The sequence below is a fragment of the Paraburkholderia susongensis genome, from assembly GCF_900177725.1.
GTDB lineage: Bacteria > Pseudomonadota > Gammaproteobacteria > Burkholderiales > Burkholderiaceae > Paraburkholderia > Paraburkholderia susongensis.
In genome coordinates this window covers 1-57,671 of the sequence record NZ_FXAT01000017.1, presented here as the reverse complement: position 1 = coordinate 57,671, position 57,671 = coordinate 1, and the positions used below count along the sequence as shown (strand labels likewise).

At 65.4% G+C, this 57,671-nt stretch carries 48 protein-coding genes (1 of these 48 running past the window's edge); 21 read left to right on the top strand and 27 right to left on the bottom strand.

The window, feature by feature from the left end:
- The 3 genes in view from modA to B9Z01_RS31330 are tightly spaced (at most 22 nt apart) and all read left to right on the top strand, a layout consistent with a single transcriptional unit that may run on beyond the window.
- A protein-coding gene (modA, locus tag B9Z01_RS31340; protein ID WP_085489434.1) for a molybdate ABC transporter substrate-binding protein crosses the window boundary here: on the top strand, positions 1–120 show its end. The gene continues 654 nt to the left of window position 1, outside the view; only the last 120 of its 774 coding nucleotides appear in the window; its start codon lies beyond the left edge, outside the window; the stop codon is at positions 118–120.
- Between the two features lie 22 nt (positions 121–142).
- A complete protein-coding gene (gene modB / locus B9Z01_RS31335) occupies positions 143–817 on the top strand; it encodes a molybdate ABC transporter permease subunit (protein ID WP_085489433.1) in 675 nt (224 codons plus the stop codon).
- A 1-nt stretch (position 818) separates the two neighbouring features.
- Positions 819–1,520, top strand: a complete 702-nt coding sequence (locus tag B9Z01_RS31330; protein WP_085489432.1) for a sulfate/molybdate ABC transporter ATP-binding protein — start codon at positions 819–821, stop codon at positions 1,518–1,520.
- A gap of 121 nt (positions 1,521–1,641) precedes the next feature.
- Here B9Z01_RS31330 and B9Z01_RS31325 read toward each other — a convergent pair whose 3' ends face one another.
- Positions 1,642–2,484, bottom strand: coding sequence for a TOBE domain-containing protein (locus B9Z01_RS31325; RefSeq protein ID WP_085489431.1), 843 nt, complete (start codon positions 2,482–2,484; stop codon positions 1,642–1,644).
- Positions 2,485–2,918: 434 nt separating this feature from the next.
- On the opposite strand from B9Z01_RS31325, the gene B9Z01_RS31320 reads away from it, so the two are divergent.
- The 3 genes from B9Z01_RS31320 (at position 2,919) to dmeF (ending at position 5,156) form a co-directional block, all read left to right on the top strand.
- Positions 2,919–3,203: a hypothetical protein gene (locus B9Z01_RS31320; protein WP_085489430.1), complete on the top strand. Its 285-nt coding sequence runs from the start codon at positions 2,919–2,921 to the stop codon at positions 3,201–3,203.
- Between the two features lie 397 nt (positions 3,204–3,600).
- Positions 3,601–3,876 (top strand): metal/formaldehyde-sensitive transcriptional repressor, encoded by a 276-nt coding sequence (locus tag B9Z01_RS31315; protein WP_085489429.1) that lies wholly within the window; start codon positions 3,601–3,603, stop codon positions 3,874–3,876.
- An 8-nt stretch (positions 3,877–3,884) separates the two neighbouring features.
- A complete protein-coding gene (gene dmeF, locus B9Z01_RS31310) occupies positions 3,885–5,156 on the top strand; it encodes a CDF family Co(II)/Ni(II) efflux transporter DmeF (RefSeq protein WP_085489428.1) in 1,272 nt (423 codons plus the stop codon).
- A gap of 30 nt (positions 5,157–5,186) precedes the next feature.
- Here the strand turns inward: dmeF and B9Z01_RS31305 are convergent, their stop codons facing one another.
- Positions 5,187–5,570, bottom strand: coding sequence for a tautomerase family protein (locus B9Z01_RS31305; RefSeq protein ID WP_085489427.1), 384 nt, complete (start codon positions 5,568–5,570; stop codon positions 5,187–5,189).
- 98 nt (positions 5,571–5,668) lie between these two features.
- Here B9Z01_RS31305 and B9Z01_RS31300 point away from each other — a divergent pair, with 98 nt between their 5' ends.
- Positions 5,669–6,520, top strand: a complete 852-nt coding sequence (locus tag B9Z01_RS31300) for a LysR family transcriptional regulator (RefSeq protein ID WP_085489426.1) — start codon at positions 5,669–5,671, stop codon at positions 6,518–6,520.
- 29 nt (positions 6,521–6,549) lie between these two features.
- Here B9Z01_RS31300 and B9Z01_RS31295 read toward each other — a convergent pair whose 3' ends face one another.
- A complete protein-coding gene (locus tag B9Z01_RS31295; RefSeq protein WP_085489425.1) occupies positions 6,550–7,266 on the bottom strand; it encodes a hypothetical protein in 717 nt (238 codons plus the stop codon).
- A gap of 113 nt (positions 7,267–7,379) precedes the next feature.
- Between B9Z01_RS31295 and B9Z01_RS31290 the strand changes: the two genes are divergently transcribed.
- On the top strand, positions 7,380–7,817 hold the full coding sequence (locus tag B9Z01_RS31290) for an MbcA/ParS/Xre antitoxin family protein (RefSeq protein ID WP_085489424.1): 438 nt from the start codon (positions 7,380–7,382) through the stop codon (positions 7,815–7,817).
- Positions 7,814–8,515 carry an RES family NAD+ phosphorylase gene (locus tag B9Z01_RS31285; protein ID WP_085489423.1) on the top strand — a complete coding sequence of 234 codons (702 nt, stop codon included), beginning with the start codon at positions 7,814–7,816 and terminating at the stop codon, positions 8,513–8,515. Before B9Z01_RS31290 ends, B9Z01_RS31285 begins: the two co-directional genes overlap by 4 nt.
- A 75-nt stretch (positions 8,516–8,590) precedes the next feature.
- On the opposite strand, the gene B9Z01_RS31280 is transcribed toward B9Z01_RS31285, so the two are convergent.
- From B9Z01_RS31280 to B9Z01_RS31265, 4 genes are all read right to left on the bottom strand, one after another.
- On the bottom strand, positions 8,591–9,328 hold the full coding sequence (locus tag B9Z01_RS31280) for a metallophosphoesterase (RefSeq protein ID WP_208626335.1): 738 nt from the start codon (positions 9,326–9,328) through the stop codon (positions 8,591–8,593).
- Positions 9,329–9,608: 280 nt separating this feature from the next.
- A complete protein-coding gene (locus B9Z01_RS31275; RefSeq protein WP_085489421.1) occupies positions 9,609–11,027 on the bottom strand; it encodes a cytochrome c in 1,419 nt (472 codons plus the stop codon).
- 20 nt (positions 11,028–11,047) lie between these two features.
- The gene (locus B9Z01_RS31270) at positions 11,048–12,649 is read right to left on the bottom strand and encodes a GMC family oxidoreductase (RefSeq protein ID WP_085489420.1); all 1,602 of its coding nucleotides are present in this window, start codon (positions 12,647–12,649) and stop codon (positions 11,048–11,050) included.
- Between the two features lie 78 nt (positions 12,650–12,727).
- Positions 12,728–13,363 (bottom strand): sugar dehydrogenase complex small subunit, encoded by a 636-nt coding sequence (locus B9Z01_RS31265; protein WP_085489419.1) that lies wholly within the window; start codon positions 13,361–13,363, stop codon positions 12,728–12,730.
- 386 nt (positions 13,364–13,749) lie between these two features.
- Between B9Z01_RS31265 and B9Z01_RS31260 the strand changes: the two genes are divergently transcribed.
- The 8 genes from B9Z01_RS31260 (at position 13,750) to treY (ending at position 33,561) form a co-directional block, all read left to right on the top strand.
- Positions 13,750–14,412, top strand: coding sequence for a DUF1345 domain-containing protein (locus B9Z01_RS31260; protein ID WP_085489418.1), 663 nt, complete (start codon positions 13,750–13,752; stop codon positions 14,410–14,412).
- Positions 14,413–14,931: 519 nt separating this feature from the next.
- Complete coding sequence (locus B9Z01_RS31255; RefSeq protein ID WP_085489417.1) at positions 14,932–18,384, top strand: maltotransferase domain-containing protein; 3,453 nt, start codon at positions 14,932–14,934, stop codon at positions 18,382–18,384.
- Positions 18,381–21,848 carry a maltose alpha-D-glucosyltransferase gene (gene treS, locus B9Z01_RS31250; RefSeq protein ID WP_085489416.1) on the top strand — a complete coding sequence of 1,156 codons (3,468 nt, stop codon included), beginning with the start codon at positions 18,381–18,383 and terminating at the stop codon, positions 21,846–21,848. Before B9Z01_RS31255 ends, treS begins: the two co-directional genes overlap by 4 nt.
- Positions 21,841–24,051, top strand: a complete 2,211-nt coding sequence (gene glgB, locus B9Z01_RS31245; protein WP_085489415.1) for a 1,4-alpha-glucan branching protein GlgB — start codon at positions 21,841–21,843, stop codon at positions 24,049–24,051. The genes treS and glgB overlap by 8 nt, the downstream gene beginning before the upstream one ends.
- 107 nt (positions 24,052–24,158) lie before the next feature.
- Complete coding sequence (glgX, locus tag B9Z01_RS31240; RefSeq protein WP_085489414.1) at positions 24,159–26,408, top strand: glycogen debranching protein GlgX; 2,250 nt, start codon at positions 24,159–24,161, stop codon at positions 26,406–26,408.
- 90 nt (positions 26,409–26,498) lie between these two features.
- Entirely contained in the window at positions 26,499–28,415 is a 1,917-nt protein-coding gene (gene treZ, locus B9Z01_RS31235; protein ID WP_085489413.1) for a malto-oligosyltrehalose trehalohydrolase, read from the top strand.
- Positions 28,412–30,658: a 4-alpha-glucanotransferase gene (gene malQ, locus B9Z01_RS31230; RefSeq protein WP_085489412.1), complete on the top strand. Its 2,247-nt coding sequence runs from the start codon at positions 28,412–28,414 to the stop codon at positions 30,656–30,658. Before treZ ends, malQ begins: the two co-directional genes overlap by 4 nt.
- Positions 30,655–33,561: a malto-oligosyltrehalose synthase gene (gene treY, locus B9Z01_RS31225; protein ID WP_085489411.1), complete on the top strand. Its 2,907-nt coding sequence runs from the start codon at positions 30,655–30,657 to the stop codon at positions 33,559–33,561. The genes malQ and treY overlap by 4 nt, the downstream gene beginning before the upstream one ends.
- A 21-nt stretch (positions 33,562–33,582) precedes the next feature.
- Here treY and B9Z01_RS31220 read toward each other — a convergent pair whose 3' ends face one another.
- A complete protein-coding gene (locus B9Z01_RS31220; protein ID WP_085489410.1) occupies positions 33,583–34,926 on the bottom strand; it encodes a hemolysin family protein in 1,344 nt (447 codons plus the stop codon).
- 162 nt (positions 34,927–35,088) lie between these two features.
- On the bottom strand, positions 35,089–35,898 hold the full coding sequence (locus B9Z01_RS31215) for a sensor histidine kinase (RefSeq protein ID WP_085489409.1): 810 nt from the start codon (positions 35,896–35,898) through the stop codon (positions 35,089–35,091).
- 204 nt (positions 35,899–36,102) lie between these two features.
- Here B9Z01_RS31215 and B9Z01_RS31210 point away from each other — a divergent pair, with 204 nt between their 5' ends.
- Positions 36,103–36,444, top strand: a complete 342-nt coding sequence (locus B9Z01_RS31210; RefSeq protein WP_085489408.1) for an FKBP-type peptidyl-prolyl cis-trans isomerase — start codon at positions 36,103–36,105, stop codon at positions 36,442–36,444.
- A gap of 28 nt (positions 36,445–36,472) precedes the next feature.
- Positions 36,473–37,252: an AraC family transcriptional regulator gene (locus tag B9Z01_RS31205; RefSeq protein WP_085489407.1), complete on the top strand. Its 780-nt coding sequence runs from the start codon at positions 36,473–36,475 to the stop codon at positions 37,250–37,252.
- 90 nt (positions 37,253–37,342) lie between these two features.
- Here the strand turns inward: B9Z01_RS31205 and B9Z01_RS31200 are convergent, their stop codons facing one another.
- On the bottom strand, positions 37,343–38,539 hold the full coding sequence (locus B9Z01_RS31200; RefSeq protein ID WP_085489512.1) for an O-succinylhomoserine sulfhydrylase: 1,197 nt from the start codon (positions 38,537–38,539) through the stop codon (positions 37,343–37,345).
- On the opposite strand from B9Z01_RS31200, the gene B9Z01_RS35760 reads away from it, so the two are divergent.
- Positions 38,538–38,675 (top strand): hypothetical protein, encoded by a 138-nt coding sequence (locus B9Z01_RS35760; RefSeq protein ID WP_167387597.1) that lies wholly within the window; start codon positions 38,538–38,540, stop codon positions 38,673–38,675. The genes B9Z01_RS31200 and B9Z01_RS35760 overlap by 2 nt on opposite strands.
- A 119-nt stretch (positions 38,676–38,794) precedes the next feature.
- Here the strand turns inward: B9Z01_RS35760 and purF are convergent, their stop codons facing one another.
- The 12 genes from purF to asd form a co-directional block, all read right to left on the bottom strand.
- Positions 38,795–40,345 (bottom strand): amidophosphoribosyltransferase, encoded by a 1,551-nt coding sequence (gene purF / locus B9Z01_RS31195; RefSeq protein ID WP_085489406.1) that lies wholly within the window; start codon positions 40,343–40,345, stop codon positions 38,795–38,797.
- 69 nt (positions 40,346–40,414) lie between these two features.
- A complete protein-coding gene (locus tag B9Z01_RS31190) occupies positions 40,415–40,966 on the bottom strand; it encodes a CvpA family protein (protein ID WP_085489405.1) in 552 nt (183 codons plus the stop codon).
- Positions 40,967–40,973: 7 nt separating this feature from the next.
- Positions 40,974–41,858 carry an SPOR domain-containing protein gene (locus tag B9Z01_RS31185; RefSeq protein WP_085489404.1) on the bottom strand — a complete coding sequence of 295 codons (885 nt, stop codon included), beginning with the start codon at positions 41,856–41,858 and terminating at the stop codon, positions 40,974–40,976.
- Positions 41,859–41,887: 29 nt separating this feature from the next.
- Positions 41,888–43,198 (bottom strand): bifunctional tetrahydrofolate synthase/dihydrofolate synthase, encoded by a 1,311-nt coding sequence (gene folC / locus B9Z01_RS31180; protein WP_085489403.1) that lies wholly within the window; start codon positions 43,196–43,198, stop codon positions 41,888–41,890.
- Between the two features lie 340 nt (positions 43,199–43,538).
- Positions 43,539–44,411 carry an acetyl-CoA carboxylase, carboxyltransferase subunit beta gene (gene accD / locus B9Z01_RS31175; RefSeq protein ID WP_085489402.1) on the bottom strand — a complete coding sequence of 291 codons (873 nt, stop codon included), beginning with the start codon at positions 44,409–44,411 and terminating at the stop codon, positions 43,539–43,541.
- Positions 44,412–44,488: 77 nt separating this feature from the next.
- A complete protein-coding gene (gene trpA, locus B9Z01_RS31170) occupies positions 44,489–45,301 on the bottom strand; it encodes a tryptophan synthase subunit alpha (RefSeq protein ID WP_085489401.1) in 813 nt (270 codons plus the stop codon).
- Between the two features lie 79 nt (positions 45,302–45,380).
- The gene (locus B9Z01_RS31165; protein WP_085489400.1) at positions 45,381–46,295 is read right to left on the bottom strand and encodes a DNA-methyltransferase; all 915 of its coding nucleotides are present in this window, start codon (positions 46,293–46,295) and stop codon (positions 45,381–45,383) included.
- A gap of 9 nt (positions 46,296–46,304) precedes the next feature.
- A complete protein-coding gene (gene trpB / locus B9Z01_RS31160) occupies positions 46,305–47,498 on the bottom strand; it encodes a tryptophan synthase subunit beta (protein WP_085489399.1) in 1,194 nt (397 codons plus the stop codon).
- A gap of 60 nt (positions 47,499–47,558) precedes the next feature.
- Complete coding sequence (locus B9Z01_RS31155) at positions 47,559–48,269, bottom strand: phosphoribosylanthranilate isomerase (RefSeq protein WP_085489398.1); 711 nt, start codon at positions 48,267–48,269, stop codon at positions 47,559–47,561.
- The gene (gene truA / locus B9Z01_RS31150) at positions 48,266–49,078 is read right to left on the bottom strand and encodes a tRNA pseudouridine(38-40) synthase TruA (protein WP_085489397.1); all 813 of its coding nucleotides are present in this window, start codon (positions 49,076–49,078) and stop codon (positions 48,266–48,268) included. Before truA ends, B9Z01_RS31155 begins: the two co-directional genes overlap by 4 nt.
- Positions 49,075–51,729, bottom strand: coding sequence for a FimV C-terminal domain-containing protein (locus tag B9Z01_RS31145; protein WP_085489396.1), 2,655 nt, complete (start codon positions 51,727–51,729; stop codon positions 49,075–49,077). Before B9Z01_RS31145 ends, truA begins: the two co-directional genes overlap by 4 nt.
- 138 nt (positions 51,730–51,867) lie before the next feature.
- The gene (gene asd, locus B9Z01_RS31140; RefSeq protein WP_085489395.1) at positions 51,868–52,989 is read right to left on the bottom strand and encodes an aspartate-semialdehyde dehydrogenase; all 1,122 of its coding nucleotides are present in this window, start codon (positions 52,987–52,989) and stop codon (positions 51,868–51,870) included.
- On the opposite strand from asd, the gene B9Z01_RS35755 reads away from it, so the two are divergent.
- Entirely contained in the window at positions 52,988–53,317 is a 330-nt protein-coding gene (locus B9Z01_RS35755) for a hypothetical protein (RefSeq protein ID WP_167387596.1), read from the top strand. The genes asd and B9Z01_RS35755 overlap by 2 nt on opposite strands.
- Before the next feature lie 32 nt (positions 53,318–53,349).
- Here B9Z01_RS35755 and leuB read toward each other — a convergent pair whose 3' ends face one another.
- From leuB to B9Z01_RS31115, 5 genes are all read right to left on the bottom strand, one after another.
- Positions 53,350–54,417, bottom strand: a complete 1,068-nt coding sequence (gene leuB / locus B9Z01_RS31135) for a 3-isopropylmalate dehydrogenase (protein WP_085489394.1) — start codon at positions 54,415–54,417, stop codon at positions 53,350–53,352.
- A 98-nt stretch (positions 54,418–54,515) separates the two neighbouring features.
- On the bottom strand, positions 54,516–55,169 hold the full coding sequence (gene leuD / locus B9Z01_RS31130) for a 3-isopropylmalate dehydratase small subunit (RefSeq protein ID WP_085489393.1): 654 nt from the start codon (positions 55,167–55,169) through the stop codon (positions 54,516–54,518).
- Positions 55,170–55,254: 85 nt separating this feature from the next.
- Complete coding sequence (locus B9Z01_RS31125) at positions 55,255–55,413, bottom strand: entericidin A/B family lipoprotein (RefSeq protein WP_085489392.1); 159 nt, start codon at positions 55,411–55,413, stop codon at positions 55,255–55,257.
- A gap of 5 nt (positions 55,414–55,418) precedes the next feature.
- Positions 55,419–56,828 carry a 3-isopropylmalate dehydratase large subunit gene (gene leuC, locus B9Z01_RS31120; protein WP_085489391.1) on the bottom strand — a complete coding sequence of 470 codons (1,410 nt, stop codon included), beginning with the start codon at positions 56,826–56,828 and terminating at the stop codon, positions 55,419–55,421.
- Positions 56,829–57,153: 325 nt separating this feature from the next.
- A partial coding sequence (locus B9Z01_RS31115; protein WP_275937534.1) for a citrate/2-methylcitrate synthase occupies positions 57,154–57,671 on the bottom strand: 518 nt, incomplete at its 5' end.

The following is a 57,671-nucleotide window of genomic DNA, read 5'->3' as shown; positions in this document are numbered from 1 at the left end:
CCGATCGCGCGGGTCGACGGCAGCCGTCACGAGGCAGACGCCCAGGCGTTCATCGACTTCGTGCTCTCGCCAGCCGGCCAGAGTGTGCTCGCGAAGTACGGCTTCAAGCCCGCGCATTGATTCACCGGGATCACACACGCTCATGCAACAGGCCTGGATTCCGCTCCTGCTGTCGCTGAAAGTGGCGGGCTGGGCCACTGCGCTCAATCTCGTGCTCGGCGTCGCGACGGCGCTCGGTCTGTCGCGCTGGCGCTCCGGCGCGCGCGACGTGATCGACTCGCTGCTGATGCTGCCGCTCGTGCTGCCGCCCACCGTGCTCGGCTACTACCTGCTCGTGCTGCTCGGCCGGCGCGGCGTGATCGGCGCGTGGCTCGACCGCTTCGACATCCAGCTCGTGTTCACGTGGCAGGGCGCGGTGATCGCGTCGACGGTGGTCGCGTTTCCGCTCGTGCTGAAGTCGGCGCGCGCCGCCTTCGAATCCGTCGATCCGCAGCTCGAACGCGCGGCGCGCACGCTTGGCGTCAGCGAGACGGCGATCTTCTTTCGCGTGACGTTGCCGCTCGCCGCGCGCGGCATTCTCGCCGGCGGCCTGCTCGCGTTCGCGCGCGCGCTCGGCGAATTCGGCGCGACGCTGATGATCGCGGGCAACCTGCCGGGCCGCACGCAGACGCTCTCGGTCGCGGTCTATTCGGCCGTGCAGGCCGGCGACGACAGCACCGCGAACCTCCTCGTGCTCGTGACTTCGGTGACGTGCGTCACGATCCTGCTGCTCGCCGGGCGGCTCGTGCCGCAGCACACGCTTCTGAGGGCCCGCTGAGATGCCGCTCGACGTCACTATCCGCAAGACCTTCGAGACCGCCGAGCGGCACTTCACGCTCGACGTTTCGTTCAGCGCGAACACCCAGCGGCTCGTGCTGTTCGGGCCGTCCGGCGCGGGCAAGAGCCTGACGCTGCAGGCAATCGCCGGCCTGCTGCGCCCCGACGAAGGGTCGATCACGCTGCACGGCGCCACGCTGTTCGACAGCGCGCGCGGGGTCGACCAGAAACCGCAGGCGCGCCAGATCGCGTATCTGTTTCAGGACTACGCGCTGTTTCCGCATCTGAACGTCCGGCAGAACATCGGCTTCGGGCTGCACCAGGGCTGGCTCAATCCGCGCGCGCGCGGCTCGCATCCGCAGGTCGATTACTGGCTCGAGGCGTTGGAGTTGAAGAGTGTCGCGGGCCATCATCCAGTGCAGCTTTCGGGCGGGCAGAAACAGCGCGTCGCGCTCGCGCGGGCGCTGGTTTCGCAGCCGCGCCTGCTTCTGCTCGACGAACCGTTTTCCGCGCTCGACATCGCGCTGCGCCAGCGCATGCGGCGCGAACTGTCGGATCTGCAGACGCGGCTCGATATTCCGATGGTGCTCATCACGCACGATCCCGACGACGTTGCGGCATTCGGCGATCAGGTCGTGCAGGTCAGCGACGGCCGCGTGCGCGAGGACCATCCGTTCGCGGGGTATGCGCGCAGCGAGTCGTGAGGGGCCAAGCGCGGACCTCGTGGGCCGCGTATGCAGTGCGTGCAGTGTGTGCAGCTTGTCAGCGCGCGATTTTTCGCTTTAACCGCCTGTCGCGCGTTTCGCCCTCACACCGTGCCGGCGCTCAATCCTTCACACCGAGTATCACGCTCGACGCCTTGAACGCGGCCACCGCGCTCCCGCCTTCCTGCAAGCCGAGCACATCGACGCTTTCATTGGTGACGATCGCGGTCATAACCGCGCCGCCTTCGAGTCCAAGCGACACTTCCGCATTCACCGCCCCGCGCTTCACGCTCTGCACCGTGCCGCGCAACTGGTTGCGCGCCGACAGCTTGAGCGGCGCGCCGCCCTCGCCCTCGCCATCGACGAGCAGCACGACCCACGACGCCTTGATCAGCGCAAACGCCGCCACGCCCTCGGTCAGACCTAGCGCCTCGGTGCTCTCGTGCGTGAGCACGGCGACGATCGTCTGGCCGCCGGGCAGCGCGAGCGCGACTTCGTCGTTGACGCTGCCGCGCGTGATCGCCGAGACGGTGCCGTAGAACTGGTTGCGCGCGCTCGTCTTCACGCCGATGCGGCCGATCAGATCCCAATCGGTCGCGAAGCCCTCGATCGCCGCGCCCGCGCGTTCGAGAAAACGCCGGTGTTCGCGCTCGACCGCGCGAAACGTCTCGATCAGCTTCACCGCGCGCGGCGTGAGCGTGGTGCCGCCGCCGCCCTTGCCGCCGGTCATCCGCACGACGAGCGGTTCGCCGGCGAGGTTGTTCATCGTGTCGACGGCATCCCACGCGCCTTTGTAACTGATGCCGACCGCTTTCGCCGCACTCGTGATCGAGCCGGTCTCGCCGATTGCCGCGAGCAGCGCAATACGCGACGCGCCACCGAGCGTCTGCGTGCCGTACTGAAACCAGACGGAGCCGCCGAGTTCGAGGGATTCGCGGCGAGAATCGGTGCGGTCGGTGGGCATGGTGTGGAGAAGTTGGAGGTCCGAGTTGGGATTCGGAAAGGACCGTGAATCATTATAACGATGCGCTCTTCGGCAACCGGGAACGCTCGGCCACGGCAGTTGATCGCCGACGACCCTGTGGCGCTCACAGCACGCATTCGCTGCTTGACCTATACTGTCCGAAGCGTTTCAGGAAATCGGTCCATTGGATATTTTCCATTGTTCCTGGCGCCGAGCGATCATGTCGCCGCAGTCGCCAGTTATCGCGATCTCGTCAAATTCAACTGCGCATGCTGGCTGCATGAATTCGTTCGCGTGGATTCCAATCGCGTGGCGTCTGCCGTATCTGGCCGGCGACGAAATCACACGCGGCACAGTAATCGCGCAATTCATTGTCCAGCAGGCGGAGATCGTCTTCTGCGTCAATCTTCCAGTCCAATCAGGAGGAACGAATCATGAACAAGGCAAGCAGCACATTAATCGCGGCCGTCGCCGCACTCGCGTTGTCGGGCAGTGCTTATGCACAGAACAACACGCTCGCGACCCCGACCACCAAGTCTCCGGCCGCCACCAATGCGACGAGCGGCTACGGCACGCCGGGCGCCACCACCTCGGACAGCGGCATGGCCGCCCAGTCTCAGGACAAGAGCACGAGCAATAGTGCGACGTCCCTCACCAACCTTCCCGGGAGCCACAACACGCTGGCGACTCCGTCCACAAAGTCTCCCGCCGGCCAATAACAGCACTCAAGAATGACAACCAGCCGAGGATAAGCGCAAATGCCGACGGTGGCGTGAGCAGTTCAAGCCCCGGCAGAGCGAGACATCGACAGGCTTGGCTTGTGTCGTAACGGACTATTCTTCACTCGTTGCAAGAAAGGCCGCTGCCCTCGTGGGCAGCGGCCTTTTGTTTGTTTCTCCCTAACCGCTTCCTGGCAGCAGCTTCTCGCAGACCGATTGATTGAATACCCATAGTGTGACCGAATAGTAGCGACTGGCGACACAGTTGCCGGAGACGTCAGCCGGACACGAACGCCGGGCTCGCTCGCATTCGAATTGCAGTCGTCAACCCATACCCCCACCCCCTATGATAAACTCTCCCGATTACATACCCCACCGGGGTATTGGAGAGCGCGCGATGAGTCACACGGTTCAGGAAAAAAAGAAGCTGCTTAACAGGGTCCGCCGCATCAAGGGGCAGGTCGAAGCCATCGAACGGGCGCTCGAAGAAGAGCACGGCTGCACGGACGTGCTGCAACGGATAACCAGTTGTCGCGGAGCCATGAACGGTCTGCTCGCGGTTGTGCTGGAAGACCACATCAGGAACCACCTCGTCGACGCGGAAAACGGCGAGGAAGAGGGTGCCAGCGCGACGGAACAACTCATCGAAGTTGTTCACAGCTATTTCAAGTAGAGTCAAAAATGAGTGATTTCAGAAACGCCGCCTTCGGCGCCGCGCATGACCACAACTTTCTGGGTGCTGGTCACGAGAAGAACGAGCGCAAGACGTGGGCCGTAATTGTGCTGTGTAGCGCGATGATGCTCGTAGAGATCGTCGGCGGGAGTATGTTTGGTTCGCTGGCGCTCGTCGCCGACGGTCTGCACATGTCGACGCATGCCGGCGCAATGCTGATTGCGGCCCTTGCGTATACCTACGCGCGCAAGCACGCCGGCGACTCCCGTTTCGTTTTCGGTACCGGCAAGCTCGGTGACCTGGCCGGATTCACGAGCGCCATCGCGCTCGCGATGATTGCAATGCTGATTGGCTACGAAGCGGTATCGCGTTTTCTGTCGCCAGTACCGATTCATTTCGGTGAAGCAATTCCCATCGCGATTGTCGGGCTGCTCGTCAACCTGGCGAGTGTGTGGCTATTAAGCGGCGGCGACCACGGACATAGTCACGGACATGCCCACAGTCATGGTCATCATGACCATGCTCACGACGAGGAAGGGCAGAAGATTTTCGCCGCATCCGGTGTGTTTTCCGTTTCCATCTTCGAGACCGACGTACCACCTGTCTTCCGCATTACGCCATTGACGGGGAGTTCACGACTCGACGCTTCAACGGTGGCGGTTACGACGGTTCGCCCCGATGGCACACAACAGGTATTCGCGATGGCGAACCGTGGCGGCTATCTGGAATCGAAGGAAGACATTCCAGAGCCGCACGCCTTCACCGCCATCGTGCGGATGCCGGACGGCGATTACACAGTCGAGTTCGAAGAACATGCACACCCCGACCACGCACATGAAGCAGCGACTCGCGACCATAACATCAGGTCCGCGTATATCCATGTGATGGCGGATGCGGCGGTTTCAGTGCTCGCCATCATCGGCCTCGTGTTGGCACGAGCATTCGGATGGCTCTGGATGGACCCGCTCGCTGGCGTAATCGGTGCACTGGTCATCGCAAACTGGTCGTACGGCTTGATGCGCGACACTGGTGCGATCCTGCTCGACATGAGCCTCGACCAACGCATGACAGAGAATGTGCGTCACGCTATCGAGGATCGCGGCGACAAGGTTGTCGACCTGCATGTATGGCGGGTAGGGCCCGGTCACATGAGTGCGGTGGTGTCCGTCGCAACAGGTGAAACACAGCGAGACTCGCGCTTCTATCACGCCGTGCTCGGACGCTTCAAGGGGCTCTCTCACGTCACCGTTGAGGTCCAGCCGTTACAGGCAGGGGCCTGACACATCCAAGATACAACGCCTCGCTCACGCTCAGGTCGCATACTGCGCAATCCCATTGCCAAACGACCAGTTCTCCTTCTCCACCTCGACGAGGTTGATGAACACATCCTCGCGCCGCACGCCCGGTGACTTCGCGAGTTCATCGGCGATCCGCCGATACAGCGCCTTCTTCTGCTCGACCGTGCGCGTGTTGCTCACGGTGAGCTGGATCACGACGAAATCGTCGCCACGCTCGATGTTCTGATACTGCCGGTCGTAGATCAGATTGTCGGGCGTGTGCTCCGTAATCAGCATGAACATGTCGTCCTGCGGCACGTTGAACGTGTCCACCAGCGAGCGCTGGATGCCGGCGGTCAGCGCCTTGCGGTATTCAGCCGGCTTGCCGGCGCGCAGTGAGATTCGGGTGAGCGGCATGACGGGCTCCTTGTTGCGGTGTTGGGTTAAACACAGCTTAGGCGCGCTCAGTCATAATAAACAGATATCTTCGACTATTTCATCCATATCCATCTGAAATGAAAGTGCTCGATCTCGATGCGGTGCGGGCGTTCGTTCTCGTCGCCGATCTGCGCAGCTTCACGCGTGCCGCGGATGCGCTCGATACCACGCAATCGGCCGTCAGCCTGAAGCTGAAGCGGCTGGAGGCACATCTCGGCAAGCAGTTGCTCGAGCGCACGCCGCGCGTCGTGCGCCTGTCCGCCGACGGCAACGCGTTTCTCGGCGCGGCTCGCGAGCTGCTGAACGCGCACGAGCGCGCGTTGGGCGCGCTGTCGGTGGAACGGCGGCGGCTCGTGCTCGGGCTCAGCGAGCATGTCGCGGGGCCCGATCTGCCGCGGCTGCTCGGGCGGCTCAACGCGCACGATCCGGGTCTCGTGATCGAGCTGCATATGGGCACGTCGGCGGCGCTGCTCGCGCAATTCGATGAGCGCCGGCTCGACGCGGCGATCGTCCGCTATGGCGCGGACGAGCCGTCCCGCGACGATGCGCAGACGCTGTTCAGCGAGCCGCTCGGCTGGCTCGCCACGCCCGCCTGGCTGCCGCGCGCCGGCGAGCCGTTGGCGCTGGCGCTGCTGAGCCCGCCGTGCAACGTGCGCGACGTCGCACTGCGCACGCTGGCGGCGGCGGGCGTTGAGTGGCAGGAGGTTTTTGTCGGCGGCGGGGTGGCCGCCGTTGGGGCGGCGGTGGCGGCGGGGCTCGCCGTATCGCCGCTCGCGCGCCGGGTTGCGCCGCACGGTCTCGTCGACGTCGGTGCGCGGCTCGGCTTGCCGACGCTGCCGGAATCGCGCGTAACGCTGCATTCGCGGGTGCGCGAGGCGCGCTCGGCGGAAACGCTGCGCTTGCTGGCGAATGGGTTGGCGACGGGGTAACGCGTCGGCCGCCGTATCGTGTAAGCGGCTCAGTGGATGATCGGCGGCAGCGAGCCGCTGCGGGCGGTCGCCGGATCGGCGGCAGCGCCCATCGGCGCGATGCCGCTAACGTTTGCGGACGCAGCCGGCGTAATCTGCGCGGCGGGCGTAGCCCGATTCGGGTGGGAATTCGGGTGGGAATTCGGGTGTGAAACCGCCGGCTTCGCCGCAACCTTGGCGGCATGCGGACGCGCCGTATGGCCCGGCGCGAAATTCGCACGCATCACCTTGCCCTGAGCGGGTTTCGTCTCGACGAGTTGCGCATGCGGTTGCATGGGCCGCTTCGCAGCCTGCGCGGTCATGGTCGAATGCGTTCGGGTCTTGCCAGCAGCCGCAGCCTTCATGCCGCCCTGCGGCCGACTCTTCGCGCCACTCTTCACGCTCCCCGCCCCGCCGCTCGCCGCGACTTTTTTCGCGCCGCCGCCATGCACCGCGAGCTTGCTGCCAGACGCCGCACTACCCGGCACACCGTGCGGCGCCCCGTGCCGAACGCTCGCCGCCTGCTTCGCCTGCACGCCGGCGCCGGCCTTGGCGCCGGCTTTGCCACCCGATGCCTTTTTCGTCGCCTCCACCGGCTTTTTCCGTGCCCCTTTCGCGACATGCGCACTCGCCTCGGGCGGATTCCACACTTCCGTATAACCCGCCGCCATGGCCGCTTCCGACATACACCACACGGCCAGCGCCGCTGCTACTGCTCGAACCCGCATCTCCTGCTTCTCCTGATCGACGACTGTAAAAACGAGCCGGGATTATATTCTCTTGCAAAAATCCATTTATGGACTAATATCAGTTTAAAGTACACATAGGGACTTACCCGATCATGGCTCACGCTGCTCGCCTCACTCCGTCCGAAGCGCCGTTACGGCGCCCCATTCCGGAACCCACGCTCACGCAAATGTCCGCCGCGGGTCTGCGCGCGTTCTTCAACATCGCGCGCGACTGGAACCTGAACGCCGACGAGCAGATCGTGCTGCTCGGCTCACCGGGCCGCTCCACGTTCTTCAAATGGAAGGCGTCGCCCGAGACGGCCCGCCTCGCGCGCGACACGCTGGAGCGCCTGTCCCTGCTGCTCGGCATCTACAAGGCGCTGCAGATCCTGCTGCCGCAGCCGAGCGCCGCCGATACCTGGATCAAACGCCCCAACAGCGCGCCGCCGTTCGGCGGCCGGCGCGCGCTGGACCGCCTGCTGGCGGGCAATATCAGCGACCTCGTGGCCGTGCGCCAGTATCTCGACGCGATGCGAGGCGGCTGGGCGTGACACAACCGCACTGGAAGGACCGCTGGACCAGCACCGCGCTTGACTGGTCGCCCGCGTATCGCGTGATTCCGACGCGCTTTCCGGCCGTCAATCTGTTCGACCGGGTCGCTTCGCCCGAAGATTTCGATGCGCTCTACGCGCTCGAAGCCATGACCAACGACCGCCTGCGCACCGAGGTCGGCGAACTCGATCTCATACCGCTCGAAGAACGCCGTTTCGGGCCCGGCTACGGGCCGATCATGGCCGCGCTCACGCATCTGAATCCGCTTGGCAGCCGCTTTTCGGACGGCACCTACGGCGTGTTCTACTGCGCGCGCTCGCGCGCCACCGCGATCGCCGAAACGCGCTATCACACCGGAAAATTTCTGGAGGCGACCGCCGAGCCGCCGATGCGTCAGCAGATGCGTCTCTACACCGTGGCCGCGCAAGGCACGGTGGTCGACCTGCGCCACGACGCCGCGCTCGACCCCGCCGTGCTGTCGCCGCACGACTATCTGGCCGGCCAGGCGCTCGGGCGGGCGGTGCGCGAAGCGGGGGCGCCGGGCATCGCTTATCCGTCGGTGCGCGACAGCGCGGGCGAATGCCTCGCCGCGTTTCGCACGACGCTGTTGCGCGACTGCCATCACGCGGCGTATCTGGAATACAACTGGAACGGCGCGACCGTCGATATGGTGTTCGAACTCAACCAGGTGGGTTGAAGCTGACACAGCGGGGAAAAGGCAGGAGGCTGAACACAGCGCGCAGCGCGCCAGGCCAGGCCTGGCCTGGAAGATTCAGGGCAACGCGAGCGCCGCGGCCCCTTCCGCGCGCGCTTCCTCGACCGAGATCGACCAGCGCCGCAGCGCCTGCGGCTGCACGATCGTGAGCTTGCCGTCGGGCCCGAACGCGCCGGTGTCGATGAACACCTGCGAGCCGATCTGCGTGATGTCGCGCACTGGCGTATGGCCGCAGTAGGTCAGCGAAAGCCCGCGTTGCCGCAGCGGATCGCCGTTGCCCAACACGAGTTCGCGCCCCCACAGCAGTTGCTGGCGCGTTTCGGCGGAAAAATTCCCCGCATCGAGTTCGGCGTCCGAGCCGAAAAATTCGGCATGCAGAATATTGATGCGCGCCTTGCCGCTGCCGATCACGCGCACGAGCGGCAGCGTGCGCAGATGCTCCGCGTACTGGCGCAGGCGCTCGTCGGGCACATCCGCCGCCCACGCGCCGCCGATGCCGTACCACCACTGCCGCCGCAACCGGCCATCGACGACCGCGCACAGCGTGTCCTCGTGATTGCCGAGCACCGCGAAAAACCACGGCTTCGCAAGCAGCGCGAGCGCCTGCTCGGAATGCTCGCCGCGATCCACGAGATCGCCGACCGAAAAAAGCCGGTCGCGCGCCGGATCGAACGCGATCTGACGCAGCAGATAACGCAGCGCATCGACGCAGCCGTGCAGATCGCCGACCACGAAATCGCGGCCGCTCTCGTTGGCTGCATGATGCTGGACGAAGTTGACGGGTACGGAATCCATCCACTCATGATAATGCGGCAGACGGGAATGCGTATGCGCGGTGCCTATCGTATCGTTGCACGCGGACTGGCGAAATTGGCATGAAACGACACAAAACCGACACCAGAACGGTGCATTCGCGGCGTACCTAGCCGGAGCTGCGCCGTTCTGACGGTCACGGTGGCTGCCGCATTATTGCGGCTTCATTCCCGCGTGATTACGGCTTCACTACGACTCCATTGCGGCCTCGTTGCACCGCTATCGCAGCGTTCTGATCGTGTCCGCGCGGCGTCACTGCGCGTCACTGCTGCGTGCGCAGCTTCGCGATCTGCCCGGCCGTGATCGTCGCCTGCGGGTTGCCGAACTGCTTCGTCACGTAGTTCGTGATGGCGGCAATCTGCTCGTCGTCGAGATGGTCGCCGAATGCGGGCATCAGCACGTCCGCGTGCGTGGTGGTGCGATCGACGCCATGCAGAATCACCATCGCCAGATTGTTCGCGCTGCTCGCGCCGACCGTCGTGTTATGAATCAGCGACGGATACGCCCCCGGCGCGCTCGCCCCCACGCCCTGCCCGGTCCAGCTATGACAGGTCGCGCAATTGGCGAGGAAAAGCTGCGCGCCGTTCACGCCGGTGATCGTGGTGCCGCGCAACGCGGTGACGTCGTCGGCGGGATTGCCCCACTGGTGACGCGGGCGCGTCTCGCCGCCGCTCACGGCCGGCACCGAGCGCAGATAGACGACGATCGAGCGCAGATCCACCGGCGTCAGAAATTGCGTGCTGTTCGCAACCACCTCGCCCATCGGACCCGCCGCGTTCGCACGTCCCGGCGCCGCGCCGGTCGACAGATACGCGACGAGTTCGTCGTCGCGCCAGTCGCCCACGCCGCTCACCTTGTCCGACGTAATGTTGAACGCATGCCAGCCGGCCTGCACCGCGCCGGAGAAGCGCTCGCTCGTCTTCAGGCCCTGCATGAAATTGCGCGGCGTATGGCATTCCTCGCAATGCGCGAGCCCTTCGACCAGATACGCGCCGCGATTCCATTCGGCGCTCTGCTTCGGATCGGGAACGAAGCGGCCCTCGGTGAAATTGAACATGTTCCAGAACATCATGAGCCAGCGCTGATTGAACGGGAACTTGAGGCTATTGGCGGGCGGCGTGTAGTGAATCGGCGTGAGCGTATTCAGGTACGCGCGAATCGCGAGCACATCCTGCTCGGTCACGCGCGTGTACGCCGTGTACGGAAACGCCGGGTACAGCCGCTCGCCGCTCTTGCCGATGCCTTCGTGCATCGCGCGCATGAAGTCGGCGTCGCTCCATTGGCCGATGCCGGTGTCGGGGTCGGGCGTGATGTTCGGCGTCACGATCGTGCCGAACGGCGTGCTGATCGGCAGGCCGCCCGCGAACGGACGCGATTTGTCGGCGGTATGGCAGGCCGCGCAATCGGCGGCGCGCGTCAGGTACTCGCCGCGCTTGACGAGATCGCTCGCGGCCGAACCGGCGGGCGCGGCGTTGGGCGCTTGCGCGGCGGCGTCGGCGCGGGCCTGCGTGATCGGCAGATCATCGCTCGCTGGCACGCCCGGCTCATGCGCCTCGTGCCACGCAATCGACAACGCGAACAGCGAAAACGCCGCCGCCAGCGCCGCGCCGCCCAAGCGGCGGCGCGGCATGGTGTGCCTGAGCGCAGGGTCCGGCTGCGCGCGAGAGGAATTCTTCAGCATGGTGGCTCTCCGGTCAGGGCTCAGATTTCACGCTTGAGCTTGTCGGCCAGTTTCAGCGACAAGGCCGCGATCGTCAGCGTGCAGTTCACCGAGGCCGCGGTGGGCATCACGCCGCTGCTGGCAATGAACAGGTTCGAGTGATCGTGCGTGCGGCAGTCCGCGTCCACGACCGAATTCGCCGGATCGCTGCCCATGATCGTCGTGCCCATGATGTGATTGTTCGGCGCGAAGGTATCGTCGAAAGAGATTTCAGTGCCGCCGAACAGCGCTGCGATCTGCGCATAGAGTTCGTGCGTGTTGGCGGCGCTCTTCTTCACGTAGTCGTTGATCGAGTAGTAGATCTCGGGCTGCGGAATGCCGAGCGCGTCCTTGTGATCGGCCGACGGCACGACGCGGTTCTGCGGCTCCGCCAGATGCTCGTGAAAGCTGTTGATGTTCAGCGTGCGCGCCGCGCGGTCGCGAATCTGCCGGTCCAGCTCCGCGCCGGTCACGCCTTTTTTCAGCAGATCGGCGGTCACGCCCATGGTCGGCACGCCGTTCGACAGATGCAGTTTCTTCGACGCGTAATCGGAGCGGAACGCGCCGTCGCGGAAGTTGACGATCGAGGTCATCTCCATCGGACCGCGGCCGGGCCACAGCGGCTCGTTGGCAAGGAACGTGACGCCCGTGCCCGGATGGTCCATGAGATTGCGGCCCACCTGATCGGAGCTATTGCCGATGCCGTGCGGGAATTTGTCGGACGTCGACATCAGCATGAGCTTCGGCGTTTCGATGCCGTTCGCCGCGAGCACGAACAGCTTGCCGGTGACACGCGTGCTGTTGCCGTTCGGGTCTTTGTAGTGGACCGCGGTGATGAGCCCTTTGTTGTCCGCTTCGATACGGTACACGACGGCCTCGGGAATCAGTTTCGCGCCGGCCTGCTCGGCCTTCTCCGCATGGATCACGCCGTTGTACATCGCGGCGATCGGGCAGATCGGCATGCAGTTGTTGTTGCCGCAGCAGGTCGGCCGCGCGTCGTAGGGACGGCTGTTGCGCGCGACCGGCTCGGGCACGACCTTGAAGCCCTGCGCGTTGAGCACGTCGCTGAAACGCTGGTCCATGTACGAGAGCGGCAACGGCTGCATCGGATACGGCTGCGAGCGCGGTGAGCCGAGGTCGATCGAACTGTCGGGCCCGGATACGCCGAGCTGCACCTCGGCCGCCTGATACCACGGCTCGAGCGTTTCGTACGGATACGGCCAGTCGCGTCCCACGCCGTAGAGCTTGTGCAACTGGAAGTCCGACGGCAGCAGCCGCCACGCGGCGGCCGCCCAGTGCCACGTCGTGCCGCCGACGAGCCGCACATACTGTGAGTTGTACGGATAATCGCCCTTCTGGATCAGATAGTTGTTCGCGGGCGAGTACTCGGGATGCGGCGCATAAGGCGTCGACGGATACGGCGTCGCGAAATCGGACTTGGCCGGCGAGTTGCGGAAGTTCTCGACGATCTGCCAGCGCGGAATGCGCGGGCCCGCTTCGAGCAGCATCACCGACGCGCCGGCGAGCGCGAGTTGATGAGCGACCAGACTGCCGGCGACGCCTGAGCCGATCACGACGATATCGGCGGAATTTGTGTTTGCCATTGTTGCCCTCTTCTGTGCCCTTGCTGCTGCGCCGTCACACCGGTTCAAACGATGCAACGCGCGCAGGCGGAACGCCGCTCAGGCGGACGCCGGTTTCTGCGTCCAGTAGAACGGTACGTCGCGGCAGTAGGACGGAATCGTGAGCACGTCGCTTACCGGTTCGAACATCAGCGCTTTTTCATACGCGACCACCTCGATGTGCGGTGCATCGCCGACAAGGCCGAGATACCACGCGCGCATGATCGCGTCGACCGATTTCGCGAGCGCGGGCTGGTCGGTCTGCAGTGCCTGCGTCACGGTGTCGGACGGCACGCCGCCATGAGCTTGCAGCCACGTGTTGAGCGCGGCGACGTTCTGCGCGAACTGGCTGTTGGAATGGCCGAGCGCGTCGTAGACACGTTTGCCGAGCACGGCGTCGAAGCTGCTGCGGCCGGTGAGACGCTGCGAGAGCGCGAGGAAGGCGTCGAGTCCGCCGCCCGCGGGCGGCGTATCGGCAAACGCGGGAGAGATCCACGATAGCCACGAAGACGGGCGGCTCGCGCCTGCAAACGCGAGCGCTGCCGCCGCCGCGCACGAGCCGAGCACCCAGGCCCTGCGCGAAGCCGAAAACGGGAGAGGCATGCCTGGGGGATGCGTCACGCTGCGATGAGACGTTGCCCGGTGCCGGGGCGTCACGTCGCGGTGCGCATCGTTATTCTCAGGAACATCTGTCATGGGGAACTCCAGATGATGCGTCGTTCTCAACGGGCGGTGCAGCAAAGGCGTTCTGCCGTTCGCGTGCCGCTTCGGTTGCTCTTCCCCAAACCTGGTCTTGCGCCGCTTGAGCGGTCTCGTGTTCACGCGCTGCTCGCACGCACCGCTACTGCATGTTGCGCGCGCCGCGCCGCATGCAGACTCGCGATGACAGCCGTATGACGGCGCCCGTTGCGCCGTCATACGCGGCAAGCCGCCCGGGTGCCGGTTTCTGCCAATCGCCTTTCAACCGAAAGCGGCGTGCAAGGCCGCTACGAAAAACTATAGCCTGTGACCCACCGATTCGACAAATGATCGCCGAGGCGCGAGTAGAATCCGCGACACTAACCGCCGTCCACTCACATTCCATGCCCATCAAATACTATCCGCAGGTTCTTCGCAATCGTCCGCGCACGATGATCGGCCTCGCGGTCGGCATCGTCGTCGCGTATCTCGTGCCGGGACATACGAGTTCGATGGCGCGCGCGCTGATCGGCTGGGACGCGGCCATCTGGAGCTACCTGCTGATGATCTGGGTGCACATGGCCTTCGCCGACGAACACCGCGTGCGCGAATACGCGCGGCGCGATGACGAGAACGCGGGCGTCGTGCTGTTCGTGATCTGTCTCGCGACGGTTGCGAGCATTGCCGCGATCGTGCTGGAGCTCGCGTCGGCGAAAGGCACGGCGGGCGCGTCGACCGCATGGCACTACCTGCTGACGGGCCTGACGATGATCGGCGCATGGTTCCTGATTCCGACGATCTTCGCGCTGCACTACGCGCGGCTCTACTACGACGCCGACGCGCGCGAAACCGCGCTGCTGTTTCCCGACCACGACCTCATGCCGAACTACTGGGACTTTCTGTACTACTCGTTCACAATCGCGGTCGCCTCTCAGACATCCGACGTCGTGCTGCGCTCGCGCTCGATACGCCGCGCGACGCTCGCTCAATCGATCCTGTCGTTCTACTTCAACGTCGCCGTGCTCGGCTTGTGCGTGAATATCGCGGCGGGGTTGCTTGGATCGTAAGCGCTGGCTGAACACGGTATGAGCACGATATAAGCGCGGTATGAACGCGGTATGAACGCGCCGCCGCTTCGCTTTTTGCGGCGTGCGCCGCGCCGCTCATCCGCCCTGTGTAAAACCCGGACCGCACCCGCCCGTTTTACACGCCAACGCCCCGCGCAAGGCCGCGCAACCCGCATGCCACGCCTGCTGCGCCGCGCGGCGCCTTCCTGCGCGCATTCCTTCCGCGCACGCACCCGCCTCTCTCCCTGGCCTTCCCCGGCCTCGTGCCACCCGCTGTCCGCCTTGATTGGCACAGCGTTTGCTCCATCCCGCGAGGAGTGCTGACCAGCCCCGCGCGACTCGCGCCTGGCGTCAAAGCACCCTCGACTGGCCTGCGACATGACGATCTATGCACTACATTTGACCAGTACGCGCCCTCGCTGACGCATTGCGCGGTATCCAGCCCGGGAAGCCCAATGAGCGCTGTGATCGCATGTCAATTGCATCCACACCGCAGCAGGACAACTCTGGAAACGACCGATGGAATCTCCAAACGGGTACGCGCCGCGGATTTATTTTTTTCACTCTCCCCTCGTCGGGCCGCTCGATGCCTGGCCCGCACAGTTCGCCCACGCGGCCGCGCTGGGCTTCGATCATGCGTTGATCGGCGGACTGTTCGCGCCCGGCCAGGCGGGCCACGGGCAGGTGGTCGGCAATCATGCTCGGCTGCATCCGGTGTTCGAGGCGAAGCAGCCCGCCCACGACGCCATCCGCATGCTCGCCGATGCCGCGCGCCGCAACGGCCTGACCTTGCTGGCCGATCTCGTGATCGACCGCATGGCCGCCGACGGCACGCTCTACGCCGAACATCCCGACTGGTTCCACGCGCGGGAATCCGACGAAGCGCGGCTCGATCCGCGCCACGTGCATCGCGAGGACAACGTCGCCTATGCGAATTTCGACGCGCCGGCGAGTAGCGCCGCGCTGACCGTCTGGTGGACGCAGCAATTGCTCGCGCTCGCCGACGCCGGCGTGGGCGGCTTCCGTTTCGATTCGCCGCATCGCGTGCCCGCGGCCGTATGGCGCCATCTCGGCGACGCGGTGCGCGCGAAGCACGCGCACGTACGCTTTCTCGCCGCCACGCCGGGCCTCGCGCGCGGCGATCTGCCCGCGCTCGAACACGCCGGTTTCGACAGCTCGTTTTCGTCGGTGCGCTGGTGGGACTTCCGTTCGAGCTGGATGGCCGAGGAACACGCGACACTCGCACGCGTCGGCGCGCCGGTCGCCTTCCCCGAAGCGCCTTACGGCACGCGGCTCGCCGCCGACCTCGGCGACGTGCACGACGCCGCCATCGTCGAGCGGGCGTACCGGCGCGCGCTGCTCACGTCGGTTGCGCTCGGCAGCGGCTGGATGATGCCGATGGGCTTCGAATACGGCATCGCCGAGCCGATGTCGCAAACGCGCGGCGACGCCGCGCAATTCGCGCTCGCGGCGCAAGCGCGGCGCTTCGACCTCACGGCCGCGATCACGCAGGCCAACGACATCGCGCGCAACACGCCCGTGCTGCACGCCAACGGTGAGTTGCGCCCGCTCTCCGGGCCCGGCGCACCGGCCGCGGTCCTGTTGCGTGCCGATCGCGCCGATCTGCGCGATGCGAGCGAGGCCGTCCTGATCGTCGCCAATCCCGAACTCGGCACGCCGGTGCGCGTCGATCCCGCGCGCTTCCTCACGGGCGTGCCGGGCAGCTTCACGCGCTTCGCGCCGCTCGATGCGCACGGCCACGCGCAGCCCGAAGCGCTCACGCCGTTCGCGCTCGCGCCCGGCGCAGTGCGGCTGTTGCGCGCGTTCGCGGAGAAGCCGGTCTATCTTGCACCGCCGATCGACAAGACCAGCAGCAAACACAGCGGCCACAAGAGCGTGCTCGAGGCGATCGAGGCGCCGCGCGTCGCGATCGAAAGCGTGTCGCCGTCGGTCGAGCATGGGCGTTTTGCGGCCAAGCGCAGCGTCGGCGAACGCGCCGAAATCGGCGCGGCGATTTTCGCGGAGGGTCACGACAAGATCGCGGCCGCCGTGCTCTGGCGCGCCGCCGACGAAACCGCCTGGCACGAAGTGCTGATGTCGCCCGCGCCGCCCGCCGGGCTCGATCTGTGGAGCGCGCGCATTCCGCTCGAACGGATCGGCCGTTACGAGTTCACCGTGATCGCGTGGCGCGACGAATTCGCGTCGCTCGTCGAGCACATCGAGAAAAAGCTCAAGGCGAACCAGACCGTCGAGATCGAACTCGATGAAGCCGCGCACCTGTTCGCGCTCGTGCTCGCCGAAGTCGAAACAGGCGAGAACTCGGAAAAGGAACCGCTCGAGCGGATCGTGCGGGACTTCACGAAGGCGGACCCCGAACAGAAGCTCGCGCTGATTCTCGCGCCGGCCACCGCGCGCGCGATGACCGCCGCGCGCCATCGCCCGTTTCTGAGCCGCGATCCGGTGATCTACAAGATCGACGCGGAACGCACGGCCGCGCATTTCGCAAGCTGGTACGAGATCTTCCCGCGTTCGATGAGCGACGACGAAGCGCGCCACGGCACCTTCGCTGACGTGACGGCGAAACTGCCGCGCATCCGCGACATGGGTTTCGACGTGCTGTACTTCCCGCCGATCCATCCGATCGGCCTCGCGAACCGCAAGGGCCGCAACAACACGCTCACCGCGCAGCCCGGCGACGTGGGCAGCCCGTATGCGATCGGCGCGGCCGAGGGCGGCCACACCGCCGTGCATCCGCAACTCGGCACGCTCGACGACTTCAAGGCGATGCTCGCCGCCGCGCACGAACACGGCCTCGAAATCGCGCTCGACTTCGCGATTCAATGCTCGCCCGATCACCCGTGGCTGAAGGCGCACCCGACGTGGTTCGCGTGGCGCCCCGACGGCACGCTGCGCTACGCTGAGAATCCGCCGAAGAAGTATCAGGACATCGTCAATCCCGACTTCTATGCGCACGACGCCAAACCCGGCCTGTGGCTCGCATTGCGCGACGTGATCCTGTTCTGGATCGACGCGGGCGTGCGCATCTTCCGCGTCGACAATCCGCACACGAAGCCGCTGCCGTTCTGGGAGTGGATGATTTCCGACGTGCGCGCGCGCCACCCCGACGCGATCTTCCTTGCCGAAGCGTTCACGCGGCCGCGCATGATGAACCGGCTCGGCAAGATCGGCTTCTCGCAGTCGTACACGTACTTCACGTGGCGCGAGTCGAAGCGCGATTTCATCGAATACATGACCGAACTCACGCAAACCGGCGCGCGCGATTTCTATCGGCCGAACTTCTTCGTCAACACGCCGGACATCAACCCGCGGCATCTGCAATCGCAGGGACGCACGGGCTTTCTGATTCGCGCCGCGCTTGCTTCGACGCTGGCCGGTTTGTGGGGCGTGTATAACGGCTTCGAGTTGTGCGAGGCCGCCGCTTTGCCGAACAGCGAAGAATATCTGGACTCCGAAAAATATCAGTTGCGCGCGTGGGACTGGAACCGGCCCGGCAACATCGTCGGCGAGATCACCGCGTTGAACCGCATCCGCCGGGCGAACCCGGCGCTGCAATCGCATCTCGGCCTCACCTTCCTTACCGCGCACAACGACAACATCCTGTTCTTCGAGAAGGCAACCGAGGCGCGCGACAACGTGATCGTCGTCGCGATCAATCTCGATCCGTTCAACGAACAGGGCGCCGATATCGAGCTGTCGTGGGACACGTTCCAGCGCTGGCATCTGCACGATCACGGCGCGCTCGAAGTCGTCGACCAGATGACCGGCGCGCGCTTCGAATGGCACGGACGCTGGCAACACGTGCAACTCGGCTCGGGGCAGCCGTTCTCGATCTGGCGCATCGCGCCGCTCGGCGGTCTGCCCGCTGAACGTCCGGACGAGACCGGCCACGATCCGGACAGCGCTTATCACGCAGACGCTGGCAACCCAACCTTTATGGAAGGTGCGACATGAAGCGTGACGATTCCGCCCCCACCGCGCAACAGGCGCATACGGCCGCTGCCACCGGCAGCACGGCCAAGGCACATACGCGCCGGCGCGGCAAGCCGGCCACGCTGAGCGACGATCCGCTCTGGTACAAGGACGCGATCATCTATCAGGTGCACATCAAATCGTTCTTCGATGCGAACAACGACGGCGTCGGCGATTTCCCCGGCCTCATCGCGAAGCTCGACTACATCGCCGAACTCGGCGTGAACGCGATCTGGCTGCTGCCGTTCTATCCGTCGCCGCGCCGCGACGACGGCTACGACATCGCCGATTACCGCAACGTGCATCCCGACTACGGGCAGCTCGCGGACGTGAGGCGCTTCATTCAGGAAGCGCACGCGCGCGGCCTGCGCGTGATTACCGAACTGGTCATCAACCACACGTCGGATCAGCACCCGTGGTTCCAGCGCGCGCGCTGCGCGAAGCCCGGCTCGAACTATCGCAACTACTACGTGTGGTCCGACACCGATCAGAAATATCAGGGAACGCGCATCATCTTCATCGACTCGGAGCCGTCGAACTGGACGCACGATCCGGTCGCGGGCGCGTATTTCTGGCATCGCTTCTATTCGCATCAGCCCGATCTGAACTTCGACAACCCGGCGGTGATGAAAGAAGTGCTGCATGTGATGCGCTTCTGGCTCGACATGGGCATCGACGGGCTGCGGCTCGACGCGGTACCGTATCTGGTCGAACGTGAAGGCACGAACAACGAGAACCTGCCGGAGACGCACGCGGTCCTGAAGAAGATTCGCGCGACCATCGACGCCGAATACCCGAACCGGATGCTGCTCGCCGAAGCGAACCAGTGGCCCGAAGACGTGAAGGAGTACTTCGGCAACGAAGACGAATGCCATATGGCATTCCACTTTCCGCTGATGCCGCGCATCTACATGTCGATTGCGAGCGAGGACCGCTTTCCGATCACCGACATCATGAAGCAGACGCCGGACCTCGCCGAATCGAACCAGTGGGCGATCTTCCTGCGCAATCACGACGAGCTGACGCTCGAGATGGTCACGGATTCCGAGCGCGACTACCTGTGGAACACCTATGCGAGCGATCGCCGCGCGCGCCTGAATCTCGGCATTCGCCGCCGCCTCGCGCCGCTCATGGAGCGCGACCGCCGCCGCATCGAACTCATCAATTCGCTGCTGCTGTCGATGCCGGGCACGCCGGTCATCTACTACGGCGACGAACTCGGCATGGGCGACAACATCCATCTCGGCGACCGCGACGGCGTGCGCACGCCGATGCAATGGTCGTCGGACCGCAACGGCGGTTTCTCGCGCGCCGACCCTGAGCAGCTGGTGCTGCCGCCGGTGATGGGTTCGCTGTACGGCTTCGACGCGGTCAACGTCGAAGCGCAAAGCCGCGACCCGCATTCGCTTCTGAACTGGACGCGCCGCATGCTCGCGACGCGCCGCTCGAAGCAGACTTTCGGGCGCGGCACGATCCGCTTCCTGAAGCCGGAAAACCGCAAGATCCTCGCGTATCTGCGCGAGATGCCGGGCGAGCCGCCGATCCTGTGCGTCGCGAACCTCTCGCGCGCACCGCAGGCCGTCGAACTCGATCTGTCCGAATTCAACGGCACGGTGCCGATCGAAATGACCGCCGATTCGGTGTTCCCCGCGATCGGCCAGCTCACCTATCTGCTCACGTTCCCGCCGTACGGCTTCCTGTGGTTCCTGCTCTGCACGAGTAGCCAGCGTCCGACCTGGGCGCAGGCGCATTCGGAGCCGCTGCCCGAATTCGTGACGATCGTGATCCGCGAAGGCCAGACCGGCCCGACGCCCGAGAACGTGCGGCTGCTCGAATCGGAAGTGCTGCCTTCGTGGCTAAGCCGGCGCCGCTGGTTCGCGTCGAAGGATCAGAAGATGCAAGCGGTGCGGCTCGCCGCGCTGACCACGATTCCGAACGGCGGCTTCGCGTTCACCGAAATCGAAGTGGATGTCGGCAATCACACCGAGCGCTACGTAGTGCCGATCGCGATCACGTGGGGCAGCGACACCACCACGCCGCTGTTCCTGCAACTGGCTCTTGCGCGCGTGCGGCGCGGCCGCAACGTCGGCCACCTGACCGACGCGTTCTCGCTGCCGATCTTCGCCCATAACGTGTTGCGCAAGCTGCGCGAACGCGCCGTCGTGCCGACCGTGCAGAAGAGCGAGATCAGGTTCTTGCCCACCGAGCGCTTCGCCGAACTCGACCATCTCGGCGAGCGGCCCGAGATTCGCTGGCTCGCGGCCGAGCAAAGCAACAGCTCGCTGATCGTCGCCGATGCCGCGGTGCTCAAGCTCGTGCGCCGGCTCGTGAGCGGCATTCATCCGGAGGCGGAAATCAGCCGCTATCTGACCCAGCTCGGCTATGCGAACACCGCGCCGCTCTTCGGCGAAGTGGTGCGCGTCGATCCCGAGGGCGTGCCGCATACGCTCGCGATCCTGCAGGGCTACATCGACAATCAGGGCGATGCGTGGAACTGGTCGCTCGATTATCTGCGCCGCTCGGTCGACGAACTCGCGATTGCGATCGATACCGAAACGCAGACCGTGCCGGACCGTGCCAACGAAGTGATCCTGATCGACGGTTACGGCGAACTCGCCGGCATCATCGGCAAACGGCTCGGCGAGTTGCATGTCGCGCTCGCAACACCAACCGCCGACCCCGCATTCGCGCCGGAGCCGGCCGACGCCAAACAGGTGAAGTCGTGGGTCGACGCGACGCAGACGATGCTCGCGAGCGCGCTCGATCTGCTCGCACCGCGCATCGCGGAGATGAGCGATCCGGACACGAAGGGGCTCGCGCAAAGCCTGATCGACCGCCGCGCCGCGCTCGTCGAAGCGGTCGACAAGCTGGTCCCCGCGGATGCGGCCGCGCTGCGCATCCGCGTCCACGGCGACTTCCATCTCGGCCAGGTGCTGGTCGCGCAGGGCGACGCCTATCTGATCGACTTCGAAGGCGAACCCGCGCGTTCGCTCGAAGAGCGCCGTCAGAAGTCGAGCCCATTGCGTGACGTGGCCGGTCTCATGCGTTCGCTGTCGTATGCGAGCGCCGCCGCGCAGTCGACCACCGAAAGCGCGCCGCAACAAACCGCGGACCGCAAGCGCGCGCTGTTCGAGCGGTTCCGTGCGCACGCGACCACGGCGTTCCTCGCCGAATACCGCACGGCCGTCGCCGAAGCGCCAACCCCGCTCGTCGCGCCCGAGTCCGAGCAGGCACTGCTCGACCTGTTCCTGATCGAGAAGGCCGCGTACGAGATTCGCTACGAGGCGGCCAATCGTCCGACGTGGCTCAGCCTGCCGGTGCGCGGCCTCGCCGCGCTCGCGAGCCGCATGCTCGGCGACACCGGCACGCCGAAGAACCGCAGCCCGTCAACCCAGGCGCCTGGCGCCGCCACGCCGCCCAACCCGGCCGAGGGCGACTATGAGTGAGCATGATGCGGCCGCCGGCCTTCAGCCTGTCGATATCGACGCGCTCGTCGAAGCGCGCCACCCCGATCCGTTCTCGCAGCTCGGCCTGCATCAGACGAACGCTGGGCCGGTCGTGCGCGCACTGCTGCCGAACGCCGCGCACGTCAGCGTGATTTCGCGCGCCAATGGTGCGACGCTCGGCGAACTCGAACCCTTGCGCGCGGGGCTGTTCGCGGGCCGCGTCACGTCCGCGGCGCCGTACCGCTTGCGGATCGACTGGCATGGCGTCGTGCAGGAAGTGGAGGACACCTACTCGTTCGGCCCCGTGCTCGGCGACGAACCGCTCGAGCGTCTCGCGCGCGGCGATCCCTATGCGGTGCTCGAATGTCTCGGCGCGCGGCCCATGGACATCGACGGCGTGCCCGGCGTGCGCTTCGCGGTGTGGGCGCCGAACGCGCGGCGGGTGTCGGTCGTCGGCGACTTCAATGCCTGGGACGGCCGCCGTCATCCGATGCGGCTGCGTCATCAGGCTGGCGTGTGGGAGCTGTTCGTGCCGCGCGTCGGGCCCGGCGCGCGCTACAAGTACGAACTGCTGTCGCGCGACGGCCATCCGCTGCCCTTGAAGGCCGATCCCTGCGCGATGCAGACCGAAAAGCCGCCGGGCACCGCGTCGGTCGTCGCGCACGTCGACGAGGTCGAGCAGTTTCCGTGGACCGATCACGACTGGCTCGAGGCGCGTGGCGGCAAGCAGACCGTGCGCGCGCCCATCACGATCTACGAAGTGCACGCGGAATCGTGGCTGCGCATCGCCGAGCAGGGCCAGCGCGGCCTCGACTGGGAAGAACTCGCCGAGCGGCTGATTCCGTACGTGAAGAGCATGGGCTTTACGCATGTCGAGTTCATGCCGATCGCCGAGCATCCGTTCGGCGGCTCGTGGGGCTATCAGCCGCTCGGGCAGTTCGCGCCGTCCGCGCGCTTCGGCAGGCCCGAGCAGTTCGCGCGCTTCGTCGACCGCGCGCATGAAGCTGGGCTCGGCGTGCTGCTCGACTGGGTGCCCGCGCATTTTCCGAACGACGCGCACGGCCTCGCCGATTTCGACGGCACGCCGCTCTACGAGCACGCCGATCCGCGCGAGGGCTATCACCAGGACTGGAACACGATGATCTACAACCTCGGCCGCAACGAGGTGAGCGCGTTCCTGGTCGCGTCGGGTCTCGCGTGGCTCAAGCGCTATCACGTCGACGGACTGCGCGTCGATGCGGTCGCGTCGATGCTCTATCGCGACTATTCGCGCGCGGCCGGCGAGTGGGTGCCGAACATCTACGGCGGCCGCGAAAATCTCGAATCGATCGCGTTCCTGAAGCGGCTGAATCACGAGGTCCGCTATGTGCCTGGCGCACCCGGCGCGATCACGATCGCCGAGGAATCGACCGCATGGCCGGGCGTGACCGCGCGCGTCGAAGACGGCGGCCTCGGCTTCGACTTCAAGTGGAACATGGGCTGGATGCACGACACGCTGCACTACATGCACGAAGACCCGGTCTACCGCCAATACCATCACCACAACATGACGTTCGGCATGGTGTACGCGTACTCGGAGCGCTTCGTGCTGCCGCTCTCGCACGACGAAGTGGTGCACGGCAAGGGCTCGCTGCTCGGCAAGATGCCCGGCGACAGATGGCAGCGCTTCGCGAACCTGCGCGCGTACTTCGGTTTCATGTGGACACATCCTGGCAAGAAGCTGCTGTTCATGGGCGGCGAATTCGGCCAGATGGCGGAGTTCGATCACGACGGCTCGCCGCACTGGCATCTGCTCGACGACCCGAATCATCACGGCGTGCAACTGCTGGTGCGCGATCTGAACCATCTGTACCGCGACGAGGCCGCGTTGCATCTGCTCGACAGCGAGCCGGGCGGCTTCGAATGGCTGATCGGCGACGACAGCGCGAACAGCGTGTTCGCGTATCGCCGCACCGACGGCGCCGGCCAGGAGTTCGTCGTGATCTGCAACATGACGCCGGTGCCGCGCGTCGGCTACCGCATCGGCATGCCGCGCGGCGGACGCTGGAGCGAAGTGCTGAACACCGATGCGAGCGTGTATGGCGGCTCGAACATGGGCAACGGCGGCCTGATTCATACCGACCATGTGTCGAGCCACGGCCGCCCGCACTCCGCCGCGCTGACGCTGCCCCCGCTCGCGACGATCGTGCTGCGCGCGGATTGACGAACCTGCCGTACCACGGGCGCACGGCGCGCGAGAACATGCGCCGCGCGCCCGTTTCATGAAAACCCGGGCTTTGCGCTCATAAATCAGAACAGGAAAGGGGAATCATGTCGCATGCAATGCCCGACCGGCTGCTGCCCGGCACGCCGTATCCGCTCGGTGCGAGCTGGGACGGTCTCGGCGTCAACTTCGCGGTGTTCTCGGCGAACGCGCAGAAAATCGAGCTTTGCCTGTTCGATCCCACCGGCCGCAAGGAACTGCGCCGCTTCGAACTGCCCGAATGCACCGACGAAGTCTGGCACGGCTATCTGCCGAACGCGCATCCGGGCACCGCTTACGGCTTTCGCGCGCATGGGCCGTATCAGCCGCAATTCGGGCAGCGCTTCAATCCGCACAAGCTGCTGCTCGATCCGTATGCGCGCAAGCTCGTCGGGCAGTTTCGCTGGTCCGACGCGCTGTTCGGCTATCGCGTGCATTCGAATCGCGCGGACCTGTCGATCGACCGGCGCGATTCGGCGCCCGCAATGCCGAAGTGCGTCGTGATCGACGAGGCGTTCGACTGGTCACACGACAGGCACCCGAACGTGCCGTGGGGCGAGACCGTGATCTACGAGACGCACGTGCGCGGCGCGTCGATGCTGCGCCCCAACCAGCGCCAGCACGAACGCGGCACGTTCGCCGCGCTCGCGTCGCCGGAGTTCATCGAGCATCTGCTGAAGCTCGGCGTGACCGCGGTCGAACTGTTGCCCGTGCACGCGTTCCTGAACGACCGCTTTCTCGTCGAGCGCGGCCTGCGCAACTACTGGGGCTACAACACCGCCGCGTTCTTCGCGCCCGATCCGTCGTATCTGAGCACGCACCGGCTCGACGAAATGCGCATCGCGGTGCGGCAGTTGCACGCGGCCGGCATCGAGGTGATTCTCGACGTGGTCTACAACCACACCTGCGAAAGCAACGAAATGGGACCGACGGTCTCGTGGCGCGGGCTCGACAACGCAAGCTACTACCGGCTGATTCCCGGCGACGAGCGCCACCATATCAACGACACCGGCTGCGGCAACACGCTGAACCTGGCGCATCCGCGCGTGATGCAGATGGTGATGGATTCGCTGCGCTACTGGTCGACTGCGTTCAACATCGACGGCTTTCGCTTCGATCTCGGCGTGACGCTCGGGCGCGAAAGCCACGGCTTCGATCCGGGCGCGGGCCTCTTCGACGCGCTGCGCCAGGACCCGATCCTGTCGCAGCGCAAGCTGATTTCCGAGCCGTGGGACATCGGCCCCGGCGGCTATCAGCTCGGCAATCATCCGCCGGGCTTCAGCGAATGGAACGACCGCTTTCGCGACACCGTGCGACGCTTCTGGCGCGGCGACGCGGGCCTGCGGCCCGATCTCGCCGCGCGGCTCACCGGCTCGGCCGATCTGTTCAACCGGCGGCACCGCAAGCCGTGGGCGTCGATCAACTTCGTCACGTCACACGACGGCTTTACGTTGGCCGACGTCACCGCTTACGAGCAGAAGCACAACGAGGTAAATCAGGAAGACAACAACGACGGCCACAACGAGAATTGCAGCCGCAACTGGGGCGTGGAAGGCCCGAGCGACGACCCCGCGATTCTCGCGACGCGCCGGCGCGTCGCGCGCTCGCTGATCGCGACGCTGCTGGTCGCGCTCGGCACGCCGATGCTGCTCGCCGGCGACGAAGCGCTGCGCACGCAGCGCGGCAACAACAACGCGTATTGCCAGGACAACGAAATATCATGGCTCGACTGGGAACTCGCCGATTCGCCGGAAGGCCGGCGCATGACCGAATTCGTCGCGCGCGTGCTCGCGTTGCGCAGGCACCATCCGCTGCTGCGCGAAACGCGTTTTCTGTTCGGCGACCGCGAAGTGCTGCCCGGCCTCTTCGATGTCGGCTGGTTCGACGAGCAGGGCGACCCGCTCACGATCGAAGCCTGGCAGGACCCCGAGGGCCGCGCGTTCACGTTGCGCCGCGCGGGTCCGGGCCTGAATGGCGAAACGGAAGTATTGTTACTGATGCTCAACGCGCACGAAGAGCCGCGGCAATTCGTTCCGCCCCCGCCGCACCTGGAATGGCATGTGCTGTTAGACACGGCAGCCCCCGAAAGCGCGCCACAGCGGCTCGCGACGGCCGAAGTCGAAGTCGGCGCGCACGCCCTCGTGATGCTGGCGGCGCAGCCGACGGGCGACGCGGACTGGCAGGCGGGCTGGAAAGCCGGCGCGCAGCACGGGCCAAGGCTGCTGACCGCGCTGCCGCCTGATCCTGGTGCAAGCGCGGGCGCGAATGCGGATGCCGCGGCAGAGGCCTCCGCATTCGACGACGGCGCATCGCCGTAAACGGCGTGGCAGCGTCGCCGGCGCGGCAGAGATGTTGGACAGAGATATTGCAACGCGGCTCGATAGCAGATTCCCGAATGGTGAAGCATCATGTCCGAAAGTCCGATTGATCCTCATGCGCATCATCACGCGCATTGCCTGCCGTTCAGCGCGCAACTGCTCGGCGCTGGCGGCGCGAAACCGCGCACGCGCTTCCGTTTCTGGGCGCCGTCGTGCAAGAGCGTGCAGGTGGCCGTCGAAAACGGTCCCGCGCAGGGCATGCACGACATGACGCCGGCCGGCAACGGCTGGTTCGAAGCGACCGTGGAAAGCGGCGCGGGTACGCTGTACCGCTTCCGGCTCGACGGCGGACAGGCGGTGCCCGATCCCGCGTCGCGTTTCCAGCCGCAGGACGTGCATGGGCCGAGCGAAGTGATCGACCCGCGCGCGTATCGCTGGGAGCACACCGGCTGGCATGGCCGCCCCTGGGAGGAAACGGTGCTGTACGAATTGCACGTCGGTGCAATGGGCGGCTATGCGGGCGTGCAGAAGCGCCTGCCGGCGCTCGCCGCGCTCGGCGTCACCGCGCTCGAGCTGATGCCGCTCAACGACTTCCCCGGCCGCCGCAACTGGGGCTACGACGGCGTGCTGCCCTATGCGCCCGATTCCGCGTACGGCCGCCCCGAAGACCTGAAGGCGTTGATCGACGCCGCGCACGGTCTCGGCCTGATGGTGTTTCTCGACGTGGTCTACAACCACTTCGGCCCCGACGGCAACTATCTGCACACGTATGCGCGGCAGTTTTTCCGCGAAGGCGCGCCGACGCCGTGGGGCCCGGCGATCGATTTCGAGCGCAGCGAAGTGAGCGAATTTTTCACGGACAACGCCGTGTACTGGATCAACGAATATCGCGTCGACGGGCTGCGTTTCGATGCGGTGCATGCGATTGGCAATCACGAATGGCTGCGCGAATTGTCGGACCATATCCGCGCGCGCGTGCAGCATGGCCGCCACGTGCATCTGGTGCTCGAAAACGAGCACAACAGCGCGAGCCTGCTCGACACGCATTTCGACGCGCAATGGAACGACGACGCGCACAACACGCTGCACGTGCTGCTGACCGGCGAAACCGAAGGCTATTACCACGCGTATGCAAACCAGCCGATCCGCCGTCTCGCGCGCGTGCTATCCGAAGGCTTCGCGTATCAGGGCGACCCGTCGCCGATTCACGACGGCGCACCGCGCGGCGAAGCGAGCGGACATCTGCCGCCCACATCCTTCGTGATGTTCCTGCAGAACCACGATCAGATCGGCAATCGCGCGCTCGGCGAGCGCTTGCGCACGCTGACTTCGGACGACGCGCTGCGCGCCGCCACGGGTCTCCTTCTGCTGTCGCCGCAGATTCCGCTGCTGTTCATGGATGAGGAATACGGCTCGAAACAGCCGTTCCTGTTTTTCACCGACTACACCGGAGAACTCGCCGACGCCGTGCGCGAAGGACGGCGCCGCGAATTCGCGCGCTTCTCCGCGTTCAGCGACGAAAAACGGCGCGCGCGGATTCCCGATCCGAACGACGCGCAGACCTTCACGGCATCGTCGCCGCCCGCGCCCGATGCAACGCCCGATGCAACGCTCGCGCACGACCGCCTCGACTGGCTGCATTTCTACAAGTCCGCGCTCGCGGTGCGCGCGAAGCTCATCACGCCGCGTTTGCAGCACGGCAAGGCGCTCGGCGCGAACGTGCTGCGCGCGGCCGATGGGGGCGACGCGAACGCGCTCGTCGCGCGCTGGAAACTCGGCGACGGTGAAACGCTGTCGCTTGCGCTGAATCTCTCGCCGCACGATGTCGGGTTCGATCACGTGCCGGACGGCAAAGTGATTTTCGAAACCCCGCCGCGCGTGCCCGAACGGATCGACGCCCACGTGCTGCCCGCGCATGCGTTCGTCGCGTGGCTGACCGGCGACGTCAGCGAATACGCGAGCGGTCACGATGCGCGCGTTGCGGGCCAACAGGAGCATCACGCGTGACGACCCGACGCCCCAACGACAGGATCGCCGCACTCGCCGCTCGCGCAGGTTTCGAGGTGGAATGGCAGGACGCGCATCGCACGACACAGCACGTGCCCGAGAGCACGCTCGCGACACTGCTCGAACGCATGGGCCTGCCGTGCGGCAACGCCACCCAGGTCCGTCAGAGCGCCGCTGCTTTGGAGGCCGAACTATCGGGCCGCAAGATGCCGCCGCTGATGACTTCGGTGGTCGGGCGCGGCATCGCGCTGCCCGCGGCCGCGATCAAATCGGGCAGCCATTACCGGATCGAACTCGAAAGCGGTTCGATCATCGACGGCCGCTTCACGGCGCCGAAGGGCGAGGAAGCGCTGCTCGCGCCGATCGACGAGCCCGGCTATCACACGCTCGTCATCAACGATCAACACGTGACGCTCGCGGTCGCGCCGCCGCGCAGCTACACCGTCGCCGATGCGTGGCGCACGCTGCATGACGGTGCGGGCAAGGACGCGCCGCCCGCGCCGCCGCTCTGGGGCATCGCCGCGCAACTATACGGCTTGCGCCGTACCGGCGACGGCGGCATCGGCGATTACACGGCGCTCGCGCAGCTCGCGCAGCACAGCGCGAAGCGCGGCGCGCACGCGCTCGCCGTGAGTCCGACCCATGCAATGTTCAGCGCGCAGCCGGAGCGCTTCAGCCCGTATGCGCCGTCGTCGCGTTTATGGCTCAACGTCACGCATATCGATCCCGCGGCGATGTTCGGCGCCGCCGCGATGCGCGCCGCGCTCGCGTCCGTGCTTTCGTCCGAACATGGAGGCAGCGCCGGGTCGAACTACGAGGACGAGCCGCTGATCGACTGGCCGAACGCGACGCCGCTCAAGCTCAAGGTACTGCGCGCGCTTTACGAACAGTTCAACGCGCACGAGCGCGCGCAGCACACGCAGCGCGCGCTCGAATTCCACGGCTTCTGCGAACGCGCCGGCCGCGCGCTCGAAGATCACGCGCGCTTCGAAGCGCTACAGGCCGCGCAGCTCGCGCAAGGCGGCGACGCGCACTGGCGCAACTGGCCCGAGGCGTTGCGCGATCCGCGCAGCCCCGAAGTCGAAGCATTCGCCGCCGCGCATCGCGATGAAGTCGACTTTCATCTGTTCCTGCAATGGCTCGCCGCGCGCGGCCTGTCGCATGCGCAGCACGTGGCGCGCGAAGCCGGCATGGCGATCGGCCTGATCGCCGATCTCGCGGTGGGCTGCGACAGCGCCGGCAGTCACGCGTGGTCCTATCCCGACGACATGCTGCGCGGCGTGTCGGTCGGCGCGCCGCCCGACCTCTTCAACCAGGCCGGCCAGTCGTGGGGGCTCACCACGTTCTCGCCGCGCGCGATGCGCACGCAGGGCTTCTCCGCCTTCATCGACATGCTGCGCGCCGCGTTCGCGCAGGCCGGCGGCATCCGCATCGATCACATTCTCGGCTTGCGGCGTCTGTGGCTCGTGCCCGAAGGCGAAAGCGCGCGCAACGGCGCGTATCTGCGCTATCCGCTCGAAGACCTGCTGCGGCTGATCGCGCTCGAATCGTGGCGGCATCGCGCGATCGTGATCGGCGAGGATCTCGGCACCGTTCCACCGGGTTTTCGCGAGCGGCTCGGCGAGCACGGCATCGACGGAATTCGCGTGCTGTGGTTCGAGAGCGCGCGCGACGGCAACGGCTTCAAGGCGCCGCGCGAATGGGATCGCCACGCGGTCGGCACGACCACGACGCACGATCTGCCGACCGTGGCCGGCTGGTGGCGCGGCAGCGACATCACGTGGCGCAACCGGATCGGCCAGACGATGGCGCGCGCCGACGGGCGCGATCCCGAGCAGGCCGCGCAGAAAGAACGCGCGCGCGACCGCGCCGCGTTGTGGCGCGCGTTCCAGCAAGCCGGCGTCGCCGCGCCCGGCGTCGCGCCACCGCCGCCCGAGAGCGCGCCGGTCGACGAAGCGCTCGCGTTCGTCGCCGCGACGCCGGGGCCGCTCGTCACGTACCCGCTCGAAGACCTGCTCGCGCTCGTCGAGCAGCCGAACCTGCCGGGCTCGATCGACGAGCATCCGAACTGGCGCCGCCGCATGACGCTGCCGGTCGATGCCATGTTCGACGACGCTGCGTTCAATGACCGCCTGCTCGCGGTCGACCGCGCGCGCCGCGCCGGCGCTTCGGCTTCGGCTTCGGCTTCAGTGCGGCCCTCCGCTCCTTCGTCCAACGCTTCTTCGGAGCCCGACACGCCATGACCGTCCCACGCTCCACGCTGCGCCTCCAGTTCCATCGGGGCTTCACGTTCGACGACGCCGCGCGCCACGTCGAATACTTCGCCGCGCTCGGCATCAGCCACCTGTATGCATCGCCGATCACGACAGCGGAGCCTGGCTCGACGCACGGCTACGACACCGTCGACTACACCGAGGTCAGCGCCGAATGCGGCGGCGAGGCGGGCCTGAAGCGCCTCGTCGAGAAGCTCCGCGCGCACGGCATGGGGCTCATCGCCGACATGGTGCCGAACCATATGGGCGTGGACGGATCGGGCAACGCGTGGTGGCTCGACATTCTCGAATGGGGACGCCACAGCGCGTATGCACGCCATTTCGACGTCGACTGGCACTCGCCCGACCCCGCCTTGCGCGGGAAGGTGCTGCTGCCGACGCTCGGCGCGTCCTACGGCGAAGAACTCGCGGCAGGCCGCATCGCGCTGCGTTTCGCGGCCGACAGCGGGCGCTTCTTCATCGGCTACGGTCCGCACGCGTTTCCGGTGAGCCCGATCGATTACGCGGCGATCCTGCAAAGCGCCGATCGCGCCGACCTGAGCGCGCTCGCCAATCGCTTTCAGGGACTCACGACGCAGCCCGCCGATCAGCCGCGCGCCGCCGAAGCGCGCGACGCGCTGCGCGAATTCGTCGCGCAGAACGGCGGCTCCGCGATCGAGTTCGTGCTGGAGACGTACGCGCCCGACGATCCCGTCACGCGCGACCGGCTGCATCGGCTGCTCGAACGGCAGCATTTCCGGCTTGCGTGGTGGCGCGCCGCATCGGACGAAGTGAACTGGCGGCGCTTCTTCGACCTCTCGACGCTCGCGGGCGTGCGTGTGGAGCGGCCCGAGGTGTTCGACGCGGTGCATGCGCTGATCTTTCGTCTGTACCGCGACGGGCTCGTGGACGGCCTGCGGATCGATCACATCGACGGGCTCGCCGAGCCGCGCGAATACTGCCAGCGTTTGCGGCAACGGCTCACCGAGTTGCGCGACTCCGCACCATACGTCGTGGTTGAAAAGATTCTCGGACGCGGCGAGCCGTTGCGCGACGACTGGCCCGTCGACGGCACGACCGGCTACGACTTCATGAACGACGTGGGCGCGCTGCTGCATGATCCGGCCGGCGCCGAGCCGCTCGCGCGCACGTGGGCGGAACTGACCGGCCGCAGCCCGCATTTCGCCGACGAAGCGCTTGCCGCGCGGCGCAAGATTCTCGCCGAAAACCTCGCCGCGGAACTCGATCGCGCCGCCCGCGCATTGCACCGCATTGCGCGCGACTCGCTGACCACACGCGACTTCACGTTCACGACGCTGCGCCGCGTGCTGACCGAACTGGTCGTGCATTTCCCGGTGTACCGCATCTATCCGCAGAACGGCCTGCGCAGCGCCGCCGACAACGTCTATTTCGACGAGGCGCTGGCCGGCGCGCGCACGACGCTGCCGCCCGCGGACCATGCCGCGCTCGAACGCGTGAATGCGTGGCTCGGCGGCAGCGCTGAAGACGCGCCGCCCGCGCGACCCGGCGCGCAGCAGCAACCGGCCCAGAACGGCGGGCCGCCGGCGCATGCGGGCTCGTCGCGGCGCAACGCGCAGACGCTGTTCTCGCAGTTGAGCGCGCCGCTCGCCGCGAAGGCGATCGAGGACACCGCGTGCTATCGCTACGGCCGCCTGCTGTCGCGCAACGAAGTCGGCTCGGACCCGGACGAGTTCGCGCTGCCGGTCGAGCAGTTTCACGCGGGCAATCTGGAGCGCGCGCAGCGCTTTCCGCATGCGCTGCTCGCCACGGCCACGCACGATCACAAGCGCGGCGAAGACGTGCGCGCGCGACTCGCAGTGCTAAGCGAGATCGCCGACGACTGGAGCGCGACGCTGCGCGCATGGTCGACATTGAACGCGCCGCAGCGGCGCGCGCTCGACGGCAAGCCGATCAGCAGCGTGAGCCATGACAGGAGCGACGCGTGGGCGCCCGGCCCCGCCGCCGAAGCGATGCTGTATCAGACGCTGGTGGGCTGCTGGCCGCCCCAGTTGCGCGCGGACGACGAAGCCGGCGTCCGGGAGTTGGCCGAGCGCGTCGCGCAATGGCAGTTGAAGGCGCTGCGCGAAGCGAAGCTGCAAACCAGTTGGTTCGCGCCCGACGAAGCGTACGAAGCGGGCTGCCGCGACTTCCTGTTCGGCATCCTCGCGCCGCAGCGGCGCGATGGATTCCTCAAGGAGCTGTCGGCCTTCGTCGAGCGCATCGGCCGCGCCGGCGTACTCAACAGCTTGCAGCAGACGGTGCTGCGCCTCACATCGCCTGGGATTCCCGATCTTTATCAGGGCACCGAGTTGTGGGACTTCAGCCTCGTCGATCCCGACAACCGCCGGCCCGTCGATTTCGCGAAACGCGAGGCATGGCTCACGCAGACGCCGCCGTCGGAATTCCTCTCCACGTGGCGCGATGGACGCGTGAAGCTCGCGGTGATCCAGCGCGTGCTCGCGGGGCGCGCGCATCTGCCGGAGCTGCTGGGTCAGGGCGCGTATCTGCCGCTCGCGGTGCGGGGCGCGCAGGCCTCGCATGTGATTGCTTTTGCGCGGCGGCTTGGCAGTGCGTGGGCCGTGGTGGTCGCGAGCCGGCTTGCGGTGGGGTTGCTGGATGCGGGTGAGGTGGGTCAGGCGGCGAGTGAGGCTGACAATGCTCCCGGCGCTCGAGGAGATTTACCGCTCGTCGATCCAGCGCACTGGGCGGATACGGCGGTCGAGATGCCGTCCGATCTGTCGGCGCGGGCGCTATTCGACTGGCTGAGTCCCGCCGCGCCGAAGGTCGACGACAACGGTCTGCTGTATCTGCGCGACGCGCTGGCCGCGATGCCGGTGGCGGTGCTTGTCGAGGATGGCGTGCCGCGCAGTTGAGGCGGAGGTTTACGGCTGCGCTCAGCCGCCCTCGTCGTCGAACATCTTCGGATACACGCGCACGAGCACGATGCGCGGCCCCTTCATTTTCTTGACCACCACGTCGAAGTGCTCGAACTCGACGCGCTGTCCTTCGGTAGGCAGATCGTTGAGCGCCTGGATCACGAGCCCGCCCACCGATTCGGCCTTGCCTTCGTCGATATCGATGCCGAGTGCGCGCTCCAGCGACACCACCGGCAAGCTGCCCTTGCCCATCAGCGTGCCGTCGTCCATGCGCGTCCAGTCGGCGTCGCCCTGGCGGAATTCGTCGTGAATCTGCCCGACCAGCGCGCCGAGCAGATTGTCGAGCGTGAGGAAACCGATCGGCTTCGCATGCTTGTAGCCGACCAGCGCAAAATGCGGCGCGCCCTTGCGGAAGCGGCGAAACAGCTCGAGCGCCGGCAGGTCCGGCCTCACGCATTGGACCGGACGCACGTAGCGGCCGAGGTCGTCGAGCGTGCTGCCCGCCTGGCGCGCGAGCAGCAGATCCTTCAGGTGGATCATGCCGGCCACGCGCTCGCCCGACGCATCCTCGAACAGCGGATAGCGGCTGAAGCGATGCCGTGCGACCACCTGCATGTTGTCGCGCAACGGCAGATCGCGCCGCAGCCCCACCATTTCATGCGGCGGCCGCATCAGGTCCGAGACGGTCATGCGCGAGAAATCGAGCGAATGCGCGATCGTGTTCCATTCGTCCTGGCTGTATGCGCCATCGGGCGAACCGCGCTCGCTCGCGACATGCGCGCGGCGGCCGCGCAGGATCAGCTTGAGTTCGTCGGTCGAGTAACGCGAGTCGTGGCCGTGATCGGTGTCGAGCCCCGCGACCTTCAGCACCATGTTCGCGCTCGTGTTGAGCAGCCAGATGGCCGGATACATCGCCCAGTAAAAGCCGTACAGCGGCATCGCCGCCCATAGCGAGACCTTCTCCGCCTCGCGGATCGCGAGCGACTTCGGCGCGAGTTCGCCGATGACGATATGCAGGAACGAAATGCACGAGAACGCGAAGAACAGCGAAATCCCGTGGATCAACTGCTCCGATTCGACGCCGAGCACCTTGAAGAGCGGCATCAGCAATTGCGCGAACGCGGGCTCGCCGATCCAGCCAAGCCCGAGCGATGCGAGCGTGATGCCGAGCTGACACGCCGACAAATAGGCGTCGAGCTGTCCGTGCACCTTCGCGAGCAGGCGTCCGCGCATGCCGTGCTGCGTGGCGAGGCTTTGCACGCGGGTCTGCCGCAGTTTCACCAGACCGAATTCCGCGGCGACGAAAAACCCGTTGAGGGCAACGAGAAACAATGCACCGATAAGGGCGACAACCTGGATCAAAGCGAAGGGCTCCGGCAACAAAAGTTGTCAGTATAGAGGGTGAAAGCTCAATGAAAAGTTGAGTGCGCCTGTTTGCATGGACTTGCGCGCGATGGTGCGTGCTCGTGCGTGCTTATGCGTGCTTGTGTGTCATTGCACGCACCGCACGCCTGCGCGTCGCGCTCATTTCGGCGCCGTTGCACTCAACGGCACACGCAGTGCGAGCGTGGCGGTGCTGCCGCCCTCCGCCGTATCGCTTTGCTCGAAGCTGCCGCCGTGCGCCTCCGCGACACGCTTGCACAGCGCGAACACCCACGCGATGCGCTTCGCTTCGCGCGGCTCGCCTGCCTGCTTGCGCGCAAACGCTTCGAGCACGTGCGGCAACGCGGCATCGTTCAACGCGGCTTCGTTCGGCTCATACGCGACACTCGCATGCCATGTGGCGGTGTCCACGTGCGCGGCCAGCGTGACTGCCTTGTCCGGCGCACTCGCTTCGACAGCGAACGTGAGCATCAACCACAACGCGGCGGCAAGCCGTTCGCGGTCGCCGTTCAACTGCTCGGCAGCGAACGACGAGTCGAGCCTGATCTCGACGCCACGCGCACGGGCAAAACCGGTGCGGACTTCCTCGACGGTTTCATCGAGCAGCGGATGCAGCGGAAACGGCGCATACGCGAGCGCGAGCGACTTCGTTTCGGCGCGCGTCGCATCGACGATCGTCTCGAGCAACTTGACCTGCTGATCGACGCCGCTGCGAATGCCCGTGATCGCGCGCTGCGAATTGGGGTCGTTCGCATCGAGCTTGCGCTCGAGCACGTATGCCCAGCTATGGATCGCATTCAACGGACCGCGCAGGTCGTGCGACACCAGCGACAGCACATGATCGCGCATGAACAACGCGGTTTCCGCGCGCAGATGCGCGCTGCGTTCGGAGATGACGAAGCCGGCGGGCGCCGGCTGTGCGCCTGCAGTCCCGGTTGAAGACGGTGTCACGGTCGAGCCCTCTCAGGCAATGCTGGGTGATGGAAGGAAGTCTCATTATAGGCATGCCGTCCAGTCCGGCCAGTCTGGCCGGACCGCCGGGGGCGGCGCAATCCGCGTGCCACGCTCAATACCCGGCGATGCTCGGTGATACTCGGCGATGCGGCCTCAACACGCCTACAATGTCGGTTTTACGTTTTGATTGAGGAGCGACGCATGTCGACTGTAACGACCGAATCCGGCCTGAAATACGAAGACATCGTGGAAGGCGCCGGCGCCGAAGCGGTGGCCGGCAAGACCGTGACCGTGCACTACACGGGCTGGCTGACCGACGGCCAGAAGTTCGATTCGAGCAAGGACCGCAACGACCCGTTCGCGTTCGTGCTGGGCGGCGGCATGGTCATCAAGGGCTGGGACGAAGGCGTGCAAGGCATGAAGGTCGGCGGCACGCGCAAGCTGACCATTCCGCCGCAACTCGGCTACGGCGTGCGCGGCGCGGGCGGCGTGATTCCGCCGAACGCGACGCTCGTGTTCGAAGTCGAGCTGCTCGAAGTCTGAAGCCCTGCGTGACGGCTGAAATACGCTCATGAGCCACGCCGCCGTCACCGCCCCTAGCGTTTCGTTGCGTCGCTACGGCGCGATCGAGGCGTCGGACGTACACGACTTTCATCAGGTCGTGCTCGGGCTCGACGGCGCGATGGTGATGGCGGTGGACGGCATCGCGCAACAGATCGACGCCAGCTCCGCATGGCTGATTCCGGCCGGCGCGCGGCACGATTACGCGGGTGTCGGCGAGAACCGGCAGCTCGTGCTGGATCTGCCGGCCGCGTCACTGGCGGTGCCGCAGCGGCTGTTCGAGCGCGCGCGGGCCGTCACGGTGGATGCGTCGCTCGCGCAGCTCGTGCATCGGATCGCCGCGCATGCGGCGGGCGGGGCAGAGGGTGACGCCTTCGATAACCGCCGTTTCCATTGGGATGCCGCGGCGCGCCTCGGCGCCGCGCTCGTTGCCGACGCCGGCACGCTGGCCGGCGCTCAGGCGGAGGGCGCCCGACTCGATTTCGCGCGCATCGACCGCTGGCTGCGCGCGCATCTGTCCGAACCGCTGCGTATCGCCGACCTCGCCGCGCATTGCGGCTTCGGCATGCGGCGCTTTCATCAGCTTTTTATCGACGCGTTCGGCGAAACGCCGCATCGCTATTTACAACGGCTGCGGCTCGACACGTCGATCACGCTGCTCGCGGACCCGCGTCTTTCGTTGACGGATATCGCGCTGGAGATCGGCTTCGGCGATCAGAGCGCTTATACGCACGCGTTCACGCGGCGTTTTGGGCTTGCGCCCGGGCAGTGGCGGGCGCTGCGGCACTGAGGGGTCGTTGGGGCCGCCTAACGAGAGGCGGCCCGCTTTCGCCGTCGCGGGCCTACTGCGGCTCGCAGCCTGCCGCAACATCCCCGCCGCTTAACCCGCCAGCCCACGCTCCAGATCGGCGCGGATATCGCCCGCGTTTTCCAGGCCCACCGCGAGACGGATCAGACCTTCGCTGATACCCGCCGCCGCACGCGCTTCCGGCGTAATCCGGCCGTGCGTGGTCGTGGCCGGATGCGTGATCGTCGTGCGCGTGTCGCCGAGATTGCCGGTGATCGAGCAGATTTTCGTGCTGTCGATCACGCGCCATGCATTCGCGCGCATCTGCTCGGGCGTATCGCCCTTCAGCTCGAACGACAGAATCGCGCCGCCCGACTTCTGCTGACGCATCGCCAGCGCATGCTGCGGATGCGATTCGAGCCCCGGATAGAACACGCGATTCACAGCCGGATGCGCTTCGAGCCAGCGCGCGATTTCGAGCGCATTCGCCGATTGCTTCTCGACGCGCAGCGACAGCGTTTCCATGCCCTTCAGCAGCACCCACGCGTTGAACGCGGAGAGCGTCGGCCCGGCGCTGCGCACGAACGGAAACACCTTTTCCATGATGAATTTCTTCGAGCCGACCAGCGCACCGCCGAGCACGCGGCCCTGACCATCGAGGAACTTGGTCGCCGAATGCATGACGACGTCCGCGCCGAGCTTCAGCGGCTGCTGCAACGCCGGGCTGCAGAAACAGTTGTCGACGACGAACACCGCATTCGCCGCTTTCGCGATCTTGCTGATCGCTTCAATGTCGGAAACTTCGGTCAGCGGGTTCGACGGTGTTTCGAGGAAGAACATCTTCGTCTCGGGACGCACCGCGTTTTTCCATGCGTCGAGATCAGCCGGATCGACGAACGTGGTCGTAATGCCGAACTTGCTGAAGATCTGCGAAAACATGCCGAGCGTCGAGCCGAACAGCGCCTGCGAACTCACGAGGTGATCGCCCGCCTGCAACGCCGACATCACGACGGACATGATCGCGGCCATGCCCGAAGCCGTCGCGATGCAAGCCTCGCCGCCTTCGAGCGCGGCCAGGCGGTCCTGGAACATCGAGACCGTCGGGTTCGTGAAGCGCGAGTACGTGAAATAGTCTTCGGAGTTCTTGAAGCGCTCGGCGGCGTCCGCGGCGCTCGCGAACACGAAGCTCGAGGTCAGGAAAATTGCTTCCGAATGCTCGTTGAAGTCGCTGCGCGCGGTGCCCGAGCGGACGGCCAGCGTGTCGAAGTCGAAGTTCAGGGAGTCGTCCATGTTGGTTCTGATTTCCAAGGTTCCGTGGGTGCGTGCGGTGCGCATCGGAGAGAACGCGACGCTGCACGGCAGCAACAAAAAAGCCCGCTTTTGCGTCGGCATAAGCGGGCTTCATGTGCGGGGAGGCTGGAGCTAAGGCGGATGACTGCGGCTTTCCGCCCTTCGCTTTAGCTGTTTCGGGTTGCCCCGCGTCCGCAAGCTGAGATCAAATCGACGCAAGCCGCCATGTTAACACGCTCGCGGCGCGGTGTGCGCTCAACCCACCGACAGTTGCAGGTGCAGCTGCGAACGCGCCGGGCCGCCGCCGTCCATCGCTTCGCTCGCGTCGTCGCGGTCCGATTGCGACGACGGCGCGAGACGCGCGCTTTCGATGCGATCGAGGTACTCGGTCGTCACGTCGCCGGTCACGTAGTTGCCGTCGAAGCACGACGCCTCGAACTCCTTCAACGCGGGGTTGATGTCGCGCACCGCCTGCTTGAGCGCATCGACGTCCTGATACACGAGATGATCCGCGCCGATCATGCGCGCGACTTCCTCGTCCGTGCGGCCATGAGCGACGAGTTCGCCGCGCGTCGGCATGTCGATGCCGTAGACGTTCGGGAATTTCACGGGCGGCGCCGCCGACGCGAAAATCACCTTGTTCGCGCCCGCATCGCGCGCCATCTGCACGATTTCATGCGAGGTGGTGCCGCGCACGATCGAGTCGTCGACGATCAGCACGTTCTTGCCCTTGAACTCGATGTTCATCGCGTTGAGCTTCTGGCGCACCGACTTCTTGCGCACCGCCTGGCCCGGCATGATGAAGGTGCGGCCCACGTAGCGGTTCTTGAAGAAGCCCTCGCGATACTCGATGCCGAGCTTCTTCGCGACCTGCATCGCGGCCGGACGGGACGAGTCGGGAATCGGCATCACGACGTCGATCGCGACGTCGGGTAACTCGCGCCTGATCTTCTCGGCGAGATAGTCGCCCATGCGCAAACGCACGTTGTAGACCGGCACGCCGTCGAGCACCGAGTCAGGACGCGCGAGATACACGAGTTCGAAGATGCAGGGGTTCAGGCTCGGGGACGTCGCGCACTGCTGCGAATGCAGCTGGCCGTCGGGGTCGATGAAAATCGCCTCGCCCGGCGCGACGTCGCGCACGAATTCGAAGCCAATGCCCTCGATCGCCACCGATTCCGACGCCAGCATCCACTCGACGCCCTGAGCCGTTTCCTGCTTGCCGATACACAGCGGACGGATGCCGAACGGGTCGCGGAAACCGAGCAGGCCGTAGCCGGCGATCAGCGAGACGATCGCGTACGAGCCGCGCACCCGGCGATGCACGCCCGAGACTGCCTTGAACAGTGCGGCCGGATCGAGCTGCAGGCCCGAGCTCGACAGCTGCAGTTCGTGCGCGAGCACGTTGAGCAGCACTTCGGTGTCGGAATTGGTGTTCACGTGGCGCCGATCGATGCGGAACATCTCGTCTTTCAGCTGCTGCCAGTTCGTCAGATTGCCGTTGTGCGCGAGGATGATGCCGAACGGCGCGTTCACGTAGAACGGCTGGGCTTCCTCTTCGCTCGACGCCGAACCGGCTGTCGGATAACGAACCTGGCCGATGCCGGTCGTGCCGGGCAGGCTGCGCATGTTGCGCGTGCGGAACACGTCGCGCACCATGCCGTTGGCCTTGTGCATGTGGAAATTGCTGCCGTTCGCGGTTGCGATGCCGGCGGCGTCCTGACCGCGATGCTGCAGGAGCAGCAGGCTGTCATAGATGAGCTGGTTGACCGGAGAATGGGAAACTACGCCTACGATGCCGCACATGGCATGTCCTTCAAAGGTACGAAATTCGTGATGGCGGCCGGTGCCTGCGACGGCGTACGCGCGACGACGTCAAGGCAGCCGGTGTGTGCCGGGGTCCTGTTGTGCATTGCTCTGGGCGCCCGGATCGTCCACATGGACGTAAGCGGCGAGCGCCTCGGGAAGCAGCGGTTTCAGTGCGCGCACGCCTTCGACCGCATACGGACGAAGCAGCGCGTTGCGCCAGAATTCCTCTTTGGGCAGTTCAGTCAAGCCTGCGAGGGCGACCAGAACCAGCACCAGAACGGCCCCGCGCACGAGGCCAAACATCAAACCTAGCGAACGATCCGCGCCACCGAGGCCCGTGACCTGCACAAGGCGGCCAAGCAGTGCGCTCCCCACGCTCGTGACCAGCACCACGCCGATCACCACGAGCGAGAAAGCCAGCAGCCATTGGGTCAACGCGCCGCCCGGCCAGTTGGACGGGATATACGGGACCACGTAGCCCACGAACTCGCAGGCCAGGAAAAACGCCGCGACCCAACCGATCAGTCCAAACACTTCCGCCAGGAAGCCACGCCACGCACCACGCAGCGCCGACAACCCGATCACCGCCATTACAGCGTAGTCGAAGGCAGTGAACATCGCTGGTTTACTGAGCGGCACCGCTGCTCGAGCCCGACACGAGGCCAGCCTCGCGAACCTTCGCGATCGCGGCGGTGGCCGCGGCGCGGTCGGCGAATGGGCCGGCGCGCAACAGCGTCAGTGTCGAGCCGTCTGCCTGCTTACGATGTTCGGTATATGCGGGTACTCCGGCCGCTTTCAACTTCGTGGCCCAACTGCGCGCGTTCGCATCGTTCGCGAAGGCGCCGAGCTGGAGCGCGAAACGGCTACCCGGCGGCGACGCCGGCGTGGCGGAATTCGCGTCGGTGCTGGCGGTGGTGTTCGTGTCGGCGTCGTTCGAGGTTGCCGGTGCCTTGGCTTGCTTCGCCGGTGCGGCATTGGCGGCGAGCGCCGGAGCCTGCGGCTTCGCGGCGGGCCGCGCTGCGGCCGTGGCGTTCGTGTCCTGTTTCGCGGCAGTCGACTGCGCCGGCTTCGTGGTGGTGGCCGGTGCTGCTGCCGTCGTTGCCGGCGCAAGGCTGGAAGCGGCGAGCCCTGCGTCGGCGGCGGGCGGATTATCCGGGGCAACACCGGCTTGCACGTCGTCGTTGGCGGAGGACCTGGCGAGCTTCGGCACGGGGCGGCTCGGAATGTCGATGGAGATGTCGTCCGTGACGGGCTTCGGGTGCGAGTCGAGCACCATCGGCAGCACGATCACCGCCGCGACGACCAGCGCGATCGCGCCGACGAGCCGGCGACGCGCACGCTGCTTTTCCGGCAGCGTGGGGTCGAGCAGCATTGCATCGGCATCGACGGTGCGCTCCGTGCGGCGGGTGCGCCGCTCGACGCGCTCACCCCGGGCGGCCCGATTGGAACTGGTGTTTGCGCCGCGCCGGCTGGGCGCGTCGTCTTTCTTGCCGAACGAGAAAATTCCCATGAATCGCTTGGTTCGAGCCTGGCGCCCGCTCAGTGTTGCTGCGATTTGCGGTAGGACATAACGCCCGCTACCGTATAGAAACTGCCGAAAACCACGATTCTATCATTCTCTGACGCACGTTTTAGCGCGTCCTGGAAAGCCTCTGCTGGTGTCGCGTAGCGCGTCACGCTGCTATCGGCGCTATCGTCCACGCCCTGCTCGCGCAACGCGGTTTCGAGCTCCTGCGCCGACGCCGCCCGCGGGGTCGGCAGATCGGTCACGCACCAGTGGTCGATCTCGCCTTTCAGGTGATTCACCAGTCCGGCGATGTCCTTGTCGCGCATCGCGCCGAACACCGCGTACGTGTACGGGAAAAAGCCCATGTTGCCGAGGTTTTGTGCGAGTACCGCGGCCGCATGCGGATTGTGGCCGACATCGAGCACGACGGACGGCTTGCCGGGCAGCACCTGGAAGCGCCCCGGCAAGTCAACGTTCGCGATGCCGAGCCGGATATCCTGCGCCGACACCGGCAAGCGGTCGCGCAATGCTTCGAGACCCGCCAGCGCCGCCGACGTGTTGATCAACTGATTCGCGCCACGCAGCGACGGATAGGCCAGCGCCGAGCGCCGCAGGGTCGGACCGACGTAGCTCCATTGCTGACGCTCGCTGCCCGCCTGGCCCTCGTAACGGAAATCGCGGCCGAATAGCCACAGTTCGGCGCCGATCTTCTCCGCGTGATCGATCAGCGATTGCGGCGGCACTGGGTCCGCGCAGATTGCCGGCTTGCCCGGACGGAAAATGCCGGCTTTTTCGAACCCGATTTTCTCGCGGGTATCGCCGAGATAATCGGTGTGATCGAGGTCGATGCTGGTGATGATCGCGCAGTCCGTGTCGAGGATATTGACCGCGTCGAGACGGCCGCCCAGGCCGACTTCGAAAATCACCGCGTCGAGCCCGCGCGAGGCGAACAGACTCATGATCGCCAGCGTCGTGAATTCGAAGTAGGTCAGCGTGACCGGCTCGGCGAGGCTCAGACGCGCGGCTTCGACGGCTTCGAAGTGCGGCAGCAGATCCGCGTCGCTCGCCATTGCGCCATTGATTCGCGCCCGCTCGTTGAACGACAGCAGATGCGGCGACGTGTGACAGCCGACCGTATAGCCCGCGCGCAGCAGGATCGCTTCGAGAATCGCGCAGGTCGAGCCCTTGCCGTTCGTGCCGCCGACCGTGATGATCGGGCAGGCGAACGACAGCTGCATTGCGTCACGCACTTTGGAGATACGGCTCAAACCCATGTCGATGCCGACCGGATGCGCGGATTCAAGGTGCGTGAGCCACGCGTCGAGGGTGGGGAATGTCGTCATCGGGTGAGTCGTGAGTGGAGCGCTGATTTGCGGTGATTCGGTCAGACGGTGCTACGGACGGCGTTGCCGGCAGTGTTGCGCATGGGCGTCGGGCGGTCGGGCGCCGTGCGGTTTATGCGCACAAAGCCTCACAAAACCGTGCGCTGGCGCATCAGCTTCGGCCAATTGCCGCCACATCCACAAGAGACCGTGATTATCCCGGAAATGACAGCGCGCCGCTTGATTGCTCACGCGGCGCGCTATTTTTGACTGCCTCTTGACTGCCTGTTTGGGGCCCCGCTACGCATTCTGAACGGCGACGCGGCTGCAAATTGCCGTATTGCGTGCGGTACGGCCGGCTTTACGCGACTGCGTCCGCCGGCTGGTGGCTCAACAGCGCCAGCAACTGGGCAATCTCTTCGCGCAGCTTGCGACGGTCGACGATCATGTCGATCGCGCCCTTCTGCAACAAGAACTCGGCGCGCTGGAAGCCTTCCGGCAGCTTTTCGCGCACGGTCTGCTCGATCACGCGCGGGCCGGCAAAACCGATCAGCGCCTTCGGCTCCGCGATCACGACGTCGCCGAGGAACGCGAAACTCGCGGACACACCGCCCATCGTCGGATCGGTCAGCACGGAGATGAACGGCAGCTTGGCTTCGGCGAGCTTCGTGAGCATCGCCGTGGTTTTCGCCATCTGCATCAGCGAGAGCAGGCTTTCCTGCATCCGCGCGCCGCCCGAAGCGGTAAAGCAGATGAATGGTACTTTCTGTTCGAGCGCGTTCTGTGCGCCGCGCGCAAAACGCTCGCCGACGACCGAACCCATCGAGCCGCCCATGAACGAGAACTCGAAGTTCGCAACCACGACCGGCAGCGTGTGAATTGCGCCGCCCATCACGACCATCGCGTCGGTTTCGTCGGTTTCGTCCATCGCCTCTTTCAGGCGATCGGGGTACTTGCGGCTGTCCTTGAACTTCAGCGCGTCGACCGGAACGATTTCCTGGCCGATTTCGTAGCGGCCTTCCGGATCGAGCAGGCCGTCGAGCCGCTCACGCGCGCCGATGCGCATGTGATGGTCGCACTTCGGGCAAACATGCAGGTTGGCCTCGACGTCGTTGCGATACAGCACGGCTTCGCACGAAGGGCACTTGATCCACAGGCCTTCCGGAATTCCCTTGCGGCTCTTCGGGTCGGTTTGTTTGATTTTCGGCGGCAGCAGCTTGTCGAGCCAGCTCATAGGAAATCCTTCTGGGTCACGGTTGCGCGAACGGCGGGGCACACCCGCCGCTCACGTTACAGCGACAAAAATAACTGTTATCGGGCAATCGCGGCGCTATCGAGCGCTTCGCGCACTTCGGCGACGAAACGCGTAAGCGTCTCGGCAGCGGTGTCGGGCGCTGCCTGTTCGAGCAATTGGACGATACGGCTGCCGATCACGACGGCGTCGGCCACACCGGCCACCGCGCGCGCCGTTTGCGCGTCACGAATGCCGAAACCGACGCCCACCGGCAGGGGGACGCGCGACTTGATGGCCGGGATTTTACTCGCGATGCTGGAAACGTCCAGATTTGCCGCTCCGGTCACCCCTTTCAGCGACACATAGTAGACGTAGCCGCTGGCGATCCAGCCGACTGCGGCGATACGCTCGTCGGTCGAGGTCGGCGCAAGCAGAAATATCGGATCGATGCCGGCAGATCGCATCTGTTCGGCGAAGCTTGCGCACTCTTCCGGCGGATAATCGACCACCAGCACGCCGTCGACACCGGCTTCCTTCGCGGCTTTCGCGAAGGCTTCGGCGCCCATGCGCTCGATCGGATTCGCGTAGCCCATCAGCACGACCGGCGTCTTGTCGTCGGTTTCGCGGAAGCGCTTGACGTCGGCAAGCACGTGGCGCAGCGACATGCCACGCGCCAACGCGCGCTCGGACGATTGCTGGATCACCGGGCCGTCGGCCATCGGGTCGGAAAACGGCACGCCGAGTTCGATCACATCCGCGCCGCCAGCGGCGAGCGCGTGCATGAATTCGACCGTGCGGGCCGGGTCCGGATCGCCGGCCGTCATGAACGGGATCAAGCCCTTCTTACCTTGGGCGGACAGCGCGGCAAACGTGTTCTTGATACGGGACATGGAAATATTCTCGGATTAGGGCTACTGCGTGCTCGCTGGAGCGCTTTTTACAGCGCGTTCACAGCATTTTTCGCACTGTTCACTGCACTTCGCTCGGCGGCTGCACTTTCGGTCTGGCCTTGGCCCGACGTGGCGCAGGCGGCGAAGCGGCGACGCTGACGCGCTCGCGCGCTATCGCGCAGTAGCTTTCATTGATCTCATAGCCGACGAATTCGCGCTGATGGCGGACGCAAGCGACTGCGGTAGTGCCGCTGCCCATGAACGGGTCGAGCACACGACCGCCTCTCGGACAGCTGGACAACACCATCCGCTCGACGATTTCCAGAGGCTTCTGGGTCGGGTGCGCGACGCGTTCGGCGTGCTGCCGATGCAAACGCGATACCGACCAGACATCCTTCGGATTATAGCCAAGCTCCAACCACTTGCTTCCTTCGAACAACTTACGCGAACGCGCCTTCTTCGTGACTGCATCGTACGGAATGCGGACGGGATCGAGATCGAAGAAATAGTCCTTCGACACCGCGAAAAAACCGATGTTGTCGTGCACCGACGTAAAGCGGCGCACGGTGCCGCCCATGCTCGGCACGCGCCGGTCCCAGATGATTTCGTTGATCATCGTGAGCTTTGTCTTCAGGAAGCTGAAGATTTCCGGTGCGTATTGCCATGTGCAGAAAATGTAGAGCGAACCCGACGGCTTGAGCTTCGGCACGGCCAGTTCGAGCCAGCCACGCGTCCAGACGAGAAAGTCCTCGCCCGTACGCATGTCGGAGTCGTTGCCGTAGTCCTTGCCGAGCCCGTACGGCGGATCGCAGACGATCAGGTCGATCGACCCGTCGGGAATGTTCGCTACATCGGTCAGAAAATCGCGGTTCAACAGCTGAATGCCGGCCGGCACCTGCGCCAGTAGCGGTGCAGATGCCGCGGCCGCCGTTACCTCGGCGGCCGGATTCTCGGTTTCAATCGCCGGCTGCGGCTCGTCGAACTCGTCACGCATCGCCGCGGCTCAGAACTGGATGCCCGATCGCTCGGCGACCGTGTGCATGTCCTTGTCGCCGCGGCCCGACAGGTTGACCAGAAGGATCTTGTCCTTCGGCAAAGTCGGCGCGAGCTTCATCGCATAAGCGAGCGCGTGGCTCGACTCCAGCGCAGGAATGATGCCCTCGATGCGACAGCAATCGTGGAACGCCTTGAGCGCTTCTTCGTCGGTGATGCCGACATATTGCGCGCGGTTGCTGTCTTTTAGCCACGCATGCTCGGGACCTACGCCCGGATAGTCGAGGCCTGCCGACACCGAATGCGTCTCGATGATCTGACCGTTTTCGTCCTGCAGCAGGTACGTCCGGTTGCCGTGCAGCACGCCGGGGCTGCCGCCGATCAGGGATGCCGCGTGACGGCCCGTTTCGATGCCGTCGCCGGCGGCTTCGACACCGATCAACTGCACTGAAGTGTCATCGATATACGGGTAAAAGATACCCATTGCGTTCGAACCACCGCCCACGCACGCGATCACGGCATCGGGCTGGCGCCCCGCCAGTTCGGGCATCTGCACACGGCATTCGTCGCCGATCACGCGCTGAAAGTCGCGCACCATCATCGGATACGGATGCGGACCCGCAACCGTGCCGATGATGTAGAACGTGTTTTCGACGTTGGTCACCCAGTCGCGCATCGCTTCGTTCAGCGCGTCCTTCAGCGTGCGCGAGCCCGATTCGACCGGCACGACCGTCGCGCCGAGCAGTTTCATGCGATACACATTGGCGGCCTGACGGCGCACGTCCTCGGAGCCCATGTAGACCACGCACTCCATGCCGAAGCGCGCGGCGATCGTCGCCGTCGCCACGCCGTGCTGGCCGGCGCCGGTTTCCGCGATCACGCGCGGCTTGCCCATGCGCTTCGCGAGCAGCGCCTGGCCGATCACGTTGTTGATCTTATGTGCGCCGGTGTGATTGAGGTCTTCACGCTTGAGATAAACCTGCGCGCCGCCGAGCAGTTCGCTCCAGCGCTGGGCGTGATAAATGGGGGAGGGACGACCCACGAAATGCTTGAGTTCGCGCTCGTATTCGGCGACGAATTCCGGGTCTTTCTGATATTTCTCGTACGCTTCACGCAACTCGTTGAGCGCGGAGAACAGCGTTTCGGCGACGAACACACCGCCAAATTGGCCGAAATGGCCTCTTTCGTCAGGCAAGTTATACATGGCAATCACTCTTCCCAGTGTGGCCCGCGGCTTTCCTCGGAAAGCACCCACGAGCCTGAATCATTCAGCGTCCGCAGCGCGCACCGCGCGTACGAACGCCGCCATCCGGGCGTAATCTTTCACGCCCCGCGCACCCGGCACTTCGATGCCGCTCGAGACATCGACCGCGTACGGGCGCACGCGATGGATCGCATCACTGACGTTTTGCGCGTTCAACCCACCACTCAAAACGGCCCGATGCGCGAGCTCTGCTGGAATAAGTGACCAATCGAAAACCTTCCCGCCGCCGCCGTAGCCGTCGACATGCGTGTCGAACAGAAGACCACTGGCTGCTGAATAGTTAAGTGCCGATTTTACCAAATCGGCCGGTTGAGTATCGGCCGCAATCCGCAGCGCGCGCAACCAAGGCAAACCCGCAATGCTGGCGAGGGCCTCGCACTGCTCCGGGGTTTCGTCGCCGTGAAACTGCATGAGCGTCAGGTTGACGTTGCTCGCGACCTCGCGGACCCAGTCCGGAGACGCATTGACGAACAGGCCGACAACCGACACGAACGGCGGCATGTCGTGCACCAGTTCGACCGCTTGCGCGACGCTCACCGAGCGCGGGCTCGGCGGATAGAACACGAGACCGATCGCGTCGGCGCCAAGATCGATCGCATGAGCGATATCTTCGGGCCTGGACAGCCCGCACAGCTTGATGCGCGTGCGATGCGGCACGCTCGGCCGGGCGGCCGCGCTGGTCTCGTTCGCGGGATGCTCGGCTGCTTTCATGTTTCCGGTTGCTCGGTCCATACACTGCTCCACGGCACGCTGCCCGTTAGCGGCGCGGGCACGGCGAATTGTTCAGGATAGCCCACCTGGGCGAGGTACAGGCCGTCCGGCATGAAGGTTGGCGCGGCGCAATCGCGGCTGAGGCTCGCGAGCACCTCGGCCATCCAGTCGGCCGGGCGACGTCCGCTGCCGATTTCGATCAGACAGCCCATCAGGTTGCGCACCATATGGTGCAGGAACGCGTTCGCCCGGAAACGGAAATGCACGAAGCTGCCCTGCCGTTTCACGTCGATCTGGTACAGATGCTTGAACGGCGTCTTCGACTGACATTGCGACGAACGGAACGCCGAAAAGTCGTGCTCGCCGATCAGATGCGCGGCGCCGGCGCGCATCGCGTCGACGTCGAGCGGCGTGTGCACCCAGCCGGCGCGCGTCGACAGCATCGGCGAGCGCACCGGGCTCACGTACAGCACGTAGTAATAGGTCCGCTCGAACGCCGAGAAGCGCGCGTGAAAGTCGTCGGGCATCGGCTTGGCCCACTGCACGCCGATCGTTTTCGGCAGGAACGCATTGGGACCACGCACCCAGGAGATATCGACGCGATCGAGTTCGGTATCGAAATGCACGACCTGCCCGAGTCCGTGCACGCCGCGGTCGGTGCGGCCCGCCACGACGGTCTGCACGGGCGTGCGCGTGAATTCGCGCAGCGCCCGCTCGAGTTCGTCCTGCACGGTGTTGCCGTGCGGTTGCGACTGCCAGCCGGCAAATGCCGCGCCGTCGTACTGGACACCTAAGGCAATACGCTTCACGACAGCGGCGCGAGGGTCGAGAGCAACGCGCGGGCTTCGGTGCGCGTGGCCGGATCGTTTGCTTCGATCACTTCGTTGATGAGCGCGCGGGCGCCGGCGAGGTCACCGAGTTCGATGTATTCGGAGGCCAGTTCGAGCTTGTTGCGCGCGATGCGGCTGAGGTCGGCCTGTGTGAACGCCGGTAACGGCTGGGCCGGGCTCGGCGGCAGTTCGAGGTCGAAGTCGAGCTTCAGCGCGCCGAAGCCGGGCGCGCCGAGACCCGCGACAGCGCCGGGGCCGGCGATGTGTTCGGTGTCGTGCTCGGCGTCATCGCCCGCCTCGTGGGCGCCGAGGGCCTGCTGCGAGGTCGTCTCGGGCGGCGCGACGGGATGCGGCGGCAGCGGCGTTGCAGCGCCCGCGCTACCGGTGCCGGCGCTGGTGCCGGTGGGCACTTCGATGCGCGGCGGCAGCGGCATGTCGAGACTGCTGAACGCATTGACAGCGTCGCGCGGGAATTCGCTCGGTGCGGACGGAGCCGCTTGCGCCGGGGCCGGAGTATCGCTGTATGGCCGACCGAACGGAGTGGCTGCGCGTGGTTCGGCCGGGTGTTGCGTGAAGTCGACCACGGGGAGCGGAACGTTTGATGAGTTCTGCGACAGCTCGGACGCGGGGTGTTCTGGCACGGCCGGTGGGGTTGCTGTTGTGCTCGCCGCCGTGGTCTCTGGTGTGGTTTTTGGTGCGCTTTCTATGGAGCTTCGCGCGGGTTCGCGGTCCCATTGCAGACGGTCAGCGCGTTCGTCCAGCGATGCGGATTCGGTGCGCGGTTCGAGCGGGCCTCGTGGCAAGGCTTCAGCGCCAAGTTCCGCCGCAGCGGCGAGGCTTGCCGCCGTGGCAGCGCTGCTCAAGGTTTCATCAGCGGGGAAGGCCGGAAGCTCGGTGGAAGCGTTGGCCTCCGTGGAAGCGGGAGTGCTCCCGATCGGTTCGTCAGGCGTGGCCTGGTGTTGGGGGGCGGTTGTGTCGGGTTGAGATGCGGGTTGTGCCGCCGACTGTTCGGCTGCTGCGCGTTCAGTTGTCGCCTGCTCTGCTGCTGCACGTTGCGCTGCTGTCTGCTCGGCTGCTACACGTTCGGCTGCCGCGCGTTCTGCCTCTGCCTGCTCGCCGGCTGCACGTTCGGCTACCGCGCGTTCTGCCTCTGCCTGCTCGGCTGCTGCACGTTCTGCCTCTGCCCGCTCAACCGCTGCACGCTCCGCTGCCGCGCGTTCTGCCTCTGCCTGCTCGGCCCCTGCACGCTCCGCCGCCGCACGCTCGGCCTCTGCACGTTCAACTGCCACTCGTTCCGCCGCTGCCTGCTCGGCTGCCGCGCGCTCTACCGCCTGCCGCCGCGTAGCCTCATCCTCCCGAACATCCAACGCCTCGCGCGCCGGCGTCTGCCCGCGCGCAGCGACATCATCCAGCGAATCATCAGCTCGAGCCGACGTCGCCATCGCCGCCCGCTCCGCAGCCGTCTTCTCGCGCTTGCGTCGGCTCATGCGCAAAGCCGCCAGCAGAACGACCAGCGCCGCGCCAACCGCTCCGGCGATGCTCAAATCCCGTTGCGACATACCACCATCATTCGATGGCGACGGCGCCACGCTCGCCTGCCCCGGCGCCGCAGGCACCGTCACAGAAGGCGCTCCCGCGACGGGCTGCGCAGCGTTCGTCGGCGCCGCGCCCGAAACCGCCGGCGCGCCGCCGATCCCGTGTTTCTGCAACTCCATCAGCACGCGGTTTTTCAGCGCGAGCAATTGCTGCAGGCTCGACACCTGCGGATGTGCCTGCGTGGCCGTGGCCGCTGGCGTGGTCCCGCTCGCCGATACCTGCGTCTGCGCGGCAGGTGCGCTCGCCGCCGCTTGAATCGATCCCGTCCACTCCTGAGTACCGCTCGCCGGCGCTGCCGCCGCCTGCGAGCCAGCTACCGGCACCGACGCAGCCGCACCGCCCGCTGCCGCACCCGTCGACATCGCCGCACTCGCTCCAGCCGGTGCACTGACCGTACCGGAAATCGCGGACGCAGCGGGCATCGCTGCGTAAGCCGCGGTACTCGCCGCACTCGCAGCGGCGGCGTTGGCCTGATCGACCACGCTCGCCGTACTGGCCGCCGCAGCCGCCGCTGGCGTGGGCACAGGAGCAGCCGGCGCGGAAGCAGATGTTGCCGGTGCAGAAACAGCCGCGCCGGACGTACCCGAAGCCCCCGCCGCCACGTCAGCCGAAGAAGCCGCCAACGCCCCCGACGCATCCAGCGCCGGCACGATCAACACCGCGCCGATACGCAACCGGCTCGGGTCATGATTCATGAACGCAGCGGGATTCGTGTCGAACAGCGCGCGCGTCGAGCGCGCAAGCACTGCGCGGTCATGCGATTGCGTGACCGCGATCGCCACGTCGTTGAGCGACTGTCCGGCACGCACCGTGTACTGGCTGCCCGCCACATAGGTGACGACAACGGAAGTGGAAGCGGCATCCGGCGCGCTCGCCGCACTGGGCGCCGTCGCGGCAAGCGCGCTGCCCACGCCTGCGCCGGCGAGCGCAAGCGCCAAAGCGGCGCTGGCCGCCACGGCCATCGGCCGGCCTTCGAATCGGCCCTTGTCGTGACGGATGGACATAGCCCGAAGAGCGGAGCGTCGAAGGTTCATCGGGACTCCTGGCGCGTCAGCGCGCAGCCTTTTTTGCGAATGGAAAGAGACAAGATGATCGGGGCACACAATGAAAAAAGCGCCGCGCAAGCGCGACGCTTCTTGAGTTGTCTACGCGTCGTGAGCGCGTAGTTTACTTTACTTGTCGAGCACAATGCGAAGCATGCGGCGCAGCGGTTCGGCCGCGCCCCACAGCAGCTGATCGCCGACCGTAAAGGCCGACAGGTATTCGCCGCCCATCGCGAGCTTGCGCACGCGGCCGACCGGCACCGTCAGCGTGCCCGTGACGACCGCCGGGGACAGATCGCGCATCGACGCTTCGCGCTCGTTCGGCACGACCTTGACCCAGTCGTTACCCGACGCGAGGATGCTGTTCACTTCGTCGAGCGGCACGTCCTTGTTCAGCTTGATCGTGAGCGCCTGCGAGTGGCAGCGCATTGCGCCGATCCGCACGCACAGGCCGTCGACCGGAATCGAACCCGGCGTGCCCATTGCCGGCTTGCCGAGAATCTTGTTGGTTTCAGCGCCGCCCTTCCATTCTTCCTTCGACATGCCGTTGCCGAGATCCTTATCGATCCAGGGAATCAGCGAGCCGGCGAGCGGCACGCCGAAATGGTCGGTCGGCATGCGGTCGCTGTTCATCGCGTTCAGCACACGGCGGTCGATATCGAGAATCGCCGACGACGGATCGGCGAGGTCTTCCTTCGCCGCGCCGTACAGCGTGCCCATTTGCTGCAGCAATTCGCGCATGTTCTGCGCGCCCGCGCCCGAAGCGGCCTGATAGGTCATGGCCGTCATCCAGTCGACGAGGTTTTCGCGGAACAGACCGCCCAACGCCATCAGCATCAGGCTGACCGTGCAGTTGCCGCCGATGAAATTCTTCTGACCCTTGACCAGCGCGTTCTTGATTACGTCGAGGTTGACCGGATCGAGAATGATGACTGCGTCGTCCTTCATGCGCAGCGCCGATGCCGCGTCGATCCAGTAGCCATTCCAGCCTGCCGCGCGCAGCTTCGGGAACACTTCGTTCGTGTAGTCACCGCCCTGGCAGGAGATGATCGCTTCGCACTTCTTCAGGTCTTCGATGCTTGTCGCGTCTTTGAGCTTGGTCTCGTTTTTGGCGAACGACGGCGCGTTGCCGCCCGCGTTGCTGGTGCTGAAAAACACCGGTTCGATCAAGTCGAAATCGCCTTCCTGCTGCATGCGTTGCATCAGGACGCTGCCGACCATGCCGCGCCAACCTACGAGACCTACGTTCATGACTTCATACCCTTCGAAATGGAAACTTCCCCGCATCTTTGCCCGCAGTGACCGCGCGGGGAAGACGGGCGGACACGACGGACGATCAGCGCTTCGTGATCGTTTTCGGGGTAATCGTTTTGATGGTAATGGCGAACTCAACCGCACGGGCCGTTTTGCCGTGCAGCTTGGAAATCGAGGAGATTTGGGAGATCTGCGCCATCGCGACAATATACACGAAAACCGGAAGCTGGCGGCGCCTGTCGCCACCGCCCGAGCCTGTTACGCGAAAATCGGCCTTGAAAACAGGCCGATTCTCGTTTTTCAGGTCGTTTGTTTGACGACCTGATCTACCGCCTGAAACGGTGAAACTCGCGCGTTTTACAGCGCGGCCACGACGGCATCGCCCATCGCGGCGGTGCCCACCTGCTTGCAACCCGGCGTGAGAATGTCGCCGGTGCGGTAGCCTTGTTCGAGCACCTTCTTCACCGCGTTTTCGATGCGATCGGCCTGCTCCGCCTTGTTCAGCGAATAGCGCAGCATCATTGCAGCCGACAGGATAGTGGCGAGCGGATTGGCGACGCCCTTGCCCGCGATGTCCGGCGCGGAACCGTGCGACGGCTCGTACAAGCCCTTGTTGTTCTTGTCGAGCGAAGCCGACGGCAGCATGCCGATCGAGCCCGTCAGCATGGCTGCCTCGTCGGAGAGAATGTCGCCGAACATGTTGCCGGTGACGATCACGTCGAACGACTTCGGCGCCTTCACGAGCTGCATCGCGGCGTTGTCGACATACATGTGCGAAAGTTCGACGTCCGCGTATTCCTTCGACACGTCGATCATCACGTCCTTCCAGAACTGCGACGTTTCGAGCACGTTGGCTTTGTCGACCGAAGTCAGCTTCTTGTCGCGCTTTTGCGCGGCCTGAAACGCGACGTGCGCGATACGGCGCACTTCGGGTTCCGAATAGCGCATCGTGTCAAAACCTTCCTTCGCGCCGGCAAAGAGGCCGTCCGGCGAAGTACGTACGCCGCGCGGGGCGCCGAAGTAGATGTCGCCGTTCAGCTCGCGCACGATCAGGATGTCGAGACCCGAAACGATTTCTTCCTTCAGCGACGACGCGCCGGTGAGCTGCGGATAGCAGATGGCCGGACGAAAGTTCGCGAAAAGCTCCAGGTGCTTGCGCAGACCGAGAATGGCCTGCTCCGGACGCAGCGCGCGTTCGAGCTTGTCGTACTTCCAGTCGCCGACCGCGCCGAACAGGATCGCGTCGGCTTCCTTCGCGAGCGCGAGCGTCGAGTCGGGCAGCGGATGGCCTTTCGCTTCGTAGCCCGCGCCGCCAACCGGCGCTTCTTCGAGTTCGAACTTTTCGCCGAGCACGTTCAGGACCTTGACGGCCTCCTTGACGATTTCGGGACCGATGCCGTCGCCCGGCAACACTGCGATCTTCATGCGAATTCCTTGATGATTTTCTTCGAGACTTTTCAGCGCGATTTTGAGCGGGAACCGGCGCGCGGGCGCGCGGCGCTCATGTGTTCAACCGCGCGCGTTCAACCAACGATTCGGTGATTGAGCCAGGGCTGCTTCGCGAGACGCTCCGCTTCGAACTGGCGGATTTTGTCCGCGTGACGCAGCGTGAGGCCGATATCGTCGAAACCGTTCAGCAGGCAGTACTTGCGGAATGCCGCGACGTCGAACGGATATTCGGTGCCGCCGTCGGCCGTGCGCACGACTTGCGCTTCGAGGTCGACGGTCAGCTTGAAACCGTTGAACGCATACGTTTCGTTGAACAGATGATCGACCTGCTGCTCGGTCAGCACGATCGGCAAGAGGCCGTTCTTGAAGCAGTTGTTGTAAAAAATGTCGGCAAAGCTCGGCGCGATCAGCGCGCGAAAGCCGTATTGCTGCAACGCCCACGGCGCGTGCTCACGCGAGCTGCCGCAGCCGAAGTTCTTGCGCGCGAGCAGCACCGAGGCGCCCTGATAACGCGGCTGATTCAGCACGAAATCGGGATTGAGCGGACGCTTCGAGTTGTCCTGACCCGGCTCGCCGTGGTCGAGGTAACGCCATTCGTCGAACGCGTTCGGACCGAAACCCGTGCGCTGGATCGACTTCAGGAACTGCTTCGGAATGATCGCGTCCGTGTCGACGTTCTCGCGATCGAGCGGCGCCACGACGCCGGTGTGTACGATGAATTTATCCATGACGCTTGCGCCTGTTCAGGATCGGGCGATGCGGTTGGCGGCCGGAAAGCCGCGCGCCGCGTCGCTGGTAAAAATCAAAAACCGCTTATTTGTCAGCGTGATTGCTGATCGAATTGCCGAGGTGCGACATGTCCTCGCCGAATCCGTGCACCGTGTTGCAGCCGGCCAGACCGAGCAACAGCCCGGCGAGCGTGCCGAGGGCGAAGCGGCGCAATAGAGTGATGCGATTCATGTTCTTCATCATGCGATTTATCCAAGCTTGCGAATGTCGACGAAATGCCCTTCGATAGCCGCAGCCGCGGCCATCGCGGGGCTCACGAGGTGGGTACGGCCACCGGCGCCCTGACGACCTTCGAAATTACGATTCGACGTGGACGCGCAACGCTCGCCCGGTTCCAGCCGGTCGGCGTTCATCGCGAGGCACATCGAGCAGCCCGGCTCGCGCCATTCGAAACCAGCGTCGGTAAAGACCTTGTCGAGGCCTTCACGCTCCGCCTGAGCCTTCACGAGCCCCGAGCCCGGCACCACCATGGCGAGACGGATGTTCGGCGCGACACGGCGGCCCAGCTTCTTCACGACGTAAGCCGCGGCGCGAATGTCTTCGATGCGCGCGTTGGTGCACGACCCGATGAAGATTTTATCCGGCTTGATCGACTCGATCGGCGCGTTCGGCTCGAGCGCCATGTACTTGAGCGCACGCTCCATCGCATCGCGCCTGACCGGGTCCTTCTCGCGTTCCGGATCCGGCACGCGGCCGTCCACGGCCGTGACCATTTCCGGCGACGTGCCCCACGTGACCTGCGGCACGATTTCCGCGGCGTTCAGCTCGATCACGCGATCGAAATGCGCGCCTTCGTCCGACTTGAACTGCTTCCAGTACTCGACCGCATGATCCCACTCGACGCCTTGCGGCGAGAACGGACGGCCCTTCAGGTATTCGACCGTGGTGTCGTCGACAGCGACCATGCCGGCGCGCGCGCCCGCTTCGATCGCCATGTTGCAGACCGTCATGCGGCCTTCCATCGACAGCGCGCGGATCGTCGAGCCGCCGAATTCGATCGCATAGCCGGTGCCGCCCGCGGTGCCGATCTTGCCGATGATCGCGAGCACGATGTCCTTCGCGGTACAGCCGCGCGGCAGTTGGCCCTCGACCCTCACGAGCATGTTCTTGCTCTTCTTCTGCAGGAGCGTTTGCGTGGCGAGCACGTGCTCGACTTCCGAGGTGCCGATGCCGTGCGCAAGCGCGCCGAACGCGCCGTGCGTGGACGTATGGGAATCACCGCAGACGATCGTCATGCCCGGCAGCGTCGCGCCCTGCTCCGGCCCGATGATGTGGACGATGCCCTGACGCACGTCGTTCATCTTGAACTGCGTGATGCCGTAGGCGTCGCAGTTGGTGTCGAGCGTGTCGACCTGCAGCTTCGAGACCGGGTCGGCGATGCCGTGGCTGCGGTCGGTGGTCGGCACGTTGTGGTCCGACACCGCGAGGTTCGCGCTGATGCGCCACACCGGACGCTCGGCCATCTTCAGGCCTTCGAAGGCCTGCGGGCTGGTCACTTCATGCAGCAGATGACGGTCGATATAGAGAATCGTCGTACCGTCGTCTTCCGTGTGGACTACGTGCGTGTTCCACAATTTGTCGTAGAGAGTCTGTGCCATGGTATGCGGGGGAGTAGTGACTGCGGGCTGACTATGTCGATTGATTATGCCACGCTGCGCACCGCGATGGGCTGCTCAGTCAACGAAAAAACCGATAAAAAACATGGAGTTGGCTGGTAGTGTCGATACCTGTATCGGCGTTACCCGGCAAGCATGGGCGGCCCGCGACGCTCATGCGCCGCATGCGCGTCCGGCAGCGGCCGCAAAAAACAAAACACCCCAACGGCAGACCCGTTGGGGTGTTTTTCTACGCTGATCTCACGCTCCTGCGCGACACGTATGCCACGACGAAGCGCGCGGATCGAGTCCGTCCAGCGAGCAACGATTAACGCTTCGCGATCGGCTTGGCTTCGCGCAGCGTCTCGCCGATGAACAACTGGCGCGGACGGCCAATCTTCTGCTCAGGATCGGCGATCATTTCGTTCCACTGCGCAATCCAGCCAACCGTACGCGCCATCGCGAAGATGCATGTGAACATCGAGGTCGGGATGCCGAGCGCGCGTTGCACGATGCCCGAATAGAAGTCGACGTTCGGGTACAGCTTGCGCGACACGAAGTATTCGTCTTCGAGCGCGATCTTCTCGAGCGCCATGGCGAGCTTGAACAGCGGATCGTCGTGCAGGCCCAGTTCTTCGAGCACTTCGTAGCAGGTCTCGCGCATCAGCTTCGCGCGCGGGTCGTAGTTCTTGTAGACGCGGTGACCGAAGCCCATGAGCTTCACGCCCGAGTTCTTGTCCTTCACCTGCTTGATGAACTCGGGGATGTTGTCGACCGAGCCGATTTCTTCGAGCATGTTCAGCGCGGCTTCGTTCGCGCCGCCGTGCGCCGGGCCCCACAGACACG

Bases quoted from the DNA above. Each gene is read 5' to 3' on its own strand.
- modB (WP_085489433.1), top strand. From the start codon at position 143: ATGCAACAGGCCTGGATTCCGCTCCTGCTGTCGCTGAAAGTGGCGGGC.
- B9Z01_RS31330 (WP_085489432.1), top strand. From the start codon at position 819: ATGCCGCTCGACGTCACTATCCGCAAGACCTTCGAGACCGCCGAGCGG.
- B9Z01_RS31325 (WP_085489431.1), bottom strand. From the start codon at position 2,484: ATGCCCACCGACCGCACCGATTCTCGCCGCGAATCCCTCGAACTCGGC.
- B9Z01_RS31320 (WP_085489430.1), top strand. From the start codon at position 2,919: ATGAACAAGGCAAGCAGCACATTAATCGCGGCCGTCGCCGCACTCGCG.
- B9Z01_RS31315 (WP_085489429.1), top strand. From the start codon at position 3,601: ATGAGTCACACGGTTCAGGAAAAAAAGAAGCTGCTTAACAGGGTCCGC.
- dmeF (WP_085489428.1), top strand. From the start codon at position 3,885: ATGAGTGATTTCAGAAACGCCGCCTTCGGCGCCGCGCATGACCACAAC.
- B9Z01_RS31305 (WP_085489427.1), bottom strand. From the start codon at position 5,570: ATGCCGCTCACCCGAATCTCACTGCGCGCCGGCAAGCCGGCTGAATAC.
- B9Z01_RS31300 (WP_085489426.1), top strand. From the start codon at position 5,669: ATGAAAGTGCTCGATCTCGATGCGGTGCGGGCGTTCGTTCTCGTCGCC.
- B9Z01_RS31295 (WP_085489425.1), bottom strand. From the start codon at position 7,266: ATGCGGGTTCGAGCAGTAGCAGCGGCGCTGGCCGTGTGGTGTATGTCG.
- B9Z01_RS31290 (WP_085489424.1), top strand. From the start codon at position 7,380: ATGGCTCACGCTGCTCGCCTCACTCCGTCCGAAGCGCCGTTACGGCGC.
- B9Z01_RS31280 (WP_208626335.1), bottom strand. From the start codon at position 9,328: ATGGATTCCGTACCCGTCAACTTCGTCCAGCATCATGCAGCCAACGAG.
- B9Z01_RS31275 (WP_085489421.1), bottom strand. From the start codon at position 11,027: ATGCTGAAGAATTCCTCTCGCGCGCAGCCGGACCCTGCGCTCAGGCAC.
- B9Z01_RS31270 (WP_085489420.1), bottom strand. From the start codon at position 12,649: ATGGCAAACACAAATTCCGCCGATATCGTCGTGATCGGCTCAGGCGTC.
- B9Z01_RS31265 (WP_085489419.1), bottom strand. From the start codon at position 13,363: ATGACAGATGTTCCTGAGAATAACGATGCGCACCGCGACGTGACGCCC.
- B9Z01_RS31260 (WP_085489418.1), top strand. From the start codon at position 13,750: ATGCCCATCAAATACTATCCGCAGGTTCTTCGCAATCGTCCGCGCACG.
- B9Z01_RS31255 (WP_085489417.1), top strand. From the start codon at position 14,932: ATGGAATCTCCAAACGGGTACGCGCCGCGGATTTATTTTTTTCACTCT.
- treS (WP_085489416.1), top strand. From the start codon at position 18,381: ATGAAGCGTGACGATTCCGCCCCCACCGCGCAACAGGCGCATACGGCC.
- glgB (WP_085489415.1), top strand. From the start codon at position 21,841: ATGAGTGAGCATGATGCGGCCGCCGGCCTTCAGCCTGTCGATATCGAC.
- glgX (WP_085489414.1), top strand. From the start codon at position 24,159: ATGTCGCATGCAATGCCCGACCGGCTGCTGCCCGGCACGCCGTATCCG.
- treZ (WP_085489413.1), top strand. From the start codon at position 26,499: ATGTCCGAAAGTCCGATTGATCCTCATGCGCATCATCACGCGCATTGC.
- treY (WP_085489411.1), top strand. From the start codon at position 30,655: ATGACCGTCCCACGCTCCACGCTGCGCCTCCAGTTCCATCGGGGCTTC.
- B9Z01_RS31210 (WP_085489408.1), top strand. From the start codon at position 36,103: ATGTCGACTGTAACGACCGAATCCGGCCTGAAATACGAAGACATCGTG.
- B9Z01_RS31205 (WP_085489407.1), top strand. From the start codon at position 36,473: ATGAGCCACGCCGCCGTCACCGCCCCTAGCGTTTCGTTGCGTCGCTAC.
- B9Z01_RS35760 (WP_167387597.1), top strand. From the start codon at position 38,538: ATGTTGGTTCTGATTTCCAAGGTTCCGTGGGTGCGTGCGGTGCGCATC.
- B9Z01_RS31200 (WP_085489512.1), bottom strand. From the start codon at position 38,539: ATGGACGACTCCCTGAACTTCGACTTCGACACGCTGGCCGTCCGCTCG.
- purF (WP_085489406.1), bottom strand. From the start codon at position 40,345: ATGTGCGGCATCGTAGGCGTAGTTTCCCATTCTCCGGTCAACCAGCTC.
- B9Z01_RS31190 (WP_085489405.1), bottom strand. From the start codon at position 40,966: ATGTTCACTGCCTTCGACTACGCTGTAATGGCGGTGATCGGGTTGTCG.
- B9Z01_RS31185 (WP_085489404.1), bottom strand. From the start codon at position 41,858: ATGGGAATTTTCTCGTTCGGCAAGAAAGACGACGCGCCCAGCCGGCGC.
- folC (WP_085489403.1), bottom strand. From the start codon at position 43,198: ATGACGACATTCCCCACCCTCGACGCGTGGCTCACGCACCTTGAATCC.
- accD (WP_085489402.1), bottom strand. From the start codon at position 44,411: ATGAGCTGGCTCGACAAGCTGCTGCCGCCGAAAATCAAACAAACCGAC.
- trpA (WP_085489401.1), bottom strand. From the start codon at position 45,301: ATGTCCCGTATCAAGAACACGTTTGCCGCGCTGTCCGCCCAAGGTAAG.
- B9Z01_RS31165 (WP_085489400.1), bottom strand. From the start codon at position 46,295: ATGCGTGACGAGTTCGACGAGCCGCAGCCGGCGATTGAAACCGAGAAT.
- trpB (WP_085489399.1), bottom strand. From the start codon at position 47,498: ATGTATAACTTGCCTGACGAAAGAGGCCATTTCGGCCAATTTGGCGGT.
- B9Z01_RS31155 (WP_085489398.1), bottom strand. From the start codon at position 48,269: ATGAAAGCAGCCGAGCATCCCGCGAACGAGACCAGCGCGGCCGCCCGG.
- B9Z01_RS31145 (WP_085489396.1), bottom strand. From the start codon at position 51,729: ATGAACCTTCGACGCTCCGCTCTTCGGGCTATGTCCATCCGTCACGAC.
- B9Z01_RS35755 (WP_167387596.1), top strand. From the start codon at position 52,988: ATGACTTCATACCCTTCGAAATGGAAACTTCCCCGCATCTTTGCCCGC.
- asd (WP_085489395.1), bottom strand. From the start codon at position 52,989: ATGAACGTAGGTCTCGTAGGTTGGCGCGGCATGGTCGGCAGCGTCCTG.
- leuB (WP_085489394.1), bottom strand. From the start codon at position 54,417: ATGAAGATCGCAGTGTTGCCGGGCGACGGCATCGGTCCCGAAATCGTC.
- leuD (WP_085489393.1), bottom strand. From the start codon at position 55,169: ATGGATAAATTCATCGTACACACCGGCGTCGTGGCGCCGCTCGATCGC.
- B9Z01_RS31125 (WP_085489392.1), bottom strand. From the start codon at position 55,413: ATGATGAAGAACATGAATCGCATCACTCTATTGCGCCGCTTCGCCCTC.
- leuC (WP_085489391.1), bottom strand. From the start codon at position 56,828: ATGGCACAGACTCTCTACGACAAATTGTGGAACACGCACGTAGTCCAC.